The sequence below is a fragment of the Arthrobacter mobilis genome, from assembly GCF_012395835.1.
Taxonomy (GTDB): domain Bacteria; phylum Actinomycetota; class Actinomycetes; order Actinomycetales; family Micrococcaceae; genus Crystallibacter; species Crystallibacter mobilis.
On the sequence record NZ_JAAZSQ010000023.1, the window covers coordinates 277 to 54,742 of the forward strand.

Genomic DNA, 54,466 nt, shown 5'->3' on the forward strand with positions numbered 1-54,466 from the left:
TATCGAAAAGATCGTCACCTCCGGCACGTTCTCCCTCGACGGGGGCACCTGGGATGTGGACAACAACGTCTGGATCGTCGGCGACGAGTCCGAGGTCTTCGTCATCGATCCGGCCCATGATCCGGCCGCGATCGCCGACAAGGTGGGCGGGCGCAAGGTCAAGGCCATCCTGCTCACCCACGGGCACGATGACCACATCCGCTACGCGGGCCAGTTCCGCGAGCTGACCGGCGCGCCGGTGTACCTGAACCCGGCCGACAGGATGCTCTGGGACGCGGTCTTCCCGGACCAGGCACCGGACGCCGAGATCGCCGACGGGGACACCTTCGAAGTCGGCGGCACCGTGCTGCAGGCGCTGCACACCCCGGGCCACTCCCCCGGCTCCACGGTGTTCTACGCCCCGGCGCTGAGCACCGTGTTTTCCGGAGACACGCTGTTCAACGGCGGCCCCGGCGCGACCGGACGCTCCTACAGCGACTTCGGCACCATCATCGAATCCATTAAGACCCGCCTGCTGACCCTGCCGGAGGACACCACGGTGAACACCGGCCACGGCGACTCAACCACCATTGGCGCCGAGGCTCCGCACCTGGACGAATGGATCGCCCGCGGCCACTGACCGCAGCCGGCCGGCTCTCCCGAAAACGCCCTTCCCCGCCCGGGGAAGGGCGTTTTCCGTCCGGCCGCCGGTTGGCCTGCCTATGGCTCCGGCCCCGGCGGGGCGCCGTACAACGGCTGGGCCCGCGCGTCCGAGACCTGCTGCTCCCACGGCAGCAGGCCGTCGTCGTCCACCCAGACGGCCTGCAGCGCCCGCAGCCGATGCCGGTAGATACGCGCCGCCAATGCCAGCACGGGGGCGGGATCCGCCAGCGGCGCCAGGTAGACCTCCCGGGTGTGCAGCGGCAGCTCCATGCCGGCCGTGAGCACATGCCCGCGGCCAAGCACTATGCCAACCAGTTCGTGCAGGATCCCGGCCGTTTGCTGCGTGTCCCGGCCGGTCACCAGCAGTTCCGGATGCCGGCGTTCGGTCAGCCCGGCGGTGTAGCCGAAGCCGGGGCCGAACAAGCCGCCCTCGACCATGGTCAGCTGCCAGCCGTACCTAGCGATGGTCAGCTTGGTCTTTTCGACCATCTGCCTCCGGGACAGTCCGCCACACATATCGCACGATGCCTCCTGCAGAGCACTGGGGAAGATGTGCGTTCAGCGTGGCCGTTGCTGCCAACGGAGGATACCGCGGGTGAGCCGAGTGTGGATTATGTGGGGCCTGCTGCAGCGAATGCGGGAAAGTCTGTACCGGAAACGTTTAATGCGCAGCTCATAGTTGCATCACTAGCGTTAGGAGTAGGTCGGATGAAAACCACCAAGAAAGCTGTCGCAGGAGCTGTACTCGCCGGACCCCTCATGTTCGCTGCCGGTGCCGCACCGGCCAATGCACAAGTCGTCCAGGACGGTCTCGTCAATGTGAATGTCGGGGACGTGACGATCCTCCAAGACGTCAGGATTGCCGTGGCAGCCAATGTCGTCGCGCAGATTTGTGGCCTCAATGTCGGCCCGGTCATCCTTCTCGCTCAGGAGGTTGACGCTACCGGAACACAGGACACCGTCTGCAAAGTGGATAACCACGTTCCTATCATCATTAGGCAGAACGAGGAGTAGCAAACAAAGAGCAAGACGCCGAGAAGATGCCCCGGGGTGATGGTGCCCCGGGGCATCTTCTACGCTGCGGTAGGGCGGAGAGGACGTCCTAACTTCACCGCCACGGCTGCCGGGTCACGGAGCGGTGCAGCGCCCAGGCCGCGAGCGCGAGGAACACCAGGGCCTGGACACCGAGTAGCCCGAGGTCCACGAGCCACTGCTCGGCGGTCGGCTCGAAGAGCGGGTCGACTTCCGGCGCGGGAGGTTCCTGAAGTCCCACGGTGACCGCTGTTGCGGCATAGCCGAAGCGCGCGGGAAGCAGCCATGACGCCTGCTCGAGACCGGTGCGTCCCGCGATCTCGAAAAGCCCGCCGCACAGGATGAGCTGGGCCATTACCAAGGCGACGAGCGCGGGCATGGTCTGCTCCGTCGACGTCGCCGCGGCCGAAATCACGAGCGCGGCGACAGTCATCGTGACTCCGACCGCCGCCACCGCCACCGCGACCTCCACGCGTCCGTTGCCCAGTACCCGGGCCTCGTCCGGCCCCGGAAGGCCAAGGAGCGCGAGCATGGTGAACAGTACGCACTGGCAGGCAACCAGCACGCCGAGCACCACGACCTTACTCAGCAGGTACGCCCCCGGGGAAAGGCCGACGGCCCGTTCCCGCCGGTAGATCGGCCGTTCCACGACCAGTTCACGCACGGAGAGGGCCGTGCCCATGAGCGCGGCGCCGACCACGAGGACGACCAGCCGCTGCTGGACCTGGTGGAGATCGCCTTGGGCTTCCCGCAGTGACAACCCCGCCCTTCCGGGAAAGGCATGTGCCATCAGCGCGAGCAACATGGGCATGCCGACGAGGAGAACAACGAAAAGCCGGTCCGCGGCGACGACGGCGACGTTACGCTGGATCAACGTCCACAGCTGGCGTACCGGGGCCGCACGCGGCGGCGGGGGTGCATCGGCCGCCGGGACCGGCACCTCGGCGGATGCTGTCCGTCCCACGTAGGCGTCCCGGGCGGGCGAACGAGCATACCGGCCCACCCATGTCTGGTCCTCGAGCGCGGCAAACGCTGCCGGGTAATTGTCCACCCCAAAGAAGGGGAGCACGTCCGCGGGCGGTCCGAAGAACGCCACCCGTCCGCCGCGGGCCAGGACGAGCACGCGGTCGCACTCGTCCAGGGCAAGGACACTATGGGTGACTACCAACACGACGCGGCCGGCGTCTGCGAGCGAGCGCAGGCTGCCCATGACCTGCTTGTCCAGTCCGGGGTCGAGCCCGGAGGTCGGCTCGTCCAGGAACAGCAACTGGGGTGCGGTGAGCAGTTCCAACGCGATCGAGGTCCGCTTGCGCTGCCCGCCGGAGAGCGAGTCGATCCGCTGGTCGATCTGCTTCGTCAGGTCGACCTCGGCGAGGACCTGGTTCACTCGCTCGTCCCGCTCGGCGGCGCTTGTGTCCGGTGGCAGGCGCAGCCGGGCGGCAAATTGGAGCGCTCGCCGGACGGTGAGCTGGCGGTGGAGGATGTCTTCCTGCGGCACGAGTCCCACCAAGAACCGAAGCTGGGCGTACTCGGCGTAGAGGTCCCGCCCGTTCCAGGTGACGTGCCCGCGGGTGGCTGGGCGCAGGCCGGTGAGGGCCCCCAGGAGCGTCGACTTCCCCGCGCCGGACGGCCCAATGACTCCTACCAGCGTGCCGGCCGGAACGGTAATCGACACGTCATCCATCAGGTGTGCGCCGGTTTTGGTGGTGACCTCCAGGTGCCGGGCACTGAACACGGGACGCTGAGGCGCTCGCATGGCCAGGTGGGCGCCGTCCCAGGTCAGGGTAGTCGACCCAATCCCGATGAGGTCACCAGGGCGGAGAGGCGCGTCGCCGTGGACGCGATCGCCATTGAGAAAGGTGCCGTTGAAGCTGCCGGCATCGCGCAGGACGGCGTGTTGTTCGCCGATCTCGGCGGTGGCATGGTGACGGGAGGCGAGCGGGTCGTTCACGACGACGTCGCACGACCGCGAGCGCCCAATGGTGAGTACACGCTGTGTCGCGGGCTGCCGGGGTGGTTCGGTGCTGAGGAGCAGCTCGGGTCCGTCCAGGCCGCCAAGACGGAGGCGGAGGCTGCCGGAGAGTAGTGGCACTGGCACAGGCCCGTCGATCGCCTGGTCCGTCCCTACGACCCAGGTGCCGTTGCGGCTGGCCTGGTCGGCGACCCACCACGCGCCGTCGCGGTGCCAGAGGCGGACATGCTCGCGGCTGACACGCTCGTCGTCGAGGCGAATGTCCGCGCGCGGATCCCGACCCACCCAGATCGTCCGTGCAGGCGGAAAGGTCCAGCCGCGCCCGTCCACGTGCACGTACAGCATCGTTTCGTCCGGGGACGGCAGGTGTTCGGGCATGGGAGTACCTCTCACTCCGTCCGGCGCAGGGATCCGGCGACCTCGCTGAAGACCTCGGTGCGCTCCTCGAACAGTGACGAGGGGGCGAAGAACACCAGGAGCTGAACCGGCTCGGTCTCCACGACGAGGGCACGGACCTGCAGCGTGACAGCGGACGAGAGAGGCATCGTGCCTTCCATGGCCTGGCCCTCGACCTCCCCGACGGTGGTCGCACCGCGATCCACCAGGTGCGCGTCCCGGCCGGGCAAAAGGGCCTCGGCGGTGCCGACCCGGGCGGCCGGAGACTGACCGCTCAGCCCGGCAGGACGGTGGTAGATGGTGAGCCCGACGACGCGGTCCGGGTCGTCGGTGGCGGTCCGGGCCGCGGCTGCCGGAGCATCCGGCTCGTCGGCGAAGAGCGCGGTGAGGTCAGCGCCGGACAGCACACTGACGGTGCTGTCACCGGCCTCGCGGGTGCGGGGGGTCCAACTCTCCGGGACTTCGAGCGTGTACGGGACGCCGTCGGCGCGGAAGGTCACACGCTCGTCCCCGGAGAGCACCCGCGGGAGCAGCAGGCCAGCGGCGAGGAGCAGGACGAGCGCGGCGCCCAATGCCGCCAGCAACCCGACGCGTGCTGGCCCCTGGGTGCCCCGCATGCGCAGGGACCCGCCGCTCCGGCCATTCTTGGGGGCGGGCCCGGGTGGTCCTGCTTTGGTGAGGGCGTCGTCATCGCCCTCCTGGCCCGATACGGCCCCGGTAGGCCGGGTGCCGGCAGTCGCATCCTCTGGAGGCCAGGCCAGCCCATCACCAGTGGGCGCGCCGCCGGACATCATGGCGACCAGCGCGCCGCAGGAGGCAGGCCGGTCCTCCCGTTGCTTCGCCATGCCAGCCAGGATGGCGAGCCCGACAGTAGCAGGGACCTCCGGCCGTTCCTCGGCGAGGCGTGGCGGCTCCTCGGTCATGTGGGCCCAGAGCTGGGCGGAGTCGTCGTCGTAGTCGAACGGCGGGTGACCGGCGAGCAACGTGTACGCGACGCACGCCAGCGCGTACACGTCGGCCCGACCGTCGACGTCCTCGCCGCGGATCTGCTCGGGCGCGACATAGTCCAGAGTGCCGAGGAAGTGACCCGCTGTCGTGACGCCGGTCGCAGATGTGGCTCGCTTGGTGAGGCCGAAATCGGTGAGGTAGACGTGCCGGTGGCCATCCGCCCGGTCGTCGGAAAGCAGAATATTGCCTGGTTTGACGTCGCGATGGACAAGCCCGGCCGCGTGCGCGGCGTCGAGCGCGGCGGCAGTGTCCGAGAGGATGCGAAGCACTTCGGCCAGCGGGAGCCGGCCGCGTGAGTCGAGCTCGGCCTTGAGGTCAGTACCGCGCACGTAGCGCATGACGATGTACAGCTGCCCGGACCACTCACCGGCGCCGTAGACGGGCAGAATGTTGGGGTGGTCCACGGAGGCTGCGAGCCGGGACTCCCGGACGAACCGTAGTCGGAACTTCTCGTTGGCCGAGAGTTCAGGGGCGAGGAGCTTGAGGGCGACGGGGCGGCCGAGCTGGACGTCGAGCGCCCGGTAGACGACGCCCATGCCGCCGCGGGCGATCAGTGACTGGATCCGGTAGCCTGCGATCTCGGTCCCGGGATTGAGGTAGCTCCCCAGTTGCGCCACGGCTCAGCCGACCCGATGACCGCAGCCAACACAGAACCGTGCTCCCGGCAGAACCTGCCGGCCGCACTGTGAGCAAAACGCCACGGCTTGTCTGTTGGAGTCGTGGGGTGCCAGTGGAACCGCTGTGCGGGTGTCGTCCTCGGCCGCCGGGCCTGGATTCGGGTTCAGGTTCGTGTCCGGAACCGGCGGGGCCGGTTCGGCAGCTGGCCTGCCGGGTGCGGGGGGACGCTGCGGGGCGGGGCTTTGGTACTCGGAGGCTTCGGTCCGGCTGGAACCAGTCCGCCCGCGGCCTGCCTGCTCCCGGTCAACCCATGCCGCCGTCGTCGTCGACGCGGCCCGCGTGGACAGCTCGTCGGCCTTGGAACGGTTCGCCGGGGCCGTCGACGCGCGAGCTGGAGACGGGCGGCTCGCGCCCGTGGTAGTAGCGCCGCCACCCGCTTGAGCGGTCACGGACCGGTTACGCCGGCGCAGAGCGATGGCCCCGATGACGCCCGCCAGGAGCAGGAGCCCAATGAGGATCGGCAGGAGCGCGGGCGGCAACGAGCCCCCCGTGTCCGTTTCCGCCTCGTCCGCCGGCCCGCCGTCGGATTGTCCGTCCCTCATCGTGCGAGCCTCCTCGAGGTGGCTCGCCGCCAAGGCGGAGTCGTAGTACGTCAAGGACTCCTCGAGCGCGCTTTCCGCCGAACCGCCCCGGTTTCCGGACGCGAGGTGGTCGACGCCCCGGCGGAACACGGCGTCGAACTTCGACGGCGTCGCCGCCACGCCCGCCTCCGCCATGGCCGCCTGGATGGCCGCGGAGGGCACAAGCGTGGCCTGGCCTTCCCGTTGGCGCGGCCCGGCAAGGCCGAGGACCTGGCCTGTCGCCCGGTCGAGCACAGGTCCGCCGGAGACACCGGCATCCAGCGGCGCTGCAAGATTCTTTGGGGAACTGATCCGGCCGGCCGCCGCGTCCACTTTCACCGGAATCTCGACCGGGCCAACCTCGGGCGTCGGCCGCTTCGTGAAGCCGAGCAGGACGCTGTCCGCGCCGGGCGCTGTGTCCGTCGCGGACAGCGATGCTGTAGGTGTGGCACCGCCGCCACTAATACGTAGTAGCGCGACGTCGTGGGGCTTGGACGGGGTGTTGAGCAACTCGGCCATGACGCCGCCGGGCTCGGAGGTGTAGGTGCGCACATGGTACTGCGGGACGCGGAAATGGACGCAGTGCGTCACCTGGTCGTAGCAGTGGTTCAAGTGCGGGGCCCAATAGCGGTCGGGGGTAGACCCCCGCCGGGCAGGGTTGCCGCCGTTGCGGACCGGCACACGAATCACCTTGGCGAACAGCTCGTTCGCCGCATAAACGGCCACCGCGTCCTTGTCGACGGCGAGGTTTTCCCAGGTGGTGGCCACGATCCCGTCCGCGGAGACCAGAACGCCGGTGGCGGACCCGAGGGGCACGGTGGACCGGCCGCGATCGATCTCCACCTCTCCGGAGGTGTGGTCAATGTGCGCAATCTCGGCGACTGCCCGAAGCTCGATCCGCACCAGCGCAGCTTTGGCACCCTCCATGCCGCTGTGCAGCCTGCCCGACGGGGACGGAACGGGGGTACTTGCCGCCGTCAGCGCTACCGCGGCGACGATGCCGAGGAGGATTAGGAGGAAGGAAGCACACGTGGGCGCGTCGCCTAAGCGTCCACCCGACGATTTCAAGGATTCTCTATTGACAAGCACAGTCCGCACTGCTGCCCCGTCGTAAGTGGTCCCCTGATCCCTTATGGCGAGGCTAGCAGGTCGCATCCGCGGCGGGAAGACATCGACTCGATCTCAGGGTCCGAAGAGACAAATCATGGCGGTTCCTGAAGCTCCCGCGGTCGTTTACGCCGCCTCCATTTCCTGGCCGCTGCGGCGGAACGCGGCGAAGAGTACACCTACATTTACCTGCTGATGGGTTCCTGGCGGGGCCCATGGTCGAACCATTGCCGGACGAGTTCTGCGAGAATGGGGACCTTGTGCGGGAGGTTGCCGACCGCTCCCGGTTTTGCTGCATCAGCTGGCTGCACCAGAATGGCCGATCGAGTTCGGCCCGGCCGAAACGGGAGATCTGTGCCTGGGAGTGCGTTAAGCCAGATGCGCGGCCAGTCGGTGCGCCAGTGTGAGTCCGGTGAGCACGGGATTAACGGAACCGACAGCGGGAAAATCGCCTGGTCGCAGACATAGGCGTTGCTGATGCGGGGAAACCGGCCGAAGCTGTCCGTTACGGACGTGGACGCAGGGCATCAACTCCACCTTGGCGGAGGCCTGTTACGCCGACGTTAGTGCCCGAGGTGGCCACAGCCACGGCAGACAAGTGTCGCTGGTGCCAGGCACCAAGGTCCAGGATTGCACCATCGTTCACGGGTACAGCACTTGGGGGTCCAGGTCAGGGACACGAACAGAAGGCGTGTACCGGATCGACACGGGCCACTACCTGAAGAACGGCGCCATCCTCATCAACGTGTCCTGGCCCTACCTGCGCGAGGACACCGTGCTGACCGGTGCACCCCAGTTTCGGGCCTTGGTAATAATCCCAGCATCTCCTACTCAATTCATGCGCGGCAGCAAGTGGGCCTCCCGGTGATGTAGTGATGGCAATATTGTCGAGTCCTGGTATTGCACGTAGGCGCTGCTGGGTTCCTACTGGTGGGAGGAGCCCGAACCACCCGGCAGAGCTTGCCGCGAGGCCGTCACGTATTCCATCCCGGTAGTAGCTCCTGTAATAAGGCAGCGGCAGGCAGGTTCCAGCTAGCAGACCATTGGAGGCAAGATGTTCGCTCGAGTCAGCACTTACCGAGGCAGCCAGGACACTGCCGGCGGGCCCACCCAGGATCTCGTCCGGCGGGTACTGGAGATCCCGGGGTGCCGGGGATTCTACTTTATGAACGGGAAAGGGAACGGCAAATCCCTGTCCATTGCGCTGTACGACACAGAGGAAAACCTGACCGCAAGCAGGGAGACGGCGAACAGACTCCGCTCCGAGGCCAGCAACTCTCTGGCGCTGGAGATCCTCGAAGTCGAAGAGTACGAAGTCGTCGCCGGAGAGCTCAACGATTGAGCGTATGCATTTAGCCGGGCGGGCGCGGCATGGCATGGCCTGCATGCGGCCCCGGACATGGAAAAGCGGCGGGGAGGATTTCCTCTCCGCCGCTTCCGTTATGTTGAAGGACGCAGCCATCGGGACTCGAACCCGCCCGGTCGAAACCGGTGATGACCCTGCACACCGTCAGCTAAGCACTTCCCACCCGTCGGCTGGTTCCGGGAAGTCGCTCTCTCCGGGCTTCTTTGTCCACTGCCGGGAATCGAACCCCGGCCCCGAAGGGTCCCATTCGGGGACCATGCGGACGGGTGCCAGCCCGTCTCCCTGTCCGTCCTCCGGGGCGCGCTTTCCCGGCCACCAAGCCCTCTTCAGCAATCAGGCCAAGCTGGCCGCCCGCGGCCCCGGACACTGCCCAGGTTCGGTTGCCGGTCTCCAGCCCGGGCCAAGACCACCCCGGCCGTCACCGCGCCAATCCTCAGAAATGCCATCGTCGCCTCGCCGGACATGCCGGGCCAGCCCCATCAGGTCCAGGGGCCGAAAGGGAAGCGACCTGAAGACCGTAAACGCGACCCTGCCGGCCGCACCCCGGGGTCGCCGTGAAGTCGGACTGGACCATGGCTCGCCGGCACCAGTCCCCGCGTTACACCACCGAATGGGACGAACTGCTGGTGGTCAGGGCTGGCTAGATAGTCTTGGGGTCCGGTTCCGGGAACAGGCCAAGCTGCTCCAGGAATTCCATCTGGTCCCAGTAGAAGTGGTGGGACGTGATCACACCGCCTTCGACGCGGGCCACGTCGCAGGTCCTGAGCCGGATCTGCCGGCCCGTCGGCGGCACGATCTCACCGGTGGGCAACTGCAGCTCGCCTGTATTAGTCCCGGTGAAGTAACCCTCGTCGATCGCGACATTGCCGGCCTCATGCATGTCCATTGGCTCGTAGGCCGCGTCCGGGAATGCCTGCCCCATCTGCGACAGGTAACTGCTGATCGCCTCGCGCCCCTTGATCTCGCTCTGGTCCGGTGCACTTGCTACGGCGTCCTCGGCATAGCACGCCGCCAGCGCGGCTGTGTCGTTCGACGTCATGGCCGCAGTCATACGGTCCATTACCTCGCGTGCCTCTCCCATGGTGGCCTCCCTTCGTCAGGCGGCCTTTGCTGAAGTGCGGTCGGGCCGCTCCCTGGCACGGCCCCTGCTTGGGCCGGCGCCGCTTCAAGTAGACGCCCAGGCCCTGTGCCTGTCAACGAAACTTCCAGCCGGCCTCCTCTCACCGGCCGTTCCGGACGGGAGGCATCGTTGGCCTTCGGCACCGGCGCGGACAGCCGCCCGCTGCCGGCCTCCGCCGGCAGCGACGGTAAAGTGCGGCTCTGGGACCCGGACATTGGCACTGCTCTCATAACCTTGCAGCGACGGAGGCCGGTGAACATCATCGCCCTGCACGGAACCATCCGGGCAGTAGGTCATCATGAAGGGATTGCCGTTATCGAGGTCCCCTATGCCACGTACGCGCCCCAGCGCTACCGCGCACACGGCTGCCCCTGCCAACGTCCGCGCCACGGCGACCGGCGTGCTGAACCCTTCGTCCCCGGCCCTGGGCACAGGCGCAGCCTACAGGGCTGGTTCATTTCCTGGATCACAGTTGCCGCAGTAATTGCTCGAACTCATCCATCACCTGGGCCGTCTTTTCGCGGCTCTCCGTAGGCCCGGTCATGCGGAAGACAAGACCGCCCCAAGACGTACGGGTGGACTGCAAACCAGGCGGTCCCTCCTGATTAAGGAGGGGCTTCACTGGTGCCTTGAACACGCAGACGATCAGGGGTACTTTCTGCGCCTTCAAGGCCGCAAGAACCGCTTCCCGTCCATAGCTCTGCTCCCGGGGGCGCACGGCATCGCCCCTGCACGCGGGGCGTTTCACAAGGTCTGTAAAGCCGACCCCGGACGCCAGTGCTGGTTCCTCGAAGAATCGGTTCCCCGAAGGCGTATCGAATAGCCCCGCCTTTGCCAGGCGGTTTAGCTGCATCCGCCCGTAGCCGCCTTGGTAATAGTGGCCAAGCTCAACGCTTAACGGAGCAGGGTTTAGCCCGACGATCATCGCCCGAGGGCTCTCAGGCCACAGGTCCCTGAGCGTCAGCGTGGGGGTGCCCATCCAGTCAGCCCACGCCTGGTAGCCGATCAGGCCGGAAGCATCATCCATCGTCAGAACTCCTTGAACCCAGAGGTCGCGATAGCAACAGCGGGAGGACGACCTGCAATTCGTGCGCGAAATCTATCACGCCGCCAGGCCGCGCATCACCATGTAACTGATGCCGCCGGCCTCAGTTGGAGACATCAAGCTGCAGTCATTACCGCCAGCCCGGAGTTGAGCACTATACGCAATCGAGGCTGGCGGCCCGAACGTTAGCAGAAGTCCGCCGAAGGCAGCCCCGGCGTCGTCATCCCGGACGCTCGCGGCCAGAGCCGCTTAGGCCGCAGGCACCTGCCCCAGCAGGTCGTCCATGGGCACCTCCTGCAGCTGCGCGTAGCCCGCGTAAGCCTCGCGGACGGCCGCCTCCACAGCGTCGACGTCCAGCGCCGGCAGCAAGTCGTCCGCCGCACCGGCCGTGGCCGGATTCCAGTCCAGCCCCAGCGCGGCATAACTGTCGGTCAGGACCTGGCGCAGCGGCGCCGAGTCCTGCACCACGATGACGGAGGAGAACAGCCAGGCTCCGGAGACCACCCGCTGGGCCGTGCCGACGAGCTTGATCCTGTGCTCCGGGTCGGCCGGGTGGATGCCGTGGACGCTGAATTCCCCCGGGCAGTACTCCCCCGGGATCTCCCCCACCTGGGCCAGCAGCCCGGTGTGCCGCAGCGCCCCGGCCAGCAGCTCCCCGAACAGGGCGAACCGGGACTTGGCCCCCATGACCGCGTCGGCGTGCGGCTCCACATGGTCCAGCACCAGACAGCCTTCATGGTAGGCAGCCGCCCGGCCGCCGGCCTTGCGTACCAGCGGCTCGAACCCCAGTTCGCGGCAGCGCTGCGCAGCTTGGGCAAACCCGGGCAGCTTCGCGTCCCGCTGGCCGAACGCCACCGTGGGCGCGGGCCGGTACAGCCGCATGACCGGCTGCAGCCGGCCCTGCCTGGCCGCCGCGAGCATATCCAGCCCGTAGCCCAGGTCCGCGGCCGGTCCGAAGGAGACCGGCTGCCGGATCCAGGTCAGCTGCCCGTTTGTGCCGCTGGAGTCCTGCAGGTCCTGTGCCTTAGAGCTCAACGGTCACCCCGTGCCAGAACGCCATCCGGCCGCGGATGTTTTCGGCGGCAGGCGAGGGCTCCGTGTAGTACCAGACGGCATCCGGGTTGCGTGCGCCGCCGACCTCCAGAGTGTAGTAGGACCAGAGTGTAGTAGGACGCGATGCCCTTCCAGCCGCACACGGTCCGGTGGTTGCTGGGCACCAGGTATTGCTCCTGCACGGCGCTGCGCGGGAAGTAATGGTTGCCCTCCACCACCACCGTGTCGTCGGATTCTGCGATGACGGCGCCGTTCCAGACCGCCCTGACCATGCTGCTCCCTCCGGAAAATGCCTGTTTCCCCCTTGTATCTTAGGCGTCCGCAGGTGCCCGTCCGACGGCGGCCCGTTGCCTTGACGGGCTGCGGCACCGGGAGGAGCCTTGTGGGCACGGCATCCTCCGGCGGACCGGGGGCATGCCGCAGGAACCAGCGGGAAAGGGCAATGGCATGGAAAGCATCACGTGGTTCGCGCCGATACTTCCGGGCAAAGTCGAGGCCTGGAAGGAGTTCGTCGAAGAACTCAAGGGTCCCCGCAAAGAGGAGTATGAGGCGTCGTTCCAGCGCAACGGCATGAACCGCGAGGTCGCCAGCCTGATGCAGACTCCGCAGGGAGACTTCACCTGCTTCTTCCAGGAGGCCGAGAGCATAGCCAAGGTGGCCGAAAACTTCGCAACGTCCCAGGAGCCCTACGACGTCTGGTTCCGGGAGAAGGTCAACGAACTGCACGGCATCACCCCCGAGATGCTCCAGGGATCACTGCCGGCGACCGTGTATCTGGACCACCGGCGGGCCTGAGCCGGCCGTCAGGTGGCGGCGAGGTTTTGGATGAATTCGTCGGCGCGCTTGAGGTTCAGCGCGAGTTTGTCCCGCTTTTCCCGGGCGCGGCGGAGGTAGTCCTTGAGCAGCTCCCGTGCCTGCGGGTGGTCGCCGGCTGCGGCCAGGGTGTCGACGACGTCGAGCAGTTCGGCCATTTCCTCGAGGGTGAAGCCCAGCGGCTTCATGGACCGGATCACCAGCAGACGTTCGAGGTCCGCGGCCGTGTAGATGCGGAAGCCGCCTTCGGTGCGCGCAGCGGCCGGCAGCAGGCCCACCTCGTCGTAGTGCCTGATGGTCCGCAGCGAGAGCCCGGTTAATTCGGCCAGTTCACCAATATGCATGGTCCGGGCCTGAACAGCAGTTCCTTCGGGTTCACTCATGGTTGAATCTCTCTTCCTACACCGGATTGCAACTCTACCCTTACGTTAGGTTAGAGTGGTAATCGTTCGGCATGCCCCGGTTGATCGTTCCTGGGGCATTCTGCCTTGCCTGCGCGATGTAGCGCCCCCGGATTTTATGCAACCGAAGGCCGGTGTGCCTTCATGACCTGTGAACGGAGCCCCGTTTGGCTACCAAGACTGCCGGCGTGACGTTGGAAATAACCCCGGAAGAGCGGCAGTCGGTGCTGCGCACCCTGAAGTCCCCGCGGCTGCTCAAGACCGAGGTCCTGGCCGGGCTGGTCGTGGCCCTGGCCCTGATCCCCGAGGCCATCGCCTTCTCCATCATCGCCGGCGTGGACCCCCGGCTCGGGCTGTTCGCCTCCTTCACCATGGCCGTCTCGATCGCCTTCCTGGGCGGGCGGCCCGCCATGATCTCCGCGGCCACGGGAGCCGTTGCCCTGGTCATCGCCCCGCTGGTCAGAAGCCATGGGGTGGACTACCTCATTGCCGCCGTCATCCTGGCCGGCGTCTTCCAGGTCCTCCTGGCCCTGCTCGGCGTGGCGAAGCTGATGCGGTTCATCCCCCGCCAGGTGATGGTGGGCTTCGTCAATGCTTTGGCGATCCTGATCTTCATGGCCCAGGTCCCCGAACTGCTCGGCGTACCCTGGCTGGTCTATCCCCTGACCGCCCTAGCCCTGGCCATCGTCTTCGGCCTGCCCAAGGTGACCAACGCCGTCCCGGCACCATTGGTGGCCATCGTGGTACTGACCCTGATCACCGTCCTGGCTTCCATCGCCGTTCCCACGGTCGGGGACAAGGGCGAATTGCCGAACAACCTGCCCTCGCTGTTCTTCCCTGCCGTGCCGCTCACCCTCGACACCCTCGGGGTGATCTTCCCCTACGCGCTGGCGATGGCCTTCGTCGGCCTGCTGGAGTCGTTGATGACCGCCAAGCTCGTCGACGACGTCACCGACACCCGGTCCAACAAGACCCGGGAGTCGTGGGGCCAGGGTGCGGCGAACATCATCACCGGCTTCTTTGGCGGCATGGGTGGCTGCGCCATGATCGGCCAGACCATGATCAATGTGAAGGCCTCCGGGGCACGCACCCGGATCTCCACCTTCCTGGCCGGCGTCTTCCTGCTCATCCTCGTCGTGGTCCTGGGCGATCTCGTGGCGGTCATCCCCATGGCAGCCCTGGTGGCCGTGATGATCTTCGTCTCCGTGGCCACCTTCGACTGGCACAGCATCAAGCCCTCCACCCTGGCCATGATGCCCAAGAGCGAAACCACGGTCATGCTCGCCACCGTGATTGTCACCGTGGCCACCCACAACCTGGCCATCGGCGTCGGGGTGGGAGTGCTGACCGCCATGGTGCTCTTCGCCCGCCGGGTGGCGCACTTCGTGACCGTGGACCGCACCGTCAGGGAACTGAACGGCGAACAGGTGGCCACCTATGTGGTGGACGGCGAGCTGTTCTTCGCCTCCTCGAACGACCTCTACACCCAGTTCGAGTACGCGCACGATCCGGACAAGGTCATCATCGACATGCACGCCTCCCACCTCTGGGACGCCTCCACCATCGCGGCGCTGGATGCGATCACCGAAAAGTACCACGCCCACGGCAAGCAGGTGCAGATCATCGGCCTGAACTCCGCCAGCATCAAGATGCGCGAACGCATGGCCGGAAAACTTGGCGCCGGCCACTGAGACGCCGCATCCGGCTGGCCATGAACATCATCGGCGAACAGCAGTAAAATTGGCGATAAGGCAGACGGGAAAGTTGTCCCGGTTGAAACCATTGTCGCCAATTAATGCGAGGCTCGACCGCATGGTTATCACACGTCAACGTCAGGAAATCACTGCCGCCAGCAATGAGGAAGCGGACCAGCTGCTCAACGCGGTGGTCGAAGATCTGCAGCAGCTGGCCAGGCGGGAAGGGCGCTACGGCATCCTGGTCACCAAAACCGGCCCCGGCCGGTTCACGGTCGAACTCAGCGAGGACGTCCCGTTCGGCGTCACCGAAGAAACCACCGGCTGATCAGCTGCCTATGCTCCCGGCTGGTGGTCGGCAATCAGCCAGGCGGCCATCCGGCGGGCGCGGCGGGCCGCCTGCAGGTCCCCCTCGGCAGCTGAGATGATGCAGCCCTTCATCAGGATGTGCCACGAACGGGAGAAGGTTTCAGGGTCCCTCAGGCCGGCTTCGCCGGCAAGAATCCTCACCTGCTGGCGGATTTTGCCCAGGTACTCGATGCTGGCCTGTCCCAGCGGATGCGACGCGCCCATCTCGAGCAGGACCTTGACGAAGGAACAGGCCTCAAAGTCATCATGCTGGAACCACTCGTCATAGACGTCGAAAATGGCCAGCAACTGCTCTTCCGGCTGCTGCGCCCGGCTCCTGGCTTCCGGTACCACCGAGCCCATCATCCAGAGCTCGTCGCGGCGCTGCAGGAAGGCCAGCGCAAGATCGTCCTTGGACGCGAAATGCCGGTAGAACGTCGCCTTGGCCACGCCGGACTCCCGGATCAGTTCGTCAATGCCGACGTCACGGATTCCGCGGTGGGAAAACAGATCGTACGCAGTCACGAGGATCCGTGTGCGGGGGTCGGGCCGGTCCGGGCTTTCAGCAGGCGGGGTCACGGCAAACAATCCTAACCTCTTCGGCCCGATCCGGCACAACGACCTTGTGCACGGCGCAGCCTACGCCACCAGTACAGTGGCTGCTCCCTCCATGTGCGACATGATGACTTCGTTGGCCAACCCGGCATCGCCGGTGGCAATAGCGTCGACAATCTCGCTGTGCCGCTGCACATCCATGTTCCTTACCGCGCGCTCGACGCCGGCAAACATGATGGACATGCGGATGCTGCCTTCGAGGGACTGCCATGAATGCAGCAGTGTCGCGTTGCCCGTGAGCCGGCACAGGGTCCGGTGGAATTCCAGGTCCGCCTCGATACGCTCCTCCAGCCCTGAGTCCGCGGCCCGCTGCATCTCGTTCACCGCTTCCCGCAGCGCCGCCAAGACCTCGGACCGGTCGGCCAGGGCGCAGAGCTCCCTGGCCGCCAAGGATTCCAACGCCGCCCGCACGGCAAAGATGTTGCGGATTTCCTGGGAGTCCAGATGCCTGACCGAAAGCCTCCCCCGGGCTCCGGCGGAAATCAGGCCTTCCTGCTGCAGCTGCCGCATGGCCTCACGCAGGGTTCCGCGGCTGATCCGCAGGGTCTCGGAAAGCTCGGTTTCCACCAGATGCGTCCCCGGGGGCAGCTCTCCCGTGGTGATGGCCCGGCGCAGGGCGGCAAGCGCCTGCTGGCGGAGGCTGGTTTTTTCCAGTCCCAGCAGTGACATCGATTCTGCGGTCATGGTCATCCTCGGTCGGTGGGTGGAGCGGCTGTTAACAGTTGCTTTGTTAACAGTTGATCTTACGGCCACCCCGGGATGCCGGGAATCCAGGGACACGGACGGACGGCTCACAGTGCGTCGAGCACGGTGCGGATAATCCGCCCCACCGACAGCCCGTAGCGCTCATGCAGGGTGGGCAGGGCGCCGGCTTCCAGGAACTCATCGGGCAGTGCGACGGGAACGATGCGCTTGCCGATCCCGGCCCGTACGGCTGCGCCCGCGACGGTTTCGAACAGGCCGCCGACCACCGTGTGGTTCTCCAGGGTGACCACCAAACGGTCGGTGTCGACCTCGGCCAGGACGGTCCCGGCGTCGAAGGGCTTGATGGTCGGAGTGTGCACCACGGCCACATCCACATTGTGGGCAGCGAGTTCCTTCGCCGCCTGCAGCGCCCGCATGGTCATCAGGCCGCTGGAGACGAAGACCACGTCGTTGCCGCCGCGCAGGACCTTGGCCTTGCCCAGTTCGAAGGTGTAGTCGTACTCGTCCAGGACGGTGGGCACGTTCCCGCGCAGCAGGCGCAGGTAGGTCGGGCCCTCGCTGGCGGCCAGCTGGGGAACGGCCTGCTCGATGTCCACCGAGTCGCAGGGGTCCACGATGGTCAGGTTAGGCATGCCGCGGAAGATGGCCATGTCCTCGGTGGCCTGGTGCGAGGGTCCGTAGCCGGTGGTCAGGCCGGGCAGCCCGCCGACGATGTTCACGTTCAGGTTCGGCTCGGCGATGTCCAGGCAGAGGAAGTCGTAGGCGCGGCGGGCGGCGAACACCGAGTAGGTGGAGGCGAACGGGACCAGCCCGGTCTGGGCCATGCCGGCGGCGGCACCGAAGAGCAACTGTTCGGCCATGCCCATCTGGAAGAAGCGTTCCGGATAGGCCTGGGCGAAGATGTGCATGTCCGTGTACTTGCCCAGGTCCGCGGTCAGGCCCACGATCTTCTCGTTTTCCTGCGCCGCCTTCACCAGGGCGTGGCCGAACGGTGCCGGGGTGGTCTTCTGGCCGGGATCGGCGAAGGAGGCGATCATCGCCGAAGTCTTCAGCTTCGGCTTGGGTGCGGCGGTTGCTGCGGTGCTCACTTGGTGTCTCCTTCGTATCCGGCGGTCAGCTGCTCGCGGCAGATCTGCCATTCGTGTTCCTCGATGCGCATGAAGTGCGCCTTCTCCCGGTCCTCCAGCAGCGGCACCCCGCGGCCAATCCTGGTGTCGCAGAGGATGACCGAGGGCTGGCCCTCCGGCACGGCCTGCGCTGCCGCGGCGTCGAAGGCGGCCAGCAGGGCGGCGACGTCGTTGCCGTCGATGCGCTGGACGAACCAGCCGCAGGCGGCCCACTTGTCCGCGACCGGTTCGGTCCGCAGCACACTGTCGGTCTTGCCGTCGGCCTGCAGGGCGTTGATGTCCACGATCGCGGTCAGGTTGCCCAGCTGGTGATGATGCGCGCCCATCGCGGCTTCCCAAGTGGAGCCTTCGTCCAGCTCGCCGTCGGAAAGGAAGTTGAACACGCGGGCCGGGGATCCCTGGTGGCGCAGCCCAAGGGCGGTGCCGACGGCGATGGTCAGGCCGTGTCCGAGCGAGCCGCCGGAGATTTCCATGCCCGGGGTGTAGGTGGACATGCCCGACATCGGCAGGCGGGAATCGTCCGAGCCGTAGGTCTCCAGTTCGGCCACCGGCACGATGCCGGCCTCTGCGAGTGCGGCGTAGTGCCCGATCGCGTAGTGGCCGGTGGAGAGCAGGAACCGGTCCCGGCCTTCCCACTCCGGATCATCGGCCCGGTAGCGCAGCTGGTCCGCGTAGACCGCGGCGAGGATGTCGGCGGCGTCGAGCGCCTGGCCCACATAGCCCTGTCCCTGCGCCTGGCCCATGTTCAGCACGTGGTGGCGCATCCGGTAGGCCGCGGCTTCGACACGGCTCCGCCGCGACATCGCGGCCCCTGGATTCTGGACGGTATCGGTGAGTGTCAACGTGGTTTCCTTCCGGGAAAAGTACGACGGCGGCAGACCGGGGTGGGAGGCAGTCCCACCCCGGCCCGCTCAAGCTGGTGGATCAGACAGTGGCTTTGGACGGACTGGCAGTGGCCTCGGCCTCGTCGGCCAGCCGGCGCTCGCGCCGCCCCCAGGTTTCGCGGGTTGCCAGCGCGGCCCAGAGGCCGATGGCGCCGTAGGCGCTGAACAGCAGCGCCGGGCCCATCCAGCCCAGGGCGACGAACAGCAGCGTGGTGATGAAGGGCGTGAAGCCCGAGACCATGGCCGAGATCTGGTACGCCAGCGAGGCGCCGGAGGACCGGGTCTTGGCCTGGAAGAGCTCCGGGAACCAGGCACCCTGGGCGCCGGCCAGCGAGTTCTGGCAGACCGCGTAGGAGATGACGATGGTGGCGATGATGAAGAGGAACATGCCGGTGTTGACCAGCAGGAACATCGGGATGCCGAACAGCACCGCGAACGCCGTGGACCAGATGTAGACCGGGCGGCGGCCCACCTTGTCCGTCAGCCGGGCCCAGGCCATTGTGGCGAAGATGCCGATTGCGGAGGCGATGCAGAGGGCGATGAGGGTCTGGGTCTTGTCGGCCAGTTCCGAGCTGTGCAGGTAGGAAATCATGTAGGTCACGGACACGGCGTAGCCGGCGGTCTCCGCAATGCGCAGGCCGATGCCGCGCACGATGTTCCGCCAGTCCTCCCGGACCACCTGGACGATCGGGGACTTGACGATGTCGCCGTGCTCCTTGACGTCCTCGAAGACCGGGGACTCGGGAACCTTCGAACGGATGATCAGGCCGACGCCGACGAGGACGATGCTGGCCAGGAACGGTACGCGCCAGGCCCACTCGTCACCCAGCTGCACACTGAACAGGAAGACCAGGTTGGCCAGCAGCAGGCCTACCGGGAAGCCGGCCTGGACGATGCCGGTGTACTGGCCCTTCTTCTTCCACGGCGCGTGCTCATAGCTCATCAGGATGGCCCCGCCCCATTCGGCGCCGAAGGCCAGGCCCTGGATCACGCGGACGATCACGAGCAGTGCCGGCGCCAGGAGGCCGACCTGTGCGTAGGTCGGCAGCAGGCCGATGGCGAAGGTGGCAAGGCCCATCAGGATCAGCGAGGCCACCAGCACCGGCTTCCGGCCCACCTTGTCCCCCAGGTGCCCGCCGATAATGCCGCCCAGCGGGCGGGCGGCGAAGCCGACGCCGAGGGTGGCGAACGCCAGAAGGGTCCCGGCCAGCGGGTCGCCGCCGGGGAAGAAGGCGGTGCCGAAGTAGAGCGCGGCGGCGGTGCCGAAGCCGATGAAGTCGTAGGTCTCAATTACTGCGCCGACGCCGGATCCGACAGCAACGCGCCGGGCATCCTTGGTGCCGTGTACCGGTCCACGCATGGCGAGAGCTTCACTGCTCATGGATTTACCTTTCGGAACGATGCCGGAAGCGGAACGGGAAACCCCTCCGGCACTGTTGACAGTCAACAGGATATGGCAACCAGTGTGAGCCGCACCACTCGTCAGTGTCAACAGTTAACAGGATTGGGTTTTTTCGGTTGACTGTTAACAGTCGACTAACCTATGGTGGTGGGCATCACAATTAGCGTTCCCACACCTCCCAAGGACCCACGATGACGTTCCACCCCCGGCTCGGTTGCTCTTCGATCAGCTTCCGCCACCTGGACCTGGCGTCCGCCCTGGACACCATGGCAGGTCTTGGCTTCGGCGAAATGGACCTGGGCGCGCTGCCCGGCGTGTGCGACCACGTGCCGTACCAGCTGGACGAGGCGGCGGTGGCCGCCTCCGCCCGCACCGTGCAGGCATCCGGGCTCACCGTCCGCTCGATCAACGGGGATATCGGCGACCTGAACCGTCCCCTTGGCGCAACAGATCGCAGCGCACGCACCGGCCACCTGCAGCTGCTGCTCGCCCTGGCCGTGCAGACCGGCGCCCGGGCCCTGGTACTGCCGTGCGGAGCACTCAGCCACGAGCCGGTCCGCTCCTTGGCCGAGGATCTGGACCTGGTGGCCGCGGAACTGGCAGCCGCCGCCGCCCTGGCCGCGGACGCCGGCATTGAGCTGTGGACCGAATCCCTGCATTTCTTCCGGCTCTGCTGGAACACACAACTGGCACGGCAGCTGACCGAACGGCTGGCCGGCACCGGCGTGGGCGTCGTCATGGATTTCAGTCATATTGTCGCCTCCGGCGGCGACCCGGAGCAGTTCGTCGACCTCTTCCACCCGCAGATCCGCCACGTGCACCTGCGCGACGCCGTGCCGGGGAACATCAACCTCAGCATCGGCAACGGAGCCGCCAACTTCGAGGCCGGCCTGAAGGCGCTCGCCGGCATGGGCTACGCCGGGCACTTCTCGCTCGAACTGGAAACCCGCGACGTCACCAACGCCGAACGTCCCGCCGCCGCCGCCCGGGCCGCCGCCTACATCTCGGACCTGATCTAGGTCCCCAACATCTACCGGACCACTACCTCTGCACACCACTCAAAGGAGCATCATGACCACCATCCAGCGCACCGCCGTCATCACCGGGGCCACCTCCGAACGCGGCATCGGCCTGACCGTCGCCCGCCGCTACGCCCGGGAAGGCTGGGCCGTCGTCATTCTGGACCTCGACGGCGAGAAGTCGGCCAAGACCGCTGCCGAGATCGGCAATGAGTTCGCCGTGCCGGCCTTCGGGTACGAAATCGATGTCGCCAACGAAGCCTCCGTGGCAGCGGCCCGCGACGCCGTCGACGCCGAGGTCCGTTCCGGCAGCCTGCCGGCCGTCGGCGCCCTGGCGAACATTGCCGGCATCACCTCGCCCGTTCCGTTCCTGGAGACCACCCTGGAACTGTGGAACAAGGTCATGGCCGTCAACGCCACCGGCACCTACCTGGTCACCAAGGCCTTCCTGCCCGGCATGATCGAAAACGGCTGGGGACGCATCGTGAACATGTCCTCCGTCTCCGCCCAGCGCGGCGGCGGCGTCTTCGGCAAGGTCCCCTACTCCTCGGCCAAGGCCGCCGTCCTGGGCTTCACCAAGGCCCTGGCCCGCGAGCTGGGCGACACCGGAGTGACCGTCAACGCGGTGACCCCCGGCGCCGTCGATACCAATATCCGCGTCGGGACCACCCCGGAACTCGAAGCGGCGATCGCCCGGGACATTCCGCTGGGGCGCACCGCCAGCACCGAGGAAGTGGCAGCGGTCATCACTTTCCTCTCCAGCGAGGACGCCTCCTACCTGACCGGCACCACCGTCGACATCAACGGCGGCAGCCACATGCACTAACCGGCGGGGATCCCTGCTGCCTGGCCGCGGTCCAGTACCGGAGGGATTCTGCTGCGCCCTTCACGCGCGGCTGCCCCGTGCCGTCCCCGGAGCCGTCCGCCGGGGACGGCACGGACCTGTCCGGCCTCCGCCTTGCTGCTCTGCAGCACGCGCCGAGGCCTTGCATGAGGAGAACACCGCCGCCACAGCCCGGCGCGCCCGCGGTGTCTTGACCCGGCCCGGTGATGGTGGAAAGCTGGCGGGCACTTGAGGACTTCTTCCTAGGCGGCGCTGATGCGGGCAATGGTATATCGCGGGCCCTACAAGGTCCGGGTGGAGGAGAAGGACGTTCCGCCGATCGAACACCCCAATGATGCGATCGTGCGCGTGACCCTGGCGGCGATCTGCGGGTCGGACCTGCACCTGTACCACGGCATGATGCCGGACACCCGGGTGGGCATGACCTTTGGGCACGAGTTCATCGGCGTCGTCGAGCAGGTGGGCCCGTCGGTGCGGAACCTCCAGCCGGGCGACCGGGTGATGGTGCCCTTCAATATCTACTGCGGCTCGTGCTACTTCTGTGCGCGCGGGCTGTATTCCAACTGCCACAACGTCAATCCCAATGCCACGGCCGTCGGGGGCATCTACGGCTATTCGCACACCTGCGGCGGGTACGACGGCGGGCAGGCCGAGTACGTGCGCGTCCCCTTCGCCGACGTCGGGCCAAGCCTCATTCCGGACTGGATGGACGACGAGGATGCGCTGCTGCTCACCGATGCCCTGCCCACCGGCTACTTCGGCGCCCAGCTCGGCGACATCTCCGAAGGGGACACGGTGGTGGTCTTCGGTGCCGGCCCGGTGGGACTGTTCGCCGCCAAGTCTGCCTGGTTCATGGGTGCCGGGCGCGTCATCGTGATCGACCATCTGGAGTACCGGCTGGAAAAGGCCCGCACGTTCGCCCACGCCGAGACCTACAACTTCACCGAGTACGACGACATCGTCGTGCACCTGAAGAAGGCCACCGGCTACCTCGGGGCCGATGTGGCCATCGACGCGGTGGGTGCGGAGGCCGACGGCAACTTCCTCCAGCACGTCCTGGCCGCGAAGATCAAGCTGCAGGGCGGCTCCCCGGTGGCGCTGAACTGGGCGATCGACTCGGTCCGCAAGGGCGGGACCGTCTCCGTCATGGGTGCCTACGGGCCGATCTTCAGCGCCGTCAAGTTCGGCGACGCCCTGAACAAGGGGCTGACCCTGCGGATGAACCAGTGTCCGGTCAAGCGCCAGTGGCCGCGCCTGTTCGAGCACATCCGCAACGGCTACCTCAAGCCCAGCGACATTGTCACGCACCGCATTCCGCTCGAGCATATCGCCGAGGGGTACCACATGTTCTCGGCCAAGCTCGACAATTGCATCAAGCCGGTGATCGTTCCGGGCGCCGGCTGAGGGAAGGAGCACGGTCATGCCGTACACGGCCGACAAGCCGGAGCGACCGCCGACGGGCGAGGAACTGCGGGCGCGCATCCCCGGATGGGGCGCGGACCTGGACCCGAAGGACCGGCCGGCGGTGCCGCGGGAGAGGTTCGATCCGGGGGCGAGCGGGGCTCACTGGGACTTCCCGGAACGCCAGGAGGAAAAGTGGCCGCGCGAGAGGTCGATCGAGCACAAGATCCTGCCTCCCGTTTTCGGTACCTCCTGCCCGCCCAAGGGCATCTCCGGGCCCCTCCGGCAATTCGCCTACCGGCGGTACAGCGAGGGGCGGGCGGCGCACTGGCTGCTCCTGATAGTGGCCGACCGGGTCGATGCCTGGGAAAGCCACCTGCGCTCCTTCCTCACGCTGCGCCCGGATAATCCGGTCACCGAGTCCGGCGTGCTCAGCGAATTTTCCCGCCACGGCATCTCCTCGCGCTTCGGCCGCAGGCGCACTGACGTGAAGCACCAATGGATGGACCCGGTCATCGTCGGGGGTCCGTGGGTGCTGGCCGGCGGCGCTGCCGTCGCCGTGCTCAGGGCGGTGCGCAGGCGCCGCCGCGCCTAAAACCCGGCGCCTTCCCTGTCCGCCGCTGCGCAGCACGGCTTGTACTGTTGCCGGAGTGGATGGGGGCTTGTGAAAAAGTGAAGTATCCAACGCCAAGGTTTTGCCGCCGGCGAGGTGGATGTGTTCCCATCCCGGGGGCGAGAGGAACTGCAGGAGATCAGGATCCGTGGTGCCGCCGTCGCTGTTCAGGGTGGTGATGGTGCGGTCGAGGCAGACGGTGTTCCGGAAAACGATGGCGGCGGTGAGGAGGTTCAGCCCGCTGGCAGGGTAGCGCTGTTGTTCGAAGGAACGGTCGCGGATTTCGCCGAGCCGGTTGAAGAAGACGGCCTGGGCCCGGGGGTTCCATGCTTCCGGACCGGCAGCTTGGCCGGTGTGGTGCCAGCAGGCATTGTCGGCTCCTTGTGGTTTTGACCCGTCACCGAGGTTCCAGCGCCGCCCGCAGGGCATCAATGAAGGCGGCCGGCTGCTCGAAGGCGGGATCGTCACGGCAGTCATCGATCACGTGCAGCGCCCATCCGTAGCGGGCAGCGGCCGCCTCAACGGTTTTGAGCCGTACCTGCAGGTCGTGGCGTCCGTGAATCAGCGTGGTCGGAACATCGATCCTGGCCAAGTCGCCCGGCGGGATCGGCCGGACGCCCAAGCCCGCCAGCTGCCGGCGCACTGCCGACTGCACGCTCGCGGTACGTACCCGATCGAGCGCGTAGTCCATCAGCGGCTCCCAGCTGTCGCCAGTCTGCCGCCGGAGCTGCTCCCGATCCAGGAAACATTGGTCAAAGAGTCGATCCCGGCTCTTGGCCGTGGGCCGGGCCATGAAGCCCATCATGGGTACTGCAAAGCTCGGCGACGGCCGGTACCAGGCCAGACCCATCGTATCGACGAGCACCAGATGGGCGATGCGATGGCCGTGGGCAGCCGCATACCGGGCAGCGATGGCGCCGCCAAGCAAGTGCCCTGCCAACACAGGCGGGGAATCGCACGTCTGGTCGATGAGTTCGTCGAGCCATTCCAGCACACCCTCCGCATCGAGCCGGGTTCCGGCGTCGATTTTCGATGCGCCTTGCCCGGGCAGATCCGGTATGACCAGATGGTGTGCCCTCATCAGTTCGGGTATCACGCGGAGCCAGACAGCAGCGAATTCTCCGTGTCCGTGCAGCAGCACGAGGGGTGGGCCGTCGCCGCCCTCCAGCACGGCAGTGGAGACCCCATTGAGCTCGCGGATCTTTTCTGCCAGTGGGATCGCGGCGAGCATGCGCTCCCGCGTCTGGTTCCCGTCATTCCTGTTCATTCTCCTCACCTGTTCTGCTCAATTCGTTCCCTTTGCTTGAGCATCCCACCGGGGCGTCCGGCCCCGCATCGGGAATTCAGACCATCCGAACCGGCCGACGGCAATGGGCAATTGTGCGTATGGCCCAGGGCGGGAGCAGGTGGTAGCTGGTCAGGAAGTTGGCGTGGCGCCTCGGTTATGCGAGGTCGTTGTCGTAGGCGTACGCTGCGGCTGCGGTCCGTGATGACAGACCGAGCTTGGTAAGGATATTGCTAATGTGGCGGGAGACCGTCTTTTCGCTGATCACCAAGGAATTCGCGATCTCGCGGTTGGTCACACCGGTAGCTACGAGCCGGAGCACCTCAGCCTCGCGCGCACTCAAGCCGCCTGGAGTCCGTGCGGCCGAACGTCTTGAGACTTCCGCGATCTCCCTCAGGTCAGGTGCCGCCCCCAGCTGCTCAAAGACGTGAGCCGCCGCGTCGAGTTCCATTTCCGCGGTGTCATGGTCCCCGAGCGCATGGTAAGCGCGGGCCATGATCACACGGAGCCTTGCCCCTTCATAGGGAGCCTCCACCTCCTGCCACGCCAACCAGGCCGCTCGCAATGTGGCGCAGGCGGGCGTGTAGTCGCCTTCGTTGACGAGTATCATGCCGTGGACCGATCCAGCCATGGCCTGCAAGTACGGGGAGCCGAACTGTTCGGCAAGCTCAGACAAATCCTGTGCCGCCAACTTGGCCCCGTTCCTATCGCCTGCTGCCAGCGCGATCGGGACGTACGCTGCTAGGATTTTCGACCGCTCGACCGGACCCTCTGCGGCATCTGACAACACCCGGCGGATCGCCGCATATGCATCTTGTGTGTGGCCTTGGGCCAGTCGCAGCAGGGCCAGACCCGGGTGCATATTGTGCCCGTAGGCTGCGGCCTCGCGATAAGCGTCCTCAGCATCGGCGTACTTGCCCCGCAGGCGGAGGATCTCCGCCCGCTGGTATTGGGCCATTCCCATGACCGGGTTCCCAGGCTGTGCCGAAAGATGCTCACAGGCGCGATGTATTTCGACCATCGCGTCCTCCCATTGCCCGTGCAGCTGCATGATCTCCGATCGGTGCACAAGACACTGACCCCGGTATGGCTTAAGGCCTTGCTGCTTTGAGCACCATTGGCTCAAAGCAGCCGTCCATTCCTGGGCACGGCCCAGGTCGAAGATGTCCCGGCATGCCAGGATCACGGCGCAGTAGACGATCCCGGCGGCGATCGGAGAAACGTCCCCGGTCGTCACACAGAGCATTGCCTCATCCAGCATGGCAACGCCGCGCGCCGCCTCCCCCATCGCGACCAGCGCCTGACCAAGGCCGAGCCGGCTGAGCGCTGTGAGATCGGCGTCGTCGAATTCATTGGCGATTGCCACGACCTTGCCGAAGATCTCACGGGCGGTGGCGGGGTCTTCGTGCAGAGCCTGCAGGCCGGCGGGAACCATCAGATATCCCTGCTCGACTGATCCCGGCAGCCTTTCGTCGACCAGCCGCTGAGCCCGGCCAAGCCATCCCCCACCACGGGCATGCTGGCCGCGCAGAATCAACGTGATTCCGAGCCAGAACGCGCACCGCACGGACCTGCCGATTCCGCCCTGCCCCAGGAACGCCTGGTAGGCGCGCTCCAGATCCTCGACGGCGGCCTCGTCCCGGCCCGTGAGGTATGCGGCTACCCCGAGGCGTTCAAGATCGGCAGCCTCAAGAGGGCATGCACGGTCTGCGTCCGACAAGAATTGGTACGCGTCGTCCCAGGCATACTGTGCACAAGCTGCGCGGCCCCGCTCGATTGATTCTGTGATGGCCATGGTTGCCTCTCATCGAGGGCTCCATTTTACTTCCGGTGGACAGGCTGGAGGGGCTGCGCGTTGAAAACCTCCGCGTAGCTTTCATGGAGCCGACGATGGGCCAACGCAGGGCCGACGAAGAAGCAGGCCCGTGGATTACCGGTCAGCCGGCTCACCGCGCTGGCCGGAACCGAACGCGAGAACATCCACGAGGCCACCCTGAAAAGGCGAACGCCGGCATCTGGTCCCCCGTCTCCACCACCGCCACGCGCAACCTGGATCCGCGCCGGGCCGGCGCCGGATCCGGGGTCTGCAACCCCACCCGCCAGGTGGGGGCCGTGCTCGCAGTGCCTCCGGCGCACTGCCGGAGGCACTGCACAGTGGCTTCGCCGCGGCGATGGCGCAGTCGCTGCTGCTGCCGGCCGTGACGGCGAGGCGGCCCCGGAACGCACCATTCAGTAAAGCGTTCTGCCGGCCAGGTGTTCCCGCCGGTCCGCCCGGCAGCAGGACACCCGCCGGGCAGCTGCCGCCTTCCGCGCTTTCCCGGTTTCCTGCTTGACCTTGGAGCCTGCTCCAAGGTTTACGCTCGAACCATGGCAGAGGTGCGGCAACGCCTGGTCCTGAGGGTCGGCGAACTCGCCAAGGCGGTGGGAATCTCCCCCGACGCGGTCCGCTACTACGAACACCTGGGCCTGCTCCAGCCCGCGGAACGCACGGCGGGGGGCTACCGGATGTATCCGGCCGGTGCCGTCGACCGGGTGCGTTTCATCCAGGGCTGCCAGCGGCTGGGGCTGCGGTTGGGCGACATCGCCGACCTGCTCGCGGTGCGGGACACCGGACGCTGCCCGTGCGAGCCGGCTGCTTCCCTGCTGCACCGGCGGATCGCCGAACTGGACCGGGAACTGGCCCGGCTGGCCGCGCTGCGCGCCGACCTGGCGGCGATGGCCGACCGGCTCCCCGGAGGAAACTGCCCGGACCCCGCGCCGGGCACCTGATGTCCGCTTCCGGACGAGGCAGGAGGTGAATTGTGATGCGCACTGACCCGGAGTGTCCGTGCTGCGGCGACCCGCACTGCGACGGAAGCTGCTGCAACGGCAACTGCTGCGGCTGCTGCTGAGCCCGAAGCCCGGGACCGGCAGCGGACACCCATTGATCTCCGCTGCCGGGAGCGGAAGGATGCAGAGCATGAGCCAGGAAAAAATCATTATTGTCGGGTCCGGCCCCGCCGGCTACACCGCGGCCATCTACGCCGCCCGTGCCGGGCTGGCCCCGCGCGTCATCGCAGGCTCGGTCACCGCCGGCGGTGCGCTGATGAACACCACCGAGGTGGAAAACTTCCCCGGTTTCCCCGAGGGCATCCAGGGCCCGGACCTGATGGAGAACCTGCGGCAGCAGGCGGAGAAATTCGGCGCCGCCGTCGAGTACGACGACGCCTCCTCCGTCCAGCTCAAGGGCCACCTGAAGACGGTCACCACCATGGGCGGCAAAACCTACCAGGCCCCGGCCGTCATCCTCGCCACCGGCTCCGCCTACAAGGAACTCGGTCTGCCGGAGGAGAGGAAGTTCTCCGGGCACGGGGTGTCCTGGTGCGCCACCTGCGACGGCTTCTTCTTCCGCGACCAGGACATCGTGGTGGTCGGCGGCGGGGACTCGGCCATGGAAGAGGCGCTGTTCCTGACCCGGTTCGGCAAGTCCGTCACCGTCGTCGTCCGCCGCGATACCCTCCGGGCCTCCAAGATCATGGCCCAGCGTGCGCGGGACAACGAAAAGATCCGCTTCGAGTGGAACAGCGCCGTGACCGCCATCCACGGCGACGGCAAAGTCTCCGGGGTCACCCTGACCGACACTGTCGCCGGCACCACCCGCGAGCTGGCCGCCACCGGGATCTTCGTCGCCATCGGCCACCTGCCGCGCACCGAACTGGTCGCCGGCCAGGTCGAGCTCGACGGCGAGGGCTATATCAAGGTCGCCGCGCCCACCACGCTGACCAATATCGACGGCGTCTTCGCCTGCGGTGACGCCGTCGACCACCGCTACCGCCAGGCCATCACCGCCGCCGGCACCGGCTGCGCCGCGGCCCTGGACGCCGAGCGTTACCTGGCCGCGCTGGAGGATTCGGACAGCATCGCCACCGCGCTCGTCCAAGAGGACACCCATGGCTGAGCACACCGGCCTCCCGGTTGCCGTCACCGGCGCCGGACACCGGAGGATCGTCGCGGAGGCAGCTTAGCCGCTGCCCACCGGCCGTGCCGGCGGGCAGCCGCCACGCTCAGGCGTCTTCCCGGCCCGGATTCTCCAGCCGGAAGAAGTTCGACTGCTGCCCGTCGCTGCGCTGTTCCTGGTAGATGAAGTTCAGCCCCCGCTCATCGAAGGTCTTGAACCACTCCTCCCAGCTCACCTGGCGCAGGTCGCTGTTCTTGTCGCCGAAGTCGAACCGCAGCACGCCCAAGTGGCCGCCGTGCTCGGTGCCGCTGACCGTGGCCGGGACGGCATTGCGCTCTTCGGCCCACTGCTTGATGACCTCGTGGTGGGTAGTGACCAGGCTGCGTCCTTCCCGCTCCGGTTCCTGGTCCGGGGAGGTCACCTCCTGGGAATACTTGAGCGAATCCGACATTTCCGGGCCCTTGCGGAGCTTTCCGCCGTCGGGGCCGGCGCCGACGTCCTCGGACCCACCCCCGCCGTCGGCGCTGCGCCCGGCACCTCCGCCGGCCTTGGCAAGGGCCTCGACCAGCTCTTCCTTGCGCATCCCGGAGGAGCCGCTGATGCCGGCGTCCTTCGCCTGCTGCCTCAGTTCGTCAACACTCAGGTCACGAAGCTCCGACTCGCTCACTTCGGGCGTGTTCGGAGTCTGGTTACCCGGTTCGTCAGCCATGAAAACCCTCCTTCGCGCTAGGTGGTGACGACTCTACTGCAGGAGGTGCGCCCCGGCTAGATGACCAGCTCCTGCCCCAAGGGCAGGTGCCAAGCATGCTTATGATGAAGACCGGCGGGCCGCACCGGCTGCCCGGCAGGGAAACGGAAGGGACGGCGCCACCGGTACTGCAGGGCGAGGAACGGAACCATGAGCGAAGGTCAGCGGAACCAGTACGCGCGGCTTGGCCGCGCCGAGGCTCTGGCCGCCAGCCTGGACCGGCCCATGGGCGTGCTCGGCGTCCTGTTCCTGTTCATAGTGCTGGCGCAGCTGCTGGCCACCGACCCGGTGCTGCTGGCGGTGCTGGGCGTCATCGGGTGGTTCTTCTGGGCGGTTTTCGTCGCCGAGTTCCTGCTGCGGGCGTTCATCGCCGGTTTCCAGTGGAATTTCTGGAAACGGAACTGGTGGCAGGTGCTGTTCCTGCTGGTTCCGTTCCTGCGCTTCTTCCGCACGCTGCAGGCACTGCGCCTGTGGCGGGTGGTACGGCTGGCGCGTTTCGGCGGGGTGCTCTCTGCAGGAGTGCGTGGTTCACGGTCGGCCGGCCGGCTGCTCACCGGCCGCATCGGCTGGCTTGTGGCGGTCACCGCCGTGGTGGTCCTGGTCTCGAGCCAGCTGCTGTACATCAGCGGCTCCTACACCAACTATGCGCAGGCCCTGCATGACGCGGCCATGTCCACGATCACCGGGGCCGAACTGGGCGCTGACGATGTCTTTGCCCGCCTGCTGCAGGTCCTGCTGGCGATCTACTCCGTGGTGGTCTTCGCAACGCTGGCCGGATCGCTGGGGGCTTATTTCCTCCGCGGCGACCGCGACGCCGGATAGACTCCGTGGCACCGCACACCCGGAATCCAGGAGAACCAATGGCATCGCCGCGCTTGCCCGTCCGCCGCGAACAGATCACCGTCAACGGGACGGGCCTGTCCTACCTCACCTGCGGAGACCAGGGGGCCGGCCCGCACCTGCTCCTGCACGGCACCTTCTGGAGCCGGGTCTGGCAGCCGGTCATGCCCGGGTTGGCCGACCAGGCGCACTGCATCGCCCTGGACCTTCCGGGGTTCGGCCGAAGCGACGGCGAGCTCGGCGAGTCCGAAGCAACCGTCCCGGCACTGGCCGACACCGTCCTGCAGGCAGCCGATGCCCTCGGGCTGGACACCTTCGCGTTGGCCGGACACGACATCGGCGGCGGAATAGCCCAGCACCTGGCCGCCCGCAGCGGGAGGGTCAGCCGTATGGTCCTGATGAACTCGGTGATGTTCGACTCCTGGCCGGTTCCGGCAGTCGAACGGTTCCGCGACCCGGCGGTCCGCCGGGCCACCACCGCCGGAGAATTACGTGAGGGCCGCAGCCAGGCCACCCGGCGAGCGGTGGCCAGGGAACTGAGCAGCGAGGAACTGGCCGACTACCTCTCGCCCTGGGACAGCCCTGCCCGGGTCCGGTCCTGGATGGCTATGGCAGCAGCGGCCGACCAGCGCTACACCCTGGAACTGCTTCCGGCGCTGAAGGCAGCGGCCGTCCCCACCCGGCTGATCTGGGGCCGCGACGACGAGTTCCAGAAAATTGGCTTCGCCCGCCGCTACGTCGAGGAAATTCCCGGCTCGGACCTCATCGAAGTGGCCGGCAAGCATATTCCAACCGAGGACTCACCGGACGATGTCACGGCGGCGATCCTCGAGCACCTCCGGTCCTGACCTGCAGCAATAGCCCTGCGGCCGGCCAGCCGCTAGCGTGGAAACCGCCGGGTTCTTCGCCCAGCGCCGCGACGCAGGAAGGCAGTGCCATGACCGAGGTAAACGACGGCGACACCAGCGCCGAGGAAAGCTATCCGCCGCTGAACCCGGATCCGGTGGACCAGCGGGAGTCCCCGGAGTGGGGCCAGGCCGGGAACATCCGCGACAAACAGCAAACGCATGCCGGCGGCGCCGTGCCCCCGGCCTATATCGGCAGCGGGGACCCGGACGCCGGGACCAGGCCGGAAGACGCCGTCGACGATTCGGAACAGTGGGACCAGCACGGCCGCTGACCTGCCGGCCCGTCAGCCGCGTTGCCGATCCAGCCCGCAGGTCTGCCGGAAATCGGTGTTGAAGCGCCACCCCGGTGCCGCCGGCACGTATTCCGGGCACAGCCTGCCGCCCAGGTACACGGCCGCGTACTCGGGCTCCACGGAGTCGTCCTCGTACCGCATGACCGGCACGAGCTCCCCTTCGGCGGGGATCCGCTGCAGGTGCTCACGGCCGTCCTCGAGCACTGTCATGTCCAGCCGGGGCCTGCAGACCTGCCCCTGCACGCTGGGCCACAGCTCCACCAGCAGCTGCTCTTCCTCACCGCGGGCAAGAGTGATCGTCCGCTGGGGAAAGAACGGATGCTGTTCGCCCCGGGCATCCGTGGTCCAGGCGCCGCTGCCGGTCTCCCCCACGCTGATGCCCAGCTCGATCGAGGGTACGACGCCGCCGGCTTCGGGAATGAGCCTCAGGAGCGTGCCCCGCCGGGGCTCGCTGCACTCGGACGCATCCCGGATGCCGGTGATGCGCACCGGGTCCTGGCGGTTTCCCTTCAGGGTCAGCAGGAAGCGCCTGTTGCCGGCGATGATGCCGCCGCGGTCCTGGAGCCAGGCGGCCTGGTCCGGCACGTTCATCCGACCGAGCCGTTCCAGCTCGGCGGGGGAAAGCTTCACTTCCGGCGGCAACGTAACATCGCCCCAGGTATGTTCCGGAGAGGAGATGATCACGGTGACGGGCTCCCCGGTCTCCGAGGCGGTGCCGATCAGCCGGGTGAACAGCGGCTCCAGCCATCCGGTCAGGGCCGCTGCGGCCGCAGCCAGGACCACGGCGCCGACCCAGAGCAGGGGTTTTTGCCACAAGGGCACCTTCGGTTTGCCGTTCTCCGTCTTGCCGCCGGGGCCGCCGCCCCGCCCGGCATCTGTGGCCGGCACGGTGTCCCCTACTGCCTGCCCCACAAGCGCCGCCACCAGGGGCGCCTGGCCTCCGGTTCCGGTTCCGGAGCTGCGGCCGTGCGGGCCGCCCGGCGCTCTTGCCAGCGGGCCACTTCGCCCTCGACGTCGCGGGTCTTGGTGATCACGGGCGGGCCGCCCTGCAGCTGGCGGCGCGCGTCGATCACCCGTGCATTGAAGTCCTCGATGATCTCCCGGACCTGCTTTTCCGAGTACAGGGTGTCAAGGTAGTCATCCAGCTCAGCGTCCTCTTTGCGCAGCAGGATGGCTTTCGGGCCGATGCCGGTCAGGTTCTCCCGCTGGATCAGCCCTTTGATCCACCAGTCGGGGTCGTACCGTTCCCCCAGCCCGGGAATCGGCTTGCCGGCGTACTTCAGGTTGTCGAACTCCCCGCGCGCGATGGCATCCCGGATCAGGTAGTCGGCCCTGGAGGCGCTGTCGACCTTCCGGCGCCGTTCACGCAGATCCTCGTCCTCCTGACCGGCGCCCTTGGCGGTCCCGAAGGCGCGCAGTTCCGCGGCGCGCTCCAGCCGGCGCTCGTACTCGTCCGATGCCCTGCCCATCACCCGCCACCGCCTCCAGCATGACCGGGAACCTGATCCATCAATTTTCCCAGTGCGGCCCGCCGGCGGCAACGGGGCATGGTTGCCTGTCCTCCGGAAGCGGCAACGCCGGTTGCCGGGCGGGTGGCAGTTGAATAGGTTGATGACATGAGTGCCGGCCATGTGGTCCTGCTGGGTGATTCGATCTTCGATAACAAGGCCTACGTCGGCGGCGACCCCGACGTCGTGGCGCAGCTGCGCGGCGAGCTTCCGTCCGGATGGCGCGCTACGCTGCTGGCGGTCGACGGCGACGTCACCTCCGGCGTCGCCCGGCAGCTGGCTGCGCTTCCGGAAGATGCAACGCACCTTGCCGTCAGCGTCGGTGGCAACGACGCCCTGGGGTATGCCTACCTGCTCCAGGAGCAGGCCGGTTCCGTTGCCGGAGCGCTCGCCCTCCTCGGCCAGGCCCAGGACCGGTTCGCCGCCGCTTACGCCGCGATGATCGAGGCGGTGTCGGCGACGGGCCTGCCCGCCGCGGTCTGCACCATCTACGACACCCCGCCCTCCGAGCCCAACCACAAGGTGATCAAGACCGCTGCCGCGCTGTTCAACGACCACATCACGCGGGCTGCCTTCGCCCGCGGCACCTGGCTGATCGATCTCCGGCTGATCTGCGACGAGGACGCCGACTACGCGAACCCGATCGAGCCCTCCGCCCATGGCGGCAGGAAAATCGCGCAGGCCATCGCCGCCTTCGTGTCCGGGGACGACGGCGCCCGGTATTCACGCGTGATCGGGGCAACCCGCCGCCCGACCGGCTGATACCGGCTCCGCCGGCGGCCGGGCAGGCGGAGGCGCCTTCCCGCCGGAGCAGCGCGGGAGGATGATAGGGCCATGACGACGGACGCCACCGTGGTCACCGCCTCCAGCCGGACCGACACCGCCCTGCTCCTGACCGGCATCCTGCAGATGACGGAGGAGTATGCCGCCGAGGACAAGCAATACCTGGCCTATGCGCTGGATACCGCCGTCCGGGTGCACCACGGACAGATCCTGGACGAGCCGCCCGGCCCGTACAGCAACCTGCGGCTGGACCGCGTGCTGCGCAACACCCTCTGCCTGCTGCGCTGGGGCGTCACCGACATGCAGATCCTGCTCTGCTCCGTGCTGCACGACACCTTGGACGAGGCGCTGAACGAATCCATCAGGGTCTGGCGCAGCAGGCAGGACGGCTCCCGGCCGCGCGATGCTGCCCGCCGGGACCGGGCCGGCGCAGCGGGGACGGCCGGCATGATCCAGGACTGGCTGGAATTCGACTTCGGTTCCAGCATTTACGAGCTGCTGGAGAAGGCATCGTACAGCCTGGAGAACTCGCGCAGGGGCAGCCAGGCGGACCGGGCGCTGAAGTACGCCCGGCACGCTGTGAAGCAGGTCGGGCAGCCCGGGCACGACCGGCGCTACCTGCTGCTGGAAACGCCCAACCTCGTCGACCGGGTCACCTGCCTGTTCGGCCGGTACGGCATCATCGCCCATCCCGGAGCCGCAGCACTCGGCGCCGCCTACCTTCCGGCCGTCGAGGCATTCCGCAGTGCGGCCTGGGATACCCCAGAAATCGCCGACCTCTCCCACGTCTGGAGCCAGGGGCCGGTGATCCTCCTTCCCGCCGGCCGGATGCCCCGGCTCAGGTGCGCGCTGGACGAGGCCCGCGACGCCCTGAAGCGCCTGCTGGGCTGACCTCACTGCGGCACGTGGACAGCGTTGAACTCCTCCTCGACCGCGAAGGGGAACAGCGCGTGCTGGCGGACTGGCACCTGCTCCAGCGGGCCGGGCTGCCCAGCCTGGCCGACCACCGCTCGCCGTCGAACGCTCCGCACGTCACGCTGGTGACCGCTCCCGTGATCGGCGCCGGCATGGACGCCGCCCTGGCCGAGGCAGCAACCCAAGCCCTGCCGTTGCCCCTGCTCTTCGAGGGCCTGCTGGTTTTCAACGGCAGGCGCGGCCTGGTGCTCTCCCGGCACGTGCTGTGCGGTCCGCGGCTGGTGGCCTTCCAGAGCAGCGTCCACGGATTGCTCGCCGGCGCCGCCGATCCCCTGCCGCTGTCCGAGCCGGGATGCTGGATTCCGCACATCACACTCGCGCGGGGACTGTCCCGGCCGCAGCTGGCCGCCGCGGTGCAGCTGCTCGAGGCCGGCCGCACCACCGGCGAGGCCACCGTGCTCCGGCGCTGGGACGGCGCCCGAAAGATCCAGCGGCTGCTGCCTCCCCCGTGACGCTCCCTTCAGGCGGGGCGACGCGCGCCGCGGGAGGCCACCATGGCCGGACATCGCCGGTGGATGGCACACTCGGTGGCATGCGTGAGTTGGTCATCCTCGGCACCGCCTCCCAGGTTCCGACACGGACCCGCAACCACAACGGGTACCTGCTGCTCTGGGACGGGGAGGGCCTGCTCTTCGACCCGGGAGAGGGAACTCAGCGGCAGATGATCCATGCGGGCGTGGCAGCCACCCAGATCACGCGCATCTGCCTCACCCATGTCCACGGCGACCACTGCTACGGGCTGCCCGGGGTGCTCTCCCGGATGGCCTTGGACGGCGTCGCGCACCCGGTCCACCTGCACTATCCCGCCTCCGGCGAAGAGATTGTCCGGGCGCTCGTGTCCGTCGCCTCCCCGGTCATCGACCTGCGGCTGCATCCGCACGCCGGTGCCGGGCCGGTCGCACCGAGCCTGGAGGTGCGCCCGCTGGAGCACCGGATCGAGGCCTACGGCTACCGGCTCATTGAGCCCGACGGCCGCACCCTGCTGCCGGAGCGGCTGGCGGCGGCCGGGATCGCCGGGCCCGACGTCGGCCGCCTGCAGTACGAGGGCAGCCTGCGCGGGGTGGGGCTGGAGGAGGTAAGTGTGCCGCGGCCCGGCCAGCGCTTCGCCTTCGTCATGGACACGGCGCCGTGCGCCGGCGCCGAAGAGCTCGCCGACGGGGCGGACCTGCTGGTGGCCGAGTCCACCTTCAGCAACGAGGACGCCGCGCTCGCGGCACAGTACCGCCACCTCACCGCCGGGCAGGCGGGTGCGCTGGCGGCAGCCGGCGGCGCCGGCTTGCTGATCCTCACGCACTTCTCCTCCCGCTACGGCGACCTGGCCCCGCTCGCCAGCCAGGCCCTGGCCCGGGCCGGCGGGGCCGCCGTCGTGGCGGCGAAGGACCTGGACCGGATCCCGTTCCCCAAGCGGCGGCGGACCGTGTAGGCCCGGGCTACGCGGCGTCGATGGGGAGAGGCGGTTCCTGCCCTGCTTTTGCCATTTCGCGGCGCACCACCGAAAGGGCGTCGCGGACGGCTTCCACGTCGTCGCCGGCAGCCTGGAGAACGTTCCGGGCGCGCCGGACAAACCTGTCCCTGTCCCCGCCGCCTGCCCGGAGTTCACGGAGCGGTGACAACAGCGCGGCACGGCGCAGCCAGAGGTCGCCGTCTAGGGCCCACCGGTCAAGGATGATCTCCGCCCGTGCCCGCTCGCGGGGCTCCAGCGCCTCCATCAGCGGGCCGACGACGTCCATCGCCAGCGGATCCACCAGGGCAGGCAGCCGTGCCCCGCGCACAAAACCTTCGATGCGCGTCAGGTCGGTGTTGGTCAGCAGGCGGACGTTCGATTGCAGCAGGACGATGGCCGCGAGCCGGCGTTCGAACACGGGCACCGCCCACAACTCGGAGCTCAGGGCAGTGATGTCGTCATGGGTCAGCCCGCGGTAGCGGCGGGCGGCGTCGCGGACCGTCCCGCGCACCGCGCCGACCGAGGCGCCGTAGAAACGCAGCCCGCGGCCCAGCATGGCCTGCTGCTCTGCGGCCCGCTCCGGGGATCCTTCGCGCTGCAGGGCGGCGTCGATGAAATCACCAGCGTCACTCACCCGGCCATTCTCCCGGAGCGGCGGCGGAAAGTCAGCGCTCCGGCTCCAGCGTCCTGGTCCACAGGACGTTCCCGGCAGCGTCCCGGAGGCTGACCGTGAACGCGTCCCCGCCGTCGAGCTCGACGTGGCCGAAGAACTGTCCCTCGCCGCTGCGCGGAGACTGATTGGTGTACCCGGCCTTGGAGAACACCACCTCGGGCCCGAACGTCTGGTCGAGCGCATTGGGGCCGAAGCTGCCGGCATGGATCGGCCCGGCGACGAATTCCCAGAACGAATCGAAGTCCTTGAAGGCGGCGCGCTCCGGCGCGTAGTGGTGGGCGGCGCAGTAATGCACGTCCGCGGTCAGCCAGACGACGTTCCTGACCTTGTGGTCCTTGAAGGCCTTCAGCAGCCGGGCCAGCTCCAGCTCCCGGCCCAGCGGCGCGCCGTCATGGCGGTTGGCGATGCTCTCCTGCGCCGCACCGTCCGGAACAACGACGCCCAGCGGCAGGTCCGCGGAAATCACCTTCCAAGTGGCCCGGGACTTGCTGACCTCGCGGATCAGCCACTGGAGCTGTTCCTCCCCGAGGACGGGGGTGGCCTTCGGCTCCAGACCCGGGGTGTTCTCTCCCTTGTAGGTGCGCATGTCCAGGGCAAAGATGTCCAGCTGCGGGCCCCGCCCGATCCTGCGGTAGATGCGGGCCGGCTCGAAGCCGGTGGTTCCCCGGCGCACCGCGCGGGCATCGGCGATGGGCATGTACTCCTGCCAGGCCTGCCGGCCGCGGGCGGCGAGGATGTCGATGTCGCGCACCGTGTACCGGGGGTCCTCGATCCGTTCGCCGGGCCACCAGTTGTTGTGGGTTTCGTGGTCGTCCCACTGGGCGATCACCGGAACCTCGGCATACATTGCGCGGACGTTGGCGTCCATCATGGTGTAGCGGTGCCTGCCGCGGAACTCGTCCAGGGTTTCGGCCACCTTGGATACCTCGTCGGTGACCAGGTTTTTCCAGATCTGCCCGTCAGGCTCGGTGACCTTGGCGGCGATGGGGCCGTCGGCATAAACGGTATCCCCCGCATGGATGAAGAAGTCCGGCTGCGTCCGGTGCATGGCCCGGTAGCCGACCATCCCGCCGATCTCCTCGTTGATGCCCCAGCCCTGGCCGGCCGTGTCTCCGGTCCAGACGAAGCTTTGCCCGCGCCCGTTGCGGCTCCCGGACGGACCGCCGGCGGTGGTGAACGAGCCGTGGGCCGCCTCGCCCAGCACTCCGTTGTCGTCCTCGAAGCGAAGCGTCAGCTGGAAGCGGCTGCCGGCGGGCAGGCCCTGCGCCTGGATTTTGGCCGTGAAGTCCGTGTGGCTGCCGGCCCAGGTGCTGCGCAGCACCCGTTCGAAGGCGTCTTTGCCTTTCAGTACCTGGCCGTCGGGATCCGTGCGGCGGATGGTGGCGACCAACCGCCCCGGCCCGGAGGCCCGGGACCACAGGACGGCCGAGTTGCTGGTGACATCGCCGGTGGCGATGCCGCTGGGCAGGCTGAGCCGCCGGCGCAACAGCGGCACGGCGCCGGGACGGGTTGCTGCGGAGGCAGGGGCGGCAACAGCCATGGCTCCGGCGGCGGCGACAGTGCTGAGGACGAGGGAGCGGCGGGAAATTATGGTCATGCTGCCACCCTGACCCGGCCGCCTGACCCGGTCGTGACGGTTGGATGAACCACGAGGGAACGTTCTGCCGCAGCTTGTGTACCGGCAGGATGGCCTAGGGTAGCGGCGATCGACATCATCCTGGTACCCGGATTCTGGCTGGGCTGCGTGAGCATATGGATGCCGTCGAACGGACCAATCAGCCAGCGGGCCCTAGTTGATCGATACCCGCGTGGTCTAGAGTCGCTTGTACTCAGCATGCTGTCCACGGCCGGGCGGCCAGGGACAGCGGCCGGGTGCAGGGCCTTCGTACTTTCGTCCAGGGAACAACGATCCGAAGGAGGGGCGTCTCATGACCGAGACCCATGCCAACCAGCCAGGTACGGACGTCATCGACATCCTCACCAGCGACCACCGGGAAATGCTCGAACTGCTCGGCCAGATCGAGGGCACCCCGGATCACGACCGGCGCAGGGAACTGGCTGATACCGTGATCGCGGAAGTGATGCGTCATGCCGTCGCCGAGGAGATGTATGTCTATCCGGCGATCAAGGACCACGTGCCGAACGGTGCCGAGGAGGTCGAGCACGACAAAAAGGAGCACCAGGAGATCGTCGAAGTGATGAAGCGGATGGAAGACGTCGACGCCGGGGAGCCGACGTTCCTGGAGCTGGTCCGGCAGCTGGAGGGACAGCTGCGCCACCACGTGAACGACGAGGAGACCGAGCAGTTCCCCAAACTGCGGGCCCACATCCCCGGCGATAAGCTCGTGGACCTGGGCAAGAAGGTGGAGACCGCCAAGAAACTGGCACCGACCCGGCCGCACCCGCATGCTCCGCACTCCGAGCTGTTCCACAAGACCGTCGGCCCGGGTGTCGGCATGGTCGACAGGCTGCTGGACAAGCTCACCGGACGGCACACCGGCTGATCCATCCCCGCTGCCGGATCAGGGCCTAAGGCTCCGGCTCGAGGCACCAGCCCCGAGCCGGAGCGTGGCAGCACCGGAAAATAGGAGGCTAAAGGGCTCCGGGATCAGGTTCCGGGAGCAGGCCCAGCTGTCCCAGAAATTCCATCTGGTCGAAGTAGAAGTGGTGGGACGTGATCAGGCCGCCTTCAACGCGGGCGACATCGCAGCTTCTGAGCCGGATCTGCCGTTCCGTCGGCGGCATACTCTCACCGGAGGGCATCTGTAGTGGACCTGTGTTCGTGCCGGTGAAGTACCCCTCGTCGATCGCGACGTTGCCGGCCTCATGCTTATCCAGAGGCTCGTAGGCCGCGTCCGGGAACGCCTCCGCCATCTGCGACAGGTAGCTGCTGATCTCTTCGCGTCCCGTGAGCTCGCCCTGGTCCGGCGTGATGGCGACCGCGTCCTCGGCATAGCAGGCCGCCAGCGCCGCCGCATCATTCGACATCATGGCCGCGGTCATACGGTCCATTACCTCGCGTGCCTCTCCCATGTGGCCTCCCTTCATCAGGCGGCCCTGGCCGAAGTGCGGTCGGGCCGCTCCCTGGCACGGCGCCCGTCCGGACTGGCGCCGCTTCAAGTACACGCCCGGGCCCGGAGTCTGTCAACGAATCTTCCGGAGCCGGACTCTCCCACTCCGGGACTGGCGATTTGCGCGCACCCGCCCCCGCATAGTTTGATGGCACTGACCATCCCGAGCGGCCGAGAGACCTGGATCGATGACGCCGCAGCAACCCCTCCGTTCGGAGCAAGGTGCTACTGCCAGGACCGATGGAAAGGTAGCTCCGCCATGTCCTTTAACACCGACCACATCCGCGTCACCCATGCCGGCTCCCTGCCGCGCACTCCGGAGCTGCTGGCCGCCAACCAGGCCAGGGAGGCCGGCGGCATCACGGACGAGTTCCTCCAGCTGCTCGAAGCCAGCGTTGCCGACGTCGTCGCCCGCCAGAAGGACCTGGGCATCGACATTCCCAATGACGGCGAGTACGGCCACACCATGTCCAGTTCCGTCGACTACGGGGCCTGGTGGAACTACTCCTTCGCCCGCCTCGGCGGGCTGGAACCGACCGGGACCGACCGCTGGGCCGATACCGAGGTGCGCCGTTCCTCCCCCGGCAACATCGTGCTGACCACGTTCACGGACCGCCGCGACCGGGTGAAGTTCAACGACGCCTACACGGACCCTTCCTCCGGGATCCTGGCCCACCGCAAATCGGTCACCCAGCCCAAGGTCGCCGGCCCGCTGACCTACACCGGCCAGGACCTGGTGGCCTCGGATGTAACCAACCTGAAGAAGGGCCTGGCCGCCGCCGGACTCGCCGAAGGTTTCGTGGCATCGCTGTCCCCGGGCTCCTGCGCCCGGATAGCCAACGACTACTACCAGTCCGACGAGGAACTGCTCTACGCCTGCGCCGACGCCATGCGGGAAGAGTACAAGGCAATCACCGATGCCGGCCTGACGGTCCAGCTCGACGACCCGTCACTGGCCGAAAGCTGGGACCAGATCAACCCCGAACCGGCGCTGGAGGACTACCTGAAGTTCATCCAGCTCCGGGTCGAGGCCACGAACTGGGCGCTGCGGGACCTGCCCCGGGAACAGATCCGCCTGCACGTGTGCTGGGGCTCCTGGCACGGGCCGCACACTACCGACATTCCGTTCGCGGACATCATCGGCTCGGTGCTGCAGGTCAACGCCGGCGCCTACTCGTTCGAGGCCGCCAACGTCCGCCACGAGCACGAATGGCGCCTCTGGGAGGAGACCGAACTGCCCGAGGGCAAGGTGATCATCCCCGGCGTCGTCTCCCATGCCACCAATGTGGTGGAGCACCCGGAGCTGGTGGCGGACCGGATCGAGCGCTTCGCGAAGCTGGTGGGCCGGGAACGGGTGATTGCCTCCACCGACTGCGGGCTGGGCGGGCGCGTGCACCCGCAGATCGCCTGGGCGAAACTGGAGGCGCTGGGCCGGGGCGCACAGATCGCCACCGCGCGGCTCTGGACGTAAGCCGGCCCGCCACCGGGCCCGCCCTGCGGGGCTGATCCTACGGCTGGCTGTACTGCCAGTCGTCTCCTCCCAGCCATTGGTGGTGGAGCCAGCGCCAGATCGGGCCGTCGGCCGGGTCTTCCTTTTCCGGGCCTTCCTCAGCTGCATCTCCGGGATCCGGCGACGCCCCGGGAGTGGGCACTTCCGCGGCGTCGCCTACCTCGCTGCCCGGCGCCGGTTCGGCCTGCGCCGTCGACGTGGCCGAGGCAGTCTGTCCAGCCGGTTCAGTCGGCACCGCTTCCTGAGCTACCGGCCTCTCGGCGGGCGCAGCGGATTCGCTAGGGGCGGCGGCCGCCTGGTCCACTGCCTGCTTCGCGGCGGAAGCTACCGGTGCAGCTGCCTCGGTGACGGCCGCCGGCGCCTTTTGGGCGGCATCAGCCGCGTCCGTCGCGCCGGCAGCTGCGGGCGCGGACTCCTCCCCGGCCTCCGCCGCCGGCGCAGTCCGTTCCTTCACGCTGGCAGTACCGGTGGGCGGCTGGGGTTCGGCAGCCGTCCGGGATTCCTTGGCCTCCTGCGCAGTCGCTTCCCTGGCGACTATGGAACGGCTGAACCCCAGCGTCCCCTGGTCGGCGGCCACATCAGTGGACGAGGATGTCGCGCTCGCCTGGAAGTCTGAGTGGTCCCCAGCACCGTCCTGGGCTCCCGCCTGCACGAGGGGAAAGACCGCGGCGGCAGCCACGCTGGTGGCGGCTGCCGCCAGGCCGGTGACCGCGCCGATGCGGCGCAGGGAGCCAGTGGTTGGGGCGGCGGCGCGCCGGCGGCCGCGGCCTGTGTCCCTGCCCGGAGATGGAACAGTGGAACCGGCGCGGCGGCGGCCGTGGGCCGGGTGCTTCTTCATGGGAGTCCTCTCTACACGCCTGCGAAGTTAGCTGTCGGGTTCGGGAGAGAGTCATCCCGGTGCGGCCGGTTGGCAGCTGGACTGCCAGGCAACGGGCCGCACTACACCCCAAGGCGCCGATGGCGCCAACGATGGTTCCTCCACCCCTGTCTGTGAAATTGAACGGACAGGTACGCTGACAGGGCTCGGCGTTCGGACCCGGCCTATACCCTGATGGGCGGGTAAGGCGTCGTTAAACGTATCGATTGTTGATGGATCGTTACAATTTCGTGACGGGTGTTTCTCATCACACCGGCGTCAGCCTGACTCGGTCAGGGCGACGGTGTGACGACCATGGCCGAACCGCCGCCGCGCCTCCTGGGCTCCGCCGCAGCGACCATGGTCCCATCCCGCCTGAACTCGATTGCGGTCACCGCCCCGATCTCTGCCGCGGAGCTGAACGCGTCCCCGGCCGGCGTGAGCTCGTGGCCGTACGGTGCCAGCCCGCTTCCGTACGCGGTGATGAACTCCGGCTCGGCCGTGACGCTGGCGGTATTCCGCTGCGCCGCACGCGGCGCCGCGATCGCCTCCGGGATGTCCATCCCCAGATCCACGCGGTTCAGGATCGTCTGCAGGACGGTCGTGATGATCGTCGAGCCGCCCGGCGAACCGAGCGCGAGGAAGGGCTTGCCGTCCTCGAGGATGATGGTCGGCGACATCGAGGAGCGAGGCCGCTTCCCCGGCTCGATCCGGTTCGGGTCGGCCGGGTCATACACGGTCGAGAAATCGGTCAGCTCGTTGTTGAGCAGGAACCCTCGGCCGGGCACCACGATGCCGGAACCGCCGGTCTGCTCGATCGTCAGCGTGTACTCGACCACGTTGCCCCACTTGTCCGCGACCGTCAGGTTGGTCGTCGAGATGTTCTCGGTGTCCTTCTCATCGGCCAGCGGCGCGGCGGCAGCCGGGCACACGCCGTCGTACGAGGACACCTCCCCCGGTGCGACGGGCTTCGAGGCCGCCCGCAGCGGGTCGATCCGGCACGCGCGCTCCTTGCCGAACAACGGGTCCGTGAGGGCACCGGTGGGGACGTCGACAAAAGCCGGATCGCCCACGTACTTGCCGCGGTCGGCGAAGGCAAGCGCGCTCGCCTCGAGGTAGTGGTGCAGGGCGTCGGGCGTGGACATCTCGGTCAGGTTGAATGAGTCCAGGATATTCAGCGCCTCACCGACGGTGGTTCCGCCGCTGCTCGACGGCGCCATGCCGTAGACATCCAGGCCGCGGTACTCCACATGTGCAGGCGCCTGGTCCAGGGCACGGTATGCGGCGAGATCCGCCGTCGTCATGTGACCGGCCGGGACAGGCAGCGTCGTGGTGGCCGTCTTCGGCGGATCCTGGACGGTGGCCGCAATCTCGGCCGCGAGCGGCCCGCGGTAGAAGGCGCGCGTGCCCTGCTTGGCGAGGAGCCGGTATGTCTTGGCGAGGTCTTGGTTCCGGAAGATACTGCCGACGGCGGGGGCGTCGCCGCCCGGGAGGAAGAGGCTGCTCGTCGAGGTGAACGCTGCGAAGCGGAGCTCGTTGTCGAGGGTCTGCTGGCGGAACGTTTCGTCGACCACGAAGCCGCGGGTCGCGACCTTGATGGCAGGCTTGAGGGCCTCGCCGAGGCTCAAAGTTCCCCAGTGGTCGAGTGCGCGCTCCCACGTGGCCGGCGTGCCGGGTACGCCTACGGAGACGCCACTGGTGACAAGCTCCGGCGTGAAGGGGTAGGGCTGGCCGGTCTCCGGGTCGATGAACGCATCGCGCGGCATCGCTGCCGGTGCGGTCTCGCGGCCGTCGATGGTGCCGACCCGGCCGGTCTTCGCGTCGTAGAACACGAAGTAGCCGCCGCCGCCGATCCCGGCGCTGTACGGCTCGGTCACGCCCAGGGTGGCGGCTGCGGCGACGGCGGCGTCCGCCGCGTTGCCGCCGTCGCGGAGAACTTCAATCGCCGCTGCGGATGCCTCCGGGTCCACCGTACTTACCGCGCCCCCGTACCCCGTGGCGGTCGAGGTCTTGTCGGCCTCCCGCTGGCCGGCGAACGCCGGGCTGGTAACAGCACCGCTGGTCACACTCATCGCCAGAGCCGCCGTGAGGGCAGCGAGCCGGCGTCCCACATGTGGCATGGTCGCTCCGAAGGGTAATACGGGTTGCCGATGGGGGCCACGCTACTCCCCGCAGTACGGCCACTCAACACTGCCGTACAGAGTTGAGCGGAGCAGGATGGTAATCGAAGGATGAGTCGCTGGAACGACCGGTGGCGCCCCGCACCGTCAAGTGCGGGGCGCGACCGGGTGGACAACCCGAGGACCAGCTAAGGCCGGAGCCGCCTGTCCAGTTCTACTTACCTGCCGGGACCAGCTGCGCCTGGTCTTCCTGCTCATCCTGGGGACGGTTGTTCCGGCGGTACCGCCAGACGCCAATAGCGACGACGACGGCGGCCAGCAGCACCGAAAGCAGCAGCGACTCGCGGGTGCTCTCCAGGATGACCATGCCAACCAGCAGTGCCACGATGCTGCCGATGGCCAGCCAGGTCAGGTAGGGGAAGAACCACATCTTTAGGGTGAGCTGCTTCGCCTGTGCGCCCAGGCGTCGGCGCAGGATCAGCTGCGAGAGCGCGATGACGAGCCAGACGAACAGCGCGATGGCACCGGAGGTGTTCACCAGGAAGAGGAAGACCGTGTCCGGGGCGATGTAGTTCAGGCCCACAGTGATGAAGCCGACCACGGTCGAGGCGAGCACGGCCGAGACCGGGACACCGCGCTTGGAGATCCGGCCCCAGGAGCGCGGGGCGTCGCCGCGGGTGGACAGCGAGAAGAGCATGCGGCTGGCGGTGTAGAGGCCCGAGTTCAGGCAGGAAAGCACCGAGGTCAGCACGATCACGTCCATGATGACGCCGGCGCCGGGGATCCCGTAGAGCTCCATGACGGCCACGTACGGGCTCTTGGCCACGGAGGTGCTGTTCCACGGCAGCAGCGTCACCACGATGGCGATGGAGCCAATGTAGAACACGAGGATGCGCCAGACGGTGGAGCGCACCGCCTTCTTGACAGCGTTGACCGGGTTGGTGGACTCACCGGCCGCGATGGTGGCGATTTCGGCACCGAAGAAGGAGAAGACCACCACGAGAATGCCGGCCAGCACGGCGGCGCCGCCGTTGGGGAAGAAGCCGCCCTGGCCGGTCAGGTTGGTCAGGCCTGGGGCGTCAACACCGGGGATCAGGCCGGCAATGGCGGCCACGCCGAACAGCAGGAAGCCGACGATGGCGGCCACCTTGATCGAGGCGAACCAGAATTCGAATTCGCCGAAGGACTTCACCGACGCCACGTTGGTCAGCGTCAGCAGGACCATCAGGACCAGCGCCCAGACCCACTGGTCGATGCCCGGGACCCAGCGGTGCATGATGGCCGCACCGGCGGTGGCCTCGATGCCCAGCACAATGATCCAGAACCAGGCGTAGAGCCAGCCGATGCTGAAACCGGCCCAGCGGCCCAGGGCCTTGTCGGCGTAGGCGGAGAAGGAGCCCGTCTCGGGGTTGGCCGCGGCCATTTCGCCGAGCATGCGCATCACCAGGATGACCACCAGGCCGGCCGCCGCGTACGCGACGAGGATGCCGGGCCCGGCCTGCTGGATGGCGGCACCGGAACCGACGAACAGGCCGGCGCCGATAACTCCGGCGATGGCGATCATGGACAGGTGCCGTGGCTTGAGCACCTTGGACAGACCTGGCTGGTCCGTCTGCGCTGGTTCTGCGGGCGCGTGAGAGCGCATGCTAAATCTCCAAGGTTAGGTATCGAGGATCCAAAGTCGCGGTCCGGTGTACTGGAGAACCCCATGGTTCGACGGGACCGCGGTTTCTACACTCGGTTCAGTATGGGGCTGGGCGGAGTTAAGGAAAAGCGATGTTTTCCGAACAATAATGTTTGGATGGGGCGAACGAATGTACCGATTCACCAGTATCCGGCCGCTGCTGGCCGGAAAGACCAGCCTTGGGTATCAGCCCCTGTTAGCCTCGCTACCTCCAGCCACGGCGAAACCAGCTACCGCTTCGACCAGTGGCGGGATGCCGTTGTTCAGTGATCCGGGCGGCATCTGGGCTTGGAGCGTCTGCTGCCCCACCTCGCGGGAGGGAAGTCCCAGAACGGCAGGACGTGAAACGATCAAACCCAAGTTGTAGCGCCCGCTGCGGACCCGCCGACGATGGCTTCATTGTCGATCGCCGGATAGACCCTGACGCCGACATCCGGATGCGCTTTGCGGAAGGTCTTCCGAATGCGCCGGTGTGTCGGCCATAGGTCAGCTACCTGCCGTCGCCCCCGGTGTCCTGGCCGGATTCTTCCTCGGGTACCGGCTGGCGCTGGGCGAGTTTTTGCTCTGCGTCGCGGCGGCGCCGGCCTCTGGCGCGCAGGTCCTGGTTGGATCGGCCGGCCGGATCGCCGGCACTTCCCGGTGTCCCGGGCCCGCGGTCCTCGGCTGGGGCCGTCCCGGAATCGGGCTCCCGTGCCTTTTCCATACAGCCATGCTCCCACCCGCCCGCAGGGCAATAAACAGCGGCAGCACCTGCTGCCACCAGGATTTCGCTCCATCGCCTGCAGATTCACGTTAGGAACCGGCAGTAATGACACGACGTCGGGCCGTTGGCGCCGGATTGTAGCGGGGTCGTTTGGTGATGTTAGCGAACCGGTCACCGGCCCTGCCACGCCGGATGCACAACTTGGACCGGGCAGCCGGCCGCGGATCACGGCAAGTTCACCCCCTTGCACGAAGCTTCGTGCAAGGGGGGCAGAGTGTCGAGCCGGCCGGACACGCCGAGGCCGCCAGGGCCGGCGCATCGTTTAGGTGAAAGCTCAGAGTCACGACAACCGGGTTTCCCCCGTGTCCTGAATCCCGGACAGGCGGCTTTGGATGACACGCAAACGACGAAGCGCCCGCACTACCCTTATGGCCATAACCAGGATCAGGAGCATAGCTGCAGCTCATGCCGATTTCGGGGCCACGGTAAATGATGCCGCGGCGGCACAGCTTGGCGACATGCCGGAACCGCCCTTATCCGCCATGCCCACCCCCTGGTCGAGAATTTCCTTGGCACCTAATTCTTCGAAGATGTCACGGAAGCTCCAGTTCCATCCAACCCCGAGAGCGCTTCTTTTACGAGCCCTGGTGGGATGGGTTCCGGCTGGTCGTGGCTCAGGCCGACGGTGCCCGGAAGGGCTGGCCACGTAGGCCAAGACCATGGGAGCCTTCCGGGAGCCGCTCATCTGACGAACTCGGTCTTTCGGCCGATAGTACCCGGTGCGGCGGCAGCATCGGTCGCTGCAGGCGAGTGAAAGCACGGTGGATCATTGAAGAACGGCAGCGAGGCCGCACCCGCGGCGTATACGCTGACGGCCGCCCAAGGGGGCGGCTTCAGCCAGGGGGCATCCCAGCGAATTCTTGCCATCCTGGGTGATGGGTCGTTGAACGCGAGCCGTCGGGAGGCCGAGGTGGCGAAGCACTTGGAGAGCCTGGACGGAGCAACCTTCCGGCACCACTACTACGGCTTCCTTACGACAGCTGCCGCGCACCGCAATCAGGCCGAACCGCTCCAGGAAGCTGTCCAGCAGGCGGTGGCGCTGAATACAGAAGCCCGGGCCGGCAAAAGGCGGGCAGATCTGGAAACCCCACGGCAGGAAGCCAGGAAGCGTCCGCTGCTGCAGCGGATCCTCGGCCGCTGACGGAGGGATGCAGGTGCGGCACCATGGCGGTGCCGCACCTGTGCGTCGCGAGGCGACGACCCGCCGGTCCGGGCAGGTGCACTCCCCGAATTTGGCCGCTTAGATCTCCGGCTCTGCCAGTGCGGCATAGCCGTAATCATCCTCGACGGGGCCGGCAAGCTGGTATCCCTTGGCCTCGAGGTTACTCAGCCAGGCAGCGTGGGATTCGAGGCACTCGGCCGCCCCGGAGAGAGTTCTGGCCCCGTCCATTACACCCTTAGCGCGGATGACCATGGTTGATGATGTGTTTTCAGGCCCGTCGGCGAATTCCTGAGGCAAGTCTCCTCCTGTCAGTCTGAAACGGGTTATGGCGGTTGCGGGCCGGTCCATCGTCCGCTCCTCCAAGTAGAGCTTCCGGCTTCAGCCCGGTCGATCACGTACAGGGGCCAGGGCGAGATCGGAATCTTGTTGGCGGTTTCCGCCAGGCCTGGGGCCTCGGGTTTGCAAGTTCGCGCTCGTTTTTCGTTGTGCGGCTGTTGTCAGGGGTGGGCCGGCTCCTGTGCTGACGGTGCTGCAGCCGCTTCAACCCAGCGTTGGAAGAACGCGATTCTGTTCCACGTTTCCGGCGCATTGGAGTACATCGGGAAGTGTCCGCTGTGCTGGATTTCCGCCAGTTCGACGCCGTTGGCGGCAAGGTGCGGCAGGCAGCTCAGGGGCCGGTTCCGCTCTCCGTGCATGAACATCCGGGGCAGTGGAAGGGCCAGGAACTTCTCCATGAAGCAGCCGTTGTCCGAAAGGTCGACCATGGACTCGGAGATGCCCCGGACTGCGCCGGCGCGTACCTTTGCCGGACGCTGATGGCATAGAGCGGGCTCGAATAATACGGTGCTGCCCGGTTGCCGGCGATGAAGTTCTCCAAAAACCGTTCCGGGTCTTCCTCGGGGTGGAGGAAGATCTGGCGGCTCAGGAAACAGGCTTCCGGCCCAAGGAGTGGCCGACCAGGTGAAAGCGTTTGGTTCCTTGCTCCGCAAGGGCCACACCCACGATTCGTTCTGGAGGACCAGGGCGGATCCGGGCAGGGGTCTGCCGTGCGACAGCTGTCTGGCGCGCATCGCGCCTTCGTGCCGGTGCATGCACGGGGCTTCCCCTCATGCCGGTGGCAGGACTTCCGGAGGCGGAGGTCAGGCATCCAGAATGACTCCATGGCCGCCACCGAAGTCTTCCCCGCATCGGCCGGGCATGCGGGCGCGGTGGGACGCCTGCTGTACGACTTCAACGCCGAGTTTGAGACGCCCGGCCCGACTGCCGGGGAGCTGGCCACCCGGTTCAGGGTCCTCCTGGCCCGGGATGACGTGCTGGTACTGCTGTCAGGGGCTCCCGGGACGCCGACAGGTTTCGCCTTCCTGACCCTGCGGCCCACACCGTACTACGACGGGCCCCTGGCCCAGCTCGAGGAACTCTACGTACGGCCCGGACTGCGCGGCCGGGGGATCGGCACCGCACTGCTGACGGCAGCGATCCTCCGGGTCCGTGAGCGGGGCGCGGCCGAGGTTCACATCAACGTCGATGAGGTCGACGCCGACGCCCGCCAGTTCTACGAACGCCACGGCTTCACCAACCTCCAGCCGGGCAAGGACTACCGCATGCTCTGCTACCTCCGCGAGCTCTGACCCCTGCAGCCGCGGACCTGGCACGGGTCCCGTGGAGACGGCAGCACCCGGGGCCGCCGGCACTGCCCGCGCCCCGGGGCGGCCAACGGACGGCGCCGGCCCACGGTAGGCACCCGCTTATGCGAAAACCGCCCCAAAAGCGGCAGTATCTTGCCGGAATTGAATGCCTGCCCTGCTTTGAGCAGCTTCCCAGCCGCCGGGCTTTGCGTTGAGCCATGCGGCCTGTCGCGTGAGGTGATCACGTTCAGGGAGGTTGGGCGCCTGCCACAACCCCGGAAAACCTCTCGGGTACAGTGTCTAAATGGTTCGTGGACTTGCCGACATCGGGGCGGAGGGCGTTTTGCTCGCCGGCGCGGGGCGCGCCGTGCTGCTGCAGATCGCCCATCCCGCCATCGGTCATGCCATCGCCGAGCACAGCAATTTCGCCCAGCGCCCGATGGACAGGCTCCGCAGCACGATGAGCTATGTCTACGCCGTGGTCTACGGCAGCTCGGGCCAGGTGGCCACCGTCAGGCGTGCGGTGAACCGGGCCCATGCCCGTGTCCGCCGCCGCCCGGACGCCGCCTCGAGGGGGTACAACGCCTTCGACGCCGAAACCCAGCTCTGGGTGGTGGCCACCCTGTACGACACCATGGTCACGGTCCACGAGAAAATCCACGGCCCGCTCGACGACGCCTCGGCCGATGTCATCTACCGCGAGTACGCCAGGATCGGCACTGCCCTGCAGCTGCCGGAGCAGATGTGGCCGGCCGACAGGACGGCCTTCGACGACTACTGGAACCGCACCCTGGCCGGGCTGGAAGCCGACGAAGTCGCGGTGCGCGTCGCACGCGACCTGCTCTATCCGCCGGCCGGACCGGTCGCGATGCGCCTGGTCATGCCCCTGGCACGCCTGCTCACGGCAGGGCTCCTACCGCGCCGGCTGCGGAAGGACTTCCGGCTGCCGTGGAACCGGCGGCACCGTTTGTGTTTCGAACACACGATCAATCTGCTGGCCAGGGTATATCCGCTGCTTCCGCAACGGCTCAGGCACTGGCCGAAGAACTACTACCTTGGCCGGCTCGCTCCAGCGTCGGGGCACCCATAACAAAACCGGCACCAGGGGAATTCAGGCCGTCAATGCTGGGCCCTCCCTGGGTGTCCTCTGCACGGGAAAACTGTAGTGCGGCACCCGGTCCGCCCCTTCCCGACGCGTAAAGCCCGCACATCAGCCCAGATTGCCGACCTGGTTGGAAGACACCGCCCCAATTGAAGGCCTTCATTGGCGGTGCGCACGCACCGAGGAGCTGGTAAAGCGTTCCGACAGTTGGAAGATCGTCGGGGTGGTCCGCTTTACGAGAAGTGCGGCTTCACCAAAGTCGGGACGAGGTCGTTCACCCTTGGCCGTGCTGGCCAAAGCGACTTCATTTTGGAGCACGTACTTTCGGCAAACCGCTGACGACGGCGTTCAACAGGACCACGCCGAAGTCATCAGCGAGCAGTTGAACAAAGTCGTCGTCGTTCCTCCGACCTAAATAGTGCCCTCCGAGCTCGGTGACCGTTCCAGTAGGGGTTGGCCATTGGCTGACGGTGGCGTTCGTGCTTCCGCAAACCGGGTCTTCGTTGTTGGTCATTGGGGTTATCGGTCCACGGGGTGGGCCGGCTCGCGGCCGTCGAGGACGTCGATGACGGCCCGGGCCGCTGCCAGGCCTGCCCGTATCCGTGCTTCGGCCGTTTGGCCCGCGAGGTGCGAGGTGACGATCAGGTTGTCCAGGTCCCGCAGCGGACTGTCTTGGGGCCACGGCTCGTTCTTGAGCACGTCCAGGGCGGCGCCGGCAATGCTTCCCGTGCGCAGGGCGTGGGCCAGGGCGTCCTCGTCCACAAGCGAGCCGCGGGCCGTGTTGATCAGAACGGCGCTCGGCTTCATGGTCTGCAGCCGGGGCGCGTCGATGAGCGGTCCGGCGGTCCTGTCGGCCCGTGCGTGCAGGGAGAGGTAGTCCGCGCTGGCGATGACGGTCTCGAGGTCGGCGAAGTGGACCGAGGGGTCTTCGGTGTCGGGGTGGGAAGTGCTGACCATGACGGTCATGCCGAGGGCGGTTCCGAGCCGGGCTGTTGCCCGGCCGCTGGGACCGTAGCCGACGATGCCCAATGTTGCGCCGCGCAGTTCGTGCCCGGCTTCGCGGGGCCACTGGCCCTGCCGCACGGCGGCGGTGACGTCGGCGAGGCGGCGGGCGGCCATGATGATCAGGCCGATGCTCAGCTCGGCGACGGAGTGGTGGTTTGTTCCCGGGGCACTGCAGACGCGAATGCCGCGGGCGGCGGCGGCAGGAACGTCGATGGAGTCGTACCCGACGCCGCTGCGGGCCAGGACCTTCATGCGGTGCGCCTTGACGAGCATGTCCGCAGTCACGGGCTCGCTGGCCAGGATGGCCCCGTCGAAGCCGCCGAACAGGACCTTCCGGTCCGCGGGCTCCCGGGCCCCGGTGTAGGGAGAGTAGACAGGTTCGTGGCCGTGCTGTCGCAGGAGCCTGTCGACCTTATCGCCAGGGGCAAGATAATCGGTGGTTATCAGGATGCGTTCCACGACCGGTGCGTCCTCTCTCTATCTAATCTGCTGTGCATGGTGCGGATGATGCTGTGTACCGCGGCTGCGCTCCGGCGGGTGTGTGTTTCCGGGGCGCAGCCGATGCCGGGAACGGTTCAAGCCCAGGCCTTGTCTTGGGCGAGCTCCCTGTTGTGGTCCGCCCACTCCGCCGGCTCCCGGGCCGGGATCCCCTTCCACAGGGTGGGTCGGGGCCGGCACGGCAGCAACCGCTGTCCGGGAGGGGCCGGCGCAGGGTGCCGGGAGGTAGCGCCGCCGCCGACCCGAGGGAACAACAATGCTGACGCAGCGCGGCTCCATCTTCAGGTTCCGGTTGCCGCAGGCGACAACAGAAGAAGCTGCCCAATAAATCCTCATCCGAAGGATATGTGGCCACCCACGTCCCGGCGGCCGACCCTGTGTCTCGTGACCTGCTCCCCTGGGCACGAATGTTGCCGCACTTCCCAAACCGCATGCAGTCCCCTCGCCTGGCCGGTCTACATGGGCGTGGACTTCAACGATAAGGCGCCAGAATAGCTTGGGCGGCCTCATGTGGGGACACGCGTTCCGTACCTTTACAGATACCGGGCTTGTGCAGCGGCAGTTCTCCCGCGGTCACTTGCATCTTCCGCAGCGAACGAGGCCCAGGAGCTTAGGCAGGGCTCGCGGTCTGAGCCGGGAAGATCCATCGCGCCGACGCAACCAATCGGGATCCGGAGGAGCTTTGTCTACGCCTGCTTAGGTGTCTTCCATTGCCCTGGTTATCCCTGACTTCTTGCCGAGGCTGGTGATTCTCCACCTGCCCGCACCGTGGTCGTAGCTCACGACGTGCGGTGCTTTCTCGGTATCCGCGATGCGTCGGGCATCGTTCAGGGCGACGACCAAGTCGGCACGGGCCGCCTTGGCTTCGGCCTCCTGCGCACGCTTCAGCGCGTCGGGGGCGAGCTTCTCCGAGTATCGGAGCCGGTTGGCGAAGTCGGCGACCTCTTCGCGCATGGGATTTGCGGTCAGGTTCACGAACAGCCGTCGCGTGTCGTTACGGGTTCCGACATGGATCTTCTGGATCTGTTCCGAGGCGATCAAATTTCCGGCGAGCGTCTCCAGCCACACGTCCCCCATCGGCCGCCTCCCTTTCCTTGGTAGCAAGGGCCCCTCCCCTGCTGGTGACATTATCGGCATTTTCCCCATTCCTACCTAGCCATGGCTGGTTTGAGGGAAGCGATAGTAGGAAACCGAGGGGCAGGAACTGTCTTGAATCGTGCAGGGGCACTTGCGCCCGCCCAGTTGGCGAAAGCGATGACGGACTGCTCCCCTGGCTAGCTCCAGAACTGGGCAACTTGGCGGATGGTCCGACCTGGTTGGCCCCAAGCCGTCAACGGCAATTGTCGTTGTAGGGCGGACGACAGCCGAGGGGTTCCCAGGGTTGGCCGGTCACAGGTCCCGGTGAGCACCCGGTAGTGCCGTCTGCTCATCCTTCCACGGGGTATTTGGGTATTCCGGCGAGGCGGCCGCCCCGCCGGCAGGCTTAGAGGTACTCGCCCGCACGTTCGCGGGCGATCTCCAGGAGGGTGGAGTGGAAGGCAACCTCCGCCGGAGCGTAGACCTTGTCCTGTCGCTGGGCCAGCAGCACCCGCCGCAGCGGGGCCTGGGGGCCGAGGCGGAGCACCCGCACGTCGGGGTGCTGCAGGGCCACGGCAGTCTTGGGCACCATGGCCACGCCCATCCCGACGCTGACCATGGCCTGGGCCTCCTGATAGTCGTTAGCCAGGAACCCGATGGTCGGCTCGAACCCGGCGTCGTGGGCCGAGCGCTGCAGCACCTCCACCACCGGATGGGCTTCGGCGCGCACGATCCACGACTCGTTGCGCAGCTC

Annotated in this window: 58 protein-coding genes, 2 pseudogenes and 2 riboswitches (1 of these 62 cut by a window edge); of the genes and pseudogenes, 26 read left to right on the top strand and 34 right to left on the bottom strand. The window is 67.4% G+C overall.

All coding sequences use genetic code 11. From position 1 onward, the window contains the following. The first annotated feature begins 1 nt into the window (after nt 1). The gene (locus HGG74_RS17800; RefSeq protein WP_168488548.1) at nt 2-619 is read left to right on the top strand and encodes an MBL fold metallo-hydrolase; all 618 of its coding nucleotides are present in this window, start codon (nt 2-4) and stop codon (nt 617-619) included. Between the two features lie 80 nt (nt 620-699). Here the strand turns inward: HGG74_RS17800 and HGG74_RS17805 are convergent, their stop codons facing one another. Beyond that, the gene (locus tag HGG74_RS17805; protein ID WP_168488550.1) at nt 700-1,131 is read right to left on the bottom strand and encodes a DUF4262 domain-containing protein; all 432 of its coding nucleotides are present in this window, start codon (nt 1,129-1,131) and stop codon (nt 700-702) included. 219 nt (nt 1,132-1,350) lie between these two features. Here HGG74_RS17805 and HGG74_RS17810 point away from each other — a divergent pair, with 219 nt between their 5' ends. Then, nucleotides 1,351-1,656, top strand: a complete 306-nt coding sequence (locus HGG74_RS17810) for a hypothetical protein (protein WP_168488551.1) — start codon at nt 1,351-1,353, stop codon at nt 1,654-1,656. 94 nt (nt 1,657-1,750) lie between these two features. Here the strand turns inward: HGG74_RS17810 and HGG74_RS17815 are convergent, their stop codons facing one another. From HGG74_RS17815 to HGG74_RS22185, 3 genes are read right to left on the bottom strand one after another with little or no spacing between them, the layout of a single operon-like run. Beyond that, entirely contained in the window at nt 1,751-4,024 is a 2,274-nt protein-coding gene (locus HGG74_RS17815) for an ATP-binding cassette domain-containing protein (protein WP_205762129.1), read from the bottom strand. 11 nt (nt 4,025-4,035) lie between these two features. Then, nucleotides 4,036-5,667, bottom strand: coding sequence for a serine/threonine-protein kinase (locus tag HGG74_RS17820; protein WP_312856891.1), 1,632 nt, complete (start codon nt 5,665-5,667; stop codon nt 4,036-4,038). 3 nt (nt 5,668-5,670) lie between these two features. After that, the gene (locus tag HGG74_RS22185; RefSeq protein WP_205762131.1) at nt 5,671-7,191 is read right to left on the bottom strand and encodes a trypsin-like peptidase domain-containing protein; all 1,521 of its coding nucleotides are present in this window, start codon (nt 7,189-7,191) and stop codon (nt 5,671-5,673) included. An 895-nt stretch (nt 7,192-8,086) separates the two neighbouring features. Here HGG74_RS22185 and HGG74_RS17830 point away from each other — a divergent pair. The 3 genes from HGG74_RS17830 to HGG74_RS17840 all read left to right on the top strand — a co-directional run bounded on the left by HGG74_RS17830 (nt 8,087) and on the right by HGG74_RS17840 (nt 9,405). Then, nucleotides 8,087-8,263, top strand: a complete 177-nt coding sequence (locus HGG74_RS17830) for a hypothetical protein (protein WP_168488553.1) — start codon at nt 8,087-8,089, stop codon at nt 8,261-8,263. Nucleotides 8,264-8,449: 186 nt separating this feature from the next. Further along, nucleotides 8,450-8,737 carry a hypothetical protein gene (locus HGG74_RS17835; RefSeq protein WP_168488555.1) on the top strand — a complete coding sequence of 96 codons (288 nt, stop codon included), beginning with the start codon at nt 8,450-8,452 and terminating at the stop codon, nt 8,735-8,737. A 578-nt stretch (nt 8,738-9,315) separates the two neighbouring features. Then, on the top strand, nt 9,316-9,405 hold the full coding sequence (locus tag HGG74_RS17840; RefSeq protein ID WP_168488556.1) for a DUF4113 domain-containing protein: 90 nt from the start codon (nt 9,316-9,318) through the stop codon (nt 9,403-9,405). Here the strand turns inward: HGG74_RS17840 and HGG74_RS17845 are convergent. The 5 genes and pseudogenes from HGG74_RS17845 to HGG74_RS22270 all read right to left on the bottom strand — a co-directional run. Then, entirely contained in the window at nt 9,402-9,842 is a 441-nt protein-coding gene (locus HGG74_RS17845) for an ester cyclase (protein WP_168488558.1), read from the bottom strand. The two genes, HGG74_RS17840 and HGG74_RS17845, sit on opposite strands and share 4 nt — an antisense overlap. A gap of 505 nt (nt 9,843-10,347) precedes the next feature. Beyond that, nucleotides 10,348-10,908, bottom strand: a complete 561-nt coding sequence (locus HGG74_RS17850) for a uracil-DNA glycosylase family protein (RefSeq protein WP_168488559.1) — start codon at nt 10,906-10,908, stop codon at nt 10,348-10,350. Between the two features lie 267 nt (nt 10,909-11,175). Beyond that, nucleotides 11,176-11,940: a lipoate--protein ligase family protein gene (locus tag HGG74_RS17855; protein ID WP_168488650.1), complete on the bottom strand. Its 765-nt coding sequence runs from the start codon at nt 11,938-11,940 to the stop codon at nt 11,176-11,178. A 10-nt stretch (nt 11,941-11,950) separates the two neighbouring features. Next, a complete protein-coding gene (locus tag HGG74_RS17860; RefSeq protein ID WP_376766158.1) occupies nt 11,951-12,181 on the bottom strand; it encodes a DUF427 domain-containing protein in 231 nt (76 codons plus the stop codon). Continuing rightward, nucleotides 12,126-12,251: pseudogene (locus tag HGG74_RS22270) on the bottom strand (DUF427 domain-containing protein); the annotation flags it as partial. The gene HGG74_RS17860 and the pseudogene HGG74_RS22270, both read right to left, overlap by 56 nt. 175 nt (nt 12,252-12,426) lie before the next feature. Between HGG74_RS22270 and HGG74_RS17865 the strand changes: the two are divergent. Then, complete coding sequence (locus tag HGG74_RS17865; RefSeq protein ID WP_168488561.1) at nt 12,427-12,774, top strand: DUF6176 family protein; 348 nt, start codon at nt 12,427-12,429, stop codon at nt 12,772-12,774. Nucleotides 12,775-12,782: 8 nt separating this feature from the next. On the opposite strand, the gene HGG74_RS17870 is transcribed toward HGG74_RS17865, so the two are convergent. Continuing rightward, on the bottom strand, nt 12,783-13,175 hold the full coding sequence (locus HGG74_RS17870) for a MerR family transcriptional regulator (RefSeq protein ID WP_168488562.1): 393 nt from the start codon (nt 13,173-13,175) through the stop codon (nt 12,783-12,785). A 185-nt stretch (nt 13,176-13,360) separates the two neighbouring features. Here HGG74_RS17870 and HGG74_RS17875 point away from each other — a divergent pair, with 185 nt between their 5' ends. Then, on the top strand, nt 13,361-14,884 hold the full coding sequence (locus tag HGG74_RS17875) for a SulP family inorganic anion transporter (RefSeq protein ID WP_168488564.1): 1,524 nt from the start codon (nt 13,361-13,363) through the stop codon (nt 14,882-14,884). A 121-nt stretch (nt 14,885-15,005) separates the two neighbouring features. Next, a complete protein-coding gene (locus tag HGG74_RS17880; RefSeq protein ID WP_168488566.1) occupies nt 15,006-15,215 on the top strand; it encodes a hypothetical protein in 210 nt (69 codons plus the stop codon). Nucleotides 15,216-15,223: 8 nt separating this feature from the next. Here HGG74_RS17880 and HGG74_RS17885 read toward each other — a convergent pair whose 3' ends face one another. From HGG74_RS17885 to HGG74_RS17905, 5 genes are all read right to left on the bottom strand, one after another. Then, nucleotides 15,224-15,760 (bottom strand): TetR/AcrR family transcriptional regulator, encoded by a 537-nt coding sequence (locus tag HGG74_RS17885; RefSeq protein WP_376766157.1) that lies wholly within the window; start codon nt 15,758-15,760, stop codon nt 15,224-15,226. 114 nt (nt 15,761-15,874) lie between these two features. Continuing rightward, on the bottom strand, nt 15,875-16,534 hold the full coding sequence (locus tag HGG74_RS17890; protein ID WP_168488569.1) for a GntR family transcriptional regulator: 660 nt from the start codon (nt 16,532-16,534) through the stop codon (nt 15,875-15,877). Nucleotides 16,535-16,641: 107 nt separating this feature from the next. Beyond that, nucleotides 16,642-17,592, bottom strand: a complete 951-nt coding sequence (locus HGG74_RS17895) for a transketolase family protein (RefSeq protein ID WP_168488652.1) — start codon at nt 17,590-17,592, stop codon at nt 16,642-16,644. Between the two features lie 47 nt (nt 17,593-17,639). Then, nucleotides 17,640-18,485: a transketolase gene (locus HGG74_RS17900; protein WP_168488654.1), complete on the bottom strand. Its 846-nt coding sequence runs from the start codon at nt 18,483-18,485 to the stop codon at nt 17,640-17,642. Between the two features lie 121 nt (nt 18,486-18,606). Next, a complete protein-coding gene (locus HGG74_RS17905) occupies nt 18,607-19,947 on the bottom strand; it encodes an MFS transporter (RefSeq protein WP_168488571.1) in 1,341 nt (446 codons plus the stop codon). 212 nt (nt 19,948-20,159) lie between these two features. On the opposite strand from HGG74_RS17905, the gene HGG74_RS17910 reads away from it, so the two are divergent. The 4 genes from HGG74_RS17910 to HGG74_RS17925 all read left to right on the top strand — a co-directional run bounded on the left by HGG74_RS17910 (nt 20,160) and on the right by HGG74_RS17925 (nt 23,827). Continuing rightward, entirely contained in the window at nt 20,160-20,987 is an 828-nt protein-coding gene (locus tag HGG74_RS17910; RefSeq protein ID WP_168488572.1) for a sugar phosphate isomerase/epimerase family protein, read from the top strand. Nucleotides 20,988-21,039: 52 nt separating this feature from the next. After that, nucleotides 21,040-21,813, top strand: a complete 774-nt coding sequence (locus tag HGG74_RS17915) for an SDR family NAD(P)-dependent oxidoreductase (RefSeq protein ID WP_168488574.1) — start codon at nt 21,040-21,042, stop codon at nt 21,811-21,813. 273 nt (nt 21,814-22,086) lie between these two features. Next, a complete protein-coding gene (locus HGG74_RS17920; RefSeq protein WP_168488576.1) occupies nt 22,087-23,235 on the top strand; it encodes a zinc-dependent alcohol dehydrogenase in 1,149 nt (382 codons plus the stop codon). A gap of 16 nt (nt 23,236-23,251) precedes the next feature. Continuing rightward, nucleotides 23,252-23,827, top strand: a complete 576-nt coding sequence (locus tag HGG74_RS17925; RefSeq protein ID WP_168488578.1) for a hypothetical protein — start codon at nt 23,252-23,254, stop codon at nt 23,825-23,827. Nucleotides 23,828-23,932: 105 nt separating this feature from the next. Here the strand turns inward: HGG74_RS17925 and HGG74_RS17930 are convergent. The 3 genes and pseudogenes from HGG74_RS17930 to HGG74_RS17940 all read right to left on the bottom strand — a co-directional run. Then, nucleotides 23,933-24,202: pseudogene (locus tag HGG74_RS17930) on the bottom strand (Tn3 family transposase); the annotation flags it as partial. Between the two features lie 40 nt (nt 24,203-24,242). Beyond that, nucleotides 24,243-25,112, bottom strand: coding sequence for an alpha/beta fold hydrolase (locus tag HGG74_RS17935; RefSeq protein WP_168488580.1), 870 nt, complete (start codon nt 25,110-25,112; stop codon nt 24,243-24,245). Nucleotides 25,113-25,287: 175 nt separating this feature from the next. Next, complete coding sequence (locus tag HGG74_RS17940; RefSeq protein WP_168488582.1) at nt 25,288-26,925, bottom strand: LuxR family transcriptional regulator; 1,638 nt, start codon at nt 26,923-26,925, stop codon at nt 25,288-25,290. A gap of 572 nt (nt 26,926-27,497) precedes the next feature. Here HGG74_RS17940 and HGG74_RS17945 point away from each other — a divergent pair. Continuing rightward, nucleotides 27,498-27,899, top strand: a complete 402-nt coding sequence (locus HGG74_RS17945; protein WP_168488584.1) for a MerR family DNA-binding protein — start codon at nt 27,498-27,500, stop codon at nt 27,897-27,899. Nucleotides 27,900-28,089: 190 nt separating this feature from the next. After that, the gene (gene trxB, locus HGG74_RS17950) at nt 28,090-29,067 is read left to right on the top strand and encodes a thioredoxin-disulfide reductase (protein ID WP_168488586.1); all 978 of its coding nucleotides are present in this window, start codon (nt 28,090-28,092) and stop codon (nt 29,065-29,067) included. 106 nt (nt 29,068-29,173) lie between these two features. On the opposite strand, the gene HGG74_RS17955 is transcribed toward trxB, so the two are convergent. Continuing rightward, nucleotides 29,174-29,776, bottom strand: a complete 603-nt coding sequence (locus tag HGG74_RS17955) for a Rho termination factor N-terminal domain-containing protein (RefSeq protein ID WP_168488588.1) — start codon at nt 29,774-29,776, stop codon at nt 29,174-29,176. A 189-nt stretch (nt 29,777-29,965) separates the two neighbouring features. On the opposite strand from HGG74_RS17955, the gene HGG74_RS17960 reads away from it, so the two are divergent. From HGG74_RS17960 to HGG74_RS17970, 3 genes are all read left to right on the top strand, one after another. Continuing rightward, nucleotides 29,966-30,637: an ion transporter gene (locus HGG74_RS17960; RefSeq protein WP_168488590.1), complete on the top strand. Its 672-nt coding sequence runs from the start codon at nt 29,966-29,968 to the stop codon at nt 30,635-30,637. 38 nt (nt 30,638-30,675) lie between these two features. Continuing rightward, entirely contained in the window at nt 30,676-31,503 is an 828-nt protein-coding gene (locus HGG74_RS17965) for an alpha/beta fold hydrolase (RefSeq protein ID WP_168488591.1), read from the top strand. A gap of 89 nt (nt 31,504-31,592) precedes the next feature. Further along, nucleotides 31,593-31,835: a hypothetical protein gene (locus HGG74_RS17970; protein WP_168488593.1), complete on the top strand. Its 243-nt coding sequence runs from the start codon at nt 31,593-31,595 to the stop codon at nt 31,833-31,835. 12 nt (nt 31,836-31,847) lie between these two features. Here the strand turns inward: HGG74_RS17970 and HGG74_RS17975 are convergent, their stop codons facing one another. Next, a complete protein-coding gene (locus HGG74_RS17975) occupies nt 31,848-32,744 on the bottom strand; it encodes a hypothetical protein (protein ID WP_168488595.1) in 897 nt (298 codons plus the stop codon). 8 nt (nt 32,745-32,752) lie between these two features. After that, the gene (locus HGG74_RS17980; RefSeq protein ID WP_168488597.1) at nt 32,753-33,325 is read right to left on the bottom strand and encodes a DnaJ family domain-containing protein; all 573 of its coding nucleotides are present in this window, start codon (nt 33,323-33,325) and stop codon (nt 32,753-32,755) included. Between the two features lie 147 nt (nt 33,326-33,472). On the opposite strand from HGG74_RS17980, the gene HGG74_RS17985 reads away from it, so the two are divergent. The 4 genes from HGG74_RS17985 to HGG74_RS18000 all read left to right on the top strand — a co-directional run bounded on the left by HGG74_RS17985 (nt 33,473) and on the right by HGG74_RS18000 (nt 36,545). Then, nucleotides 33,473-34,126 (top strand): GDSL-type esterase/lipase family protein, encoded by a 654-nt coding sequence (locus HGG74_RS17985; RefSeq protein ID WP_168488599.1) that lies wholly within the window; start codon nt 33,473-33,475, stop codon nt 34,124-34,126. Between the two features lie 72 nt (nt 34,127-34,198). Next, nucleotides 34,199-35,038, top strand: coding sequence for a hypothetical protein (locus tag HGG74_RS17990; RefSeq protein WP_168488601.1), 840 nt, complete (start codon nt 34,199-34,201; stop codon nt 35,036-35,038). Between the two features lie 14 nt (nt 35,039-35,052). Then, entirely contained in the window at nt 35,053-35,574 is a 522-nt protein-coding gene (locus tag HGG74_RS17995) for a 2'-5' RNA ligase family protein (protein ID WP_168488603.1), read from the top strand. Between the two features lie 80 nt (nt 35,575-35,654). Beyond that, nucleotides 35,655-36,545: a ribonuclease Z gene (locus HGG74_RS18000; RefSeq protein WP_168488604.1), complete on the top strand. Its 891-nt coding sequence runs from the start codon at nt 35,655-35,657 to the stop codon at nt 36,543-36,545. A 7-nt stretch (nt 36,546-36,552) separates the two neighbouring features. Here the strand turns inward: HGG74_RS18000 and HGG74_RS18005 are convergent, their stop codons facing one another. Both HGG74_RS18005 and HGG74_RS18010 read right to left on the bottom strand, forming a co-directional pair. After that, entirely contained in the window at nt 36,553-37,200 is a 648-nt protein-coding gene (locus HGG74_RS18005; RefSeq protein ID WP_168488606.1) for a DNA alkylation repair protein, read from the bottom strand. A gap of 31 nt (nt 37,201-37,231) precedes the next feature. Next, nucleotides 37,232-38,836, bottom strand: coding sequence for an alkaline phosphatase D family protein (locus tag HGG74_RS18010; protein ID WP_168488608.1), 1,605 nt, complete (start codon nt 38,834-38,836; stop codon nt 37,232-37,234). Between the two features lie 331 nt (nt 38,837-39,167). Between HGG74_RS18010 and HGG74_RS18015 the strand changes: the two genes are divergently transcribed. Continuing rightward, nucleotides 39,168-39,743, top strand: coding sequence for a hemerythrin domain-containing protein (locus tag HGG74_RS18015; protein ID WP_168488610.1), 576 nt, complete (start codon nt 39,168-39,170; stop codon nt 39,741-39,743). 88 nt (nt 39,744-39,831) lie between these two features. On the opposite strand, the gene HGG74_RS18020 is transcribed toward HGG74_RS18015, so the two are convergent. Beyond that, on the bottom strand, nt 39,832-40,272 hold the full coding sequence (locus tag HGG74_RS18020; RefSeq protein WP_168488612.1) for an ester cyclase: 441 nt from the start codon (nt 40,270-40,272) through the stop codon (nt 39,832-39,834). A 193-nt stretch (nt 40,273-40,465) separates the two neighbouring features. After that, nucleotides 40,466-40,557: riboswitch (SAM riboswitch) on the top strand. A gap of 12 nt (nt 40,558-40,569) precedes the next feature. Between HGG74_RS18020 and HGG74_RS18025 the strand changes: the two genes are divergently transcribed. Continuing rightward, nucleotides 40,570-41,781, top strand: coding sequence for a cobalamin-independent methionine synthase II family protein (locus tag HGG74_RS18025; RefSeq protein ID WP_168488613.1), 1,212 nt, complete (start codon nt 40,570-40,572; stop codon nt 41,779-41,781). A gap of 37 nt (nt 41,782-41,818) precedes the next feature. Here the strand turns inward: HGG74_RS18025 and HGG74_RS18030 are convergent, their stop codons facing one another. The 4 genes from HGG74_RS18030 to HGG74_RS18045 all read right to left on the bottom strand — a co-directional run bounded on the left by HGG74_RS18030 (nt 41,819) and on the right by HGG74_RS18045 (nt 47,183). After that, nucleotides 41,819-42,658, bottom strand: coding sequence for a hypothetical protein (locus tag HGG74_RS18030; RefSeq protein ID WP_168488615.1), 840 nt, complete (start codon nt 42,656-42,658; stop codon nt 41,819-41,821). A gap of 2 nt (nt 42,659-42,660) precedes the next feature. Then, nucleotides 42,661-42,833, bottom strand: a riboswitch (cyclic di-AMP (ydaO/yuaA leader). A 136-nt stretch (nt 42,834-42,969) separates the two neighbouring features. After that, nucleotides 42,970-44,796, bottom strand: coding sequence for a gamma-glutamyltransferase (ggt, locus tag HGG74_RS18035; protein WP_168488617.1), 1,827 nt, complete (start codon nt 44,794-44,796; stop codon nt 42,970-42,972). A gap of 214 nt (nt 44,797-45,010) precedes the next feature. Further along, the gene (locus tag HGG74_RS18040) at nt 45,011-46,441 is read right to left on the bottom strand and encodes an amino acid permease (RefSeq protein ID WP_168488619.1); all 1,431 of its coding nucleotides are present in this window, start codon (nt 46,439-46,441) and stop codon (nt 45,011-45,013) included. A 529-nt stretch (nt 46,442-46,970) separates the two neighbouring features. Then, nucleotides 46,971-47,183, bottom strand: a complete 213-nt coding sequence (locus HGG74_RS18045; RefSeq protein WP_168488621.1) for a hypothetical protein — start codon at nt 47,181-47,183, stop codon at nt 46,971-46,973. Nucleotides 47,184-48,012: 829 nt separating this feature from the next. On the opposite strand from HGG74_RS18045, the gene HGG74_RS18050 reads away from it, so the two are divergent. Beyond that, nucleotides 48,013-48,384, top strand: coding sequence for a hypothetical protein (locus HGG74_RS18050; protein WP_168488622.1), 372 nt, complete (start codon nt 48,013-48,015; stop codon nt 48,382-48,384). A gap of 99 nt (nt 48,385-48,483) precedes the next feature. Here HGG74_RS18050 and HGG74_RS18055 read toward each other — a convergent pair whose 3' ends face one another. Both HGG74_RS18055 and HGG74_RS21735 read right to left on the bottom strand, forming a co-directional pair. Continuing rightward, complete coding sequence (locus tag HGG74_RS18055) at nt 48,484-48,702, bottom strand: hypothetical protein (RefSeq protein WP_168488624.1); 219 nt, start codon at nt 48,700-48,702, stop codon at nt 48,484-48,486. A gap of 200 nt (nt 48,703-48,902) precedes the next feature. After that, nucleotides 48,903-49,169 (bottom strand): hypothetical protein, encoded by a 267-nt coding sequence (locus HGG74_RS21735; protein ID WP_246263023.1) that lies wholly within the window; start codon nt 49,167-49,169, stop codon nt 48,903-48,905. A gap of 396 nt (nt 49,170-49,565) precedes the next feature. Between HGG74_RS21735 and HGG74_RS18065 the strand changes: the two genes are divergently transcribed. Beyond that, nucleotides 49,566-50,033 (top strand): GNAT family N-acetyltransferase, encoded by a 468-nt coding sequence (locus HGG74_RS18065; RefSeq protein ID WP_168488626.1) that lies wholly within the window; start codon nt 49,566-49,568, stop codon nt 50,031-50,033. Nucleotides 50,034-50,334: 301 nt separating this feature from the next. Continuing rightward, a complete protein-coding gene (locus tag HGG74_RS18070; protein ID WP_168488628.1) occupies nt 50,335-51,120 on the top strand; it encodes an oxygenase MpaB family protein in 786 nt (261 codons plus the stop codon). 316 nt (nt 51,121-51,436) lie between these two features. On the opposite strand, the gene HGG74_RS18075 is transcribed toward HGG74_RS18070, so the two are convergent. From HGG74_RS18075 to HGG74_RS18090, 4 genes are all read right to left on the bottom strand, one after another. Then, the gene (locus HGG74_RS18075; protein ID WP_168488630.1) at nt 51,437-51,646 is read right to left on the bottom strand and encodes a hypothetical protein; all 210 of its coding nucleotides are present in this window, start codon (nt 51,644-51,646) and stop codon (nt 51,437-51,439) included. A 5-nt stretch (nt 51,647-51,651) separates the two neighbouring features. After that, nucleotides 51,652-52,596, bottom strand: coding sequence for a phosphoglycerate dehydrogenase (locus tag HGG74_RS18080; RefSeq protein ID WP_168488632.1), 945 nt, complete (start codon nt 52,594-52,596; stop codon nt 51,652-51,654). Between the two features lie 735 nt (nt 52,597-53,331). Then, entirely contained in the window at nt 53,332-53,712 is a 381-nt protein-coding gene (locus tag HGG74_RS18085; RefSeq protein ID WP_168488634.1) for a hypothetical protein, read from the bottom strand. 406 nt (nt 53,713-54,118) lie between these two features. Further along, on the bottom strand, nt 54,119-54,466 hold the 3' end of the coding sequence (locus HGG74_RS18090; protein WP_168488656.1) for a LysR family transcriptional regulator. It continues 558 nt past the right edge of the window; the window shows 348 of its 906 coding nt (coding positions 559-906); the start codon falls outside the window, past its right edge; it ends in the stop codon at nt 54,119-54,121.

What these genes read in the sequence shown, in the direction of transcription:
- HGG74_RS18010 (WP_168488608.1), bottom strand. Translation starts at nt 38,836, where the DNA reads ATGACCATAATTTCCCGCCGCTCCCTCGTCCTCAGCACTGTCGCCGCC.
- HGG74_RS17935 (WP_168488580.1), bottom strand. Translation starts at nt 25,112, where the DNA reads ATGAACAGGAATGACGGGAACCAGACGCGGGAGCGCATGCTCGCCGCG.
- HGG74_RS17835 (WP_168488555.1), top strand. Translation starts at nt 8,450, where the DNA reads ATGTTCGCTCGAGTCAGCACTTACCGAGGCAGCCAGGACACTGCCGGC.
- HGG74_RS18025 (WP_168488613.1), top strand. Translation starts at nt 40,570, where the DNA reads ATGTCCTTTAACACCGACCACATCCGCGTCACCCATGCCGGCTCCCTG.
- HGG74_RS18000 (WP_168488604.1), top strand. Translation starts at nt 35,655, where the DNA reads ATGCGTGAGTTGGTCATCCTCGGCACCGCCTCCCAGGTTCCGACACGG.
- HGG74_RS17910 (WP_168488572.1), top strand. Translation starts at nt 20,160, where the DNA reads ATGACGTTCCACCCCCGGCTCGGTTGCTCTTCGATCAGCTTCCGCCAC.
- HGG74_RS17815 (WP_205762129.1), bottom strand. Translation starts at nt 4,024, where the DNA reads ATGCCCGAACACCTGCCGTCCCCGGACGAAACGATGCTGTACGTGCAC.
- HGG74_RS18070 (WP_168488628.1), top strand. Translation starts at nt 50,335, where the DNA reads ATGGTTCGTGGACTTGCCGACATCGGGGCGGAGGGCGTTTTGCTCGCC.
- HGG74_RS18065 (WP_168488626.1), top strand. Translation starts at nt 49,566, where the DNA reads ATGGCCGCCACCGAAGTCTTCCCCGCATCGGCCGGGCATGCGGGCGCG.
- HGG74_RS18020 (WP_168488612.1), bottom strand. Translation starts at nt 40,272, where the DNA reads ATGGGAGAGGCACGCGAGGTAATGGACCGTATGACCGCGGCCATGATG.
- HGG74_RS17985 (WP_168488599.1), top strand. Translation starts at nt 33,473, where the DNA reads ATGAGTGCCGGCCATGTGGTCCTGCTGGGTGATTCGATCTTCGATAAC.
- HGG74_RS17920 (WP_168488576.1), top strand. Translation starts at nt 22,087, where the DNA reads ATGCGGGCAATGGTATATCGCGGGCCCTACAAGGTCCGGGTGGAGGAG.
- HGG74_RS17870 (WP_168488562.1), bottom strand. Translation starts at nt 13,175, where the DNA reads ATGAGTGAACCCGAAGGAACTGCTGTTCAGGCCCGGACCATGCATATT.
- HGG74_RS18085 (WP_168488634.1), bottom strand. Translation starts at nt 53,712, where the DNA reads ATGGGGGACGTGTGGCTGGAGACGCTCGCCGGAAATTTGATCGCCTCG.
- HGG74_RS17980 (WP_168488597.1), bottom strand. Translation starts at nt 33,325, where the DNA reads ATGGGCAGGGCATCGGACGAGTACGAGCGCCGGCTGGAGCGCGCCGCG.
- HGG74_RS18040 (WP_168488619.1), bottom strand. Translation starts at nt 46,441, where the DNA reads ATGCGCTCTCACGCGCCCGCAGAACCAGCGCAGACGGACCAGCCAGGT.
- HGG74_RS17940 (WP_168488582.1), bottom strand. Translation starts at nt 26,925, where the DNA reads ATGGCCATCACAGAATCAATCGAGCGGGGCCGCGCAGCTTGTGCACAG.
- HGG74_RS17915 (WP_168488574.1), top strand. Translation starts at nt 21,040, where the DNA reads ATGACCACCATCCAGCGCACCGCCGTCATCACCGGGGCCACCTCCGAA.
- HGG74_RS17810 (WP_168488551.1), top strand. Translation starts at nt 1,351, where the DNA reads ATGAAAACCACCAAGAAAGCTGTCGCAGGAGCTGTACTCGCCGGACCC.
- HGG74_RS21735 (WP_246263023.1), bottom strand. Translation starts at nt 49,169, where the DNA reads ATGGTCGACCTTTCGGACAACGGCTGCTTCATGGAGAAGTTCCTGGCC.
- HGG74_RS18075 (WP_168488630.1), bottom strand. Translation starts at nt 51,646, where the DNA reads ATGACCAACAACGAAGACCCGGTTTGCGGAAGCACGAACGCCACCGTC.
- HGG74_RS17845 (WP_168488558.1), bottom strand. Translation starts at nt 9,842, where the DNA reads ATGGGAGAGGCACGCGAGGTAATGGACCGTATGACTGCGGCCATGACG.
- HGG74_RS18015 (WP_168488610.1), top strand. Translation starts at nt 39,168, where the DNA reads ATGACCGAGACCCATGCCAACCAGCCAGGTACGGACGTCATCGACATC.
- HGG74_RS17990 (WP_168488601.1), top strand. Translation starts at nt 34,199, where the DNA reads ATGACGACGGACGCCACCGTGGTCACCGCCTCCAGCCGGACCGACACC.
- HGG74_RS17865 (WP_168488561.1), top strand. Translation starts at nt 12,427, where the DNA reads ATGGAAAGCATCACGTGGTTCGCGCCGATACTTCCGGGCAAAGTCGAG.
- HGG74_RS17895 (WP_168488652.1), bottom strand. Translation starts at nt 17,592, where the DNA reads ATGATCGCCTCCTTCGCCGATCCCGGCCAGAAGACCACCCCGGCACCG.
- HGG74_RS17955 (WP_168488588.1), bottom strand. Translation starts at nt 29,776, where the DNA reads ATGGCTGACGAACCGGGTAACCAGACTCCGAACACGCCCGAAGTGAGC.
- HGG74_RS17900 (WP_168488654.1), bottom strand. Translation starts at nt 18,485, where the DNA reads ATGTCGCGGCGGAGCCGTGTCGAAGCCGCGGCCTACCGGATGCGCCAC.
- HGG74_RS18045 (WP_168488621.1), bottom strand. Translation starts at nt 47,183, where the DNA reads ATGGAAAAGGCACGGGAGCCCGATTCCGGGACGGCCCCAGCCGAGGAC.
- ggt (WP_168488617.1), bottom strand. Translation starts at nt 44,796, where the DNA reads ATGCCACATGTGGGACGCCGGCTCGCTGCCCTCACGGCGGCTCTGGCG.
- HGG74_RS18030 (WP_168488615.1), bottom strand. Translation starts at nt 42,658, where the DNA reads ATGAAGAAGCACCCGGCCCACGGCCGCCGCCGCGCCGGTTCCACTGTT.
- HGG74_RS17970 (WP_168488593.1), top strand. Translation starts at nt 31,593, where the DNA reads ATGACCGAGGTAAACGACGGCGACACCAGCGCCGAGGAAAGCTATCCG.
- trxB (WP_168488586.1), top strand. Translation starts at nt 28,090, where the DNA reads ATGAGCCAGGAAAAAATCATTATTGTCGGGTCCGGCCCCGCCGGCTAC.
- HGG74_RS17960 (WP_168488590.1), top strand. Translation starts at nt 29,966, where the DNA reads ATGAGCGAAGGTCAGCGGAACCAGTACGCGCGGCTTGGCCGCGCCGAG.
- HGG74_RS17945 (WP_168488584.1), top strand. Translation starts at nt 27,498, where the DNA reads ATGGCAGAGGTGCGGCAACGCCTGGTCCTGAGGGTCGGCGAACTCGCC.
- HGG74_RS17905 (WP_168488571.1), bottom strand. Translation starts at nt 19,947, where the DNA reads ATGAGCAGTGAAGCTCTCGCCATGCGTGGACCGGTACACGGCACCAAG.
- HGG74_RS17880 (WP_168488566.1), top strand. Translation starts at nt 15,006, where the DNA reads ATGGTTATCACACGTCAACGTCAGGAAATCACTGCCGCCAGCAATGAG.
- HGG74_RS17925 (WP_168488578.1), top strand. Translation starts at nt 23,252, where the DNA reads ATGCCGTACACGGCCGACAAGCCGGAGCGACCGCCGACGGGCGAGGAA.
- HGG74_RS17890 (WP_168488569.1), bottom strand. Translation starts at nt 16,534, where the DNA reads ATGACCGCAGAATCGATGTCACTGCTGGGACTGGAAAAAACCAGCCTC.
- HGG74_RS17965 (WP_168488591.1), top strand. Translation starts at nt 30,676, where the DNA reads ATGGCATCGCCGCGCTTGCCCGTCCGCCGCGAACAGATCACCGTCAAC.
- HGG74_RS17850 (WP_168488559.1), bottom strand. Translation starts at nt 10,908, where the DNA reads ATGGATGATGCTTCCGGCCTGATCGGCTACCAGGCGTGGGCTGACTGG.
- HGG74_RS17805 (WP_168488550.1), bottom strand. Translation starts at nt 1,131, where the DNA reads ATGGTCGAAAAGACCAAGCTGACCATCGCTAGGTACGGCTGGCAGCTG.